Origin of the sequence: Mucilaginibacter ginsenosidivorans (assembly GCF_007971025.1) — a bacterium.
Taxonomy (GTDB): Bacteria; Bacteroidota; Bacteroidia; order Sphingobacteriales; family Sphingobacteriaceae; genus Mucilaginibacter; species Mucilaginibacter ginsenosidivorans.
Genome location: NZ_CP042436.1, coordinates 3171935 through 3229421, shown reverse-complemented (window position 1 = coordinate 3229421; position 57487 = coordinate 3171935). Strand labels below are relative to the sequence as shown.

General features: G+C 46.7%; 53 protein-coding genes and 1 tRNA gene (2 of these 54 cut by a window edge). 30 read left to right on the top strand and 24 right to left on the bottom strand.

Translation table 11 applies throughout. The annotated features are described in order from the left end of the window. Nucleotides 1–703, top strand: partial view of a S9 family peptidase gene (locus FRZ54_RS14765; RefSeq protein WP_147032353.1) — the end only. The gene continues 1637 nt to the left of window position 1, outside the view; only the last 703 of its 2340 coding nucleotides appear in the window; the start codon falls outside the window, past its left edge; it ends in the stop codon at nucleotides 701–703. 643 nt (nucleotides 704–1346) lie between these two features. Here the strand turns inward: FRZ54_RS14765 and FRZ54_RS14760 are convergent. Further along, complete coding sequence (locus FRZ54_RS14760; protein WP_147032352.1) at nucleotides 1347–1736, bottom strand: putative quinol monooxygenase; 390 nt, start codon at nucleotides 1734–1736, stop codon at nucleotides 1347–1349. A gap of 271 nt (nucleotides 1737–2007) precedes the next feature. Here FRZ54_RS14760 and FRZ54_RS14755 point away from each other — a divergent pair, with 271 nt between their 5' ends. Beyond that, nucleotides 2008–4371 carry an ABC transporter permease gene (locus FRZ54_RS14755; RefSeq protein ID WP_147032351.1) on the top strand — a complete coding sequence of 788 codons (2364 nt, stop codon included), beginning with the start codon at nucleotides 2008–2010 and terminating at the stop codon, nucleotides 4369–4371. 4 nt (nucleotides 4372–4375) lie between these two features. On the opposite strand, the gene FRZ54_RS14750 is transcribed toward FRZ54_RS14755, so the two are convergent. Next, the gene (locus tag FRZ54_RS14750) at nucleotides 4376–4732 is read right to left on the bottom strand and encodes a response regulator (RefSeq protein WP_147032350.1); all 357 of its coding nucleotides are present in this window, start codon (nucleotides 4730–4732) and stop codon (nucleotides 4376–4378) included. 226 nt (nucleotides 4733–4958) lie between these two features. Here FRZ54_RS14750 and FRZ54_RS14745 point away from each other — a divergent pair, with 226 nt between their 5' ends. From FRZ54_RS14745 to FRZ54_RS14720, 6 genes are all read left to right on the top strand, one after another. Further along, nucleotides 4959–5399 (top strand): DM13 domain-containing protein, encoded by a 441-nt coding sequence (locus FRZ54_RS14745; protein WP_147032349.1) that lies wholly within the window; start codon nucleotides 4959–4961, stop codon nucleotides 5397–5399. 2 nt (nucleotides 5400–5401) lie between these two features. After that, nucleotides 5402–6313: a hypothetical protein gene (locus FRZ54_RS14740; RefSeq protein WP_147032348.1), complete on the top strand. Its 912-nt coding sequence runs from the start codon at nucleotides 5402–5404 to the stop codon at nucleotides 6311–6313. 85 nt (nucleotides 6314–6398) lie between these two features. Then, the gene (locus FRZ54_RS14735; RefSeq protein ID WP_147032347.1) at nucleotides 6399–7583 is read left to right on the top strand and encodes a metallophosphoesterase; all 1185 of its coding nucleotides are present in this window, start codon (nucleotides 6399–6401) and stop codon (nucleotides 7581–7583) included. A gap of 46 nt (nucleotides 7584–7629) precedes the next feature. Continuing rightward, nucleotides 7630–9237, top strand: coding sequence for a Na+/H+ antiporter (locus FRZ54_RS14730; RefSeq protein WP_147032346.1), 1608 nt, complete (start codon nucleotides 7630–7632; stop codon nucleotides 9235–9237). Between the two features lie 49 nt (nucleotides 9238–9286). After that, entirely contained in the window at nucleotides 9287–10750 is a 1464-nt protein-coding gene (locus FRZ54_RS14725) for a flavin monoamine oxidase family protein (protein ID WP_147032345.1), read from the top strand. Continuing rightward, the gene (locus tag FRZ54_RS14720) at nucleotides 10747–11451 is read left to right on the top strand and encodes a c-type cytochrome (protein WP_147032344.1); all 705 of its coding nucleotides are present in this window, start codon (nucleotides 10747–10749) and stop codon (nucleotides 11449–11451) included. Before FRZ54_RS14725 ends, FRZ54_RS14720 begins: the two co-directional genes overlap by 4 nt. A gap of 52 nt (nucleotides 11452–11503) precedes the next feature. On the opposite strand, the gene FRZ54_RS14715 is transcribed toward FRZ54_RS14720, so the two are convergent. The 5 genes from FRZ54_RS14715 to FRZ54_RS14695 all read right to left on the bottom strand — a co-directional run bounded on the left by FRZ54_RS14715 (nucleotide 11504) and on the right by FRZ54_RS14695 (nucleotide 15509). After that, nucleotides 11504–12025 (bottom strand): PRC-barrel domain-containing protein, encoded by a 522-nt coding sequence (locus FRZ54_RS14715; protein WP_147032343.1) that lies wholly within the window; start codon nucleotides 12023–12025, stop codon nucleotides 11504–11506. 26 nt (nucleotides 12026–12051) lie between these two features. Next, nucleotides 12052–12255, bottom strand: coding sequence for a hypothetical protein (locus FRZ54_RS14710; protein ID WP_147032342.1), 204 nt, complete (start codon nucleotides 12253–12255; stop codon nucleotides 12052–12054). 79 nt (nucleotides 12256–12334) lie between these two features. Further along, nucleotides 12335–13672, bottom strand: coding sequence for a hypothetical protein (locus FRZ54_RS14705; protein WP_147032341.1), 1338 nt, complete (start codon nucleotides 13670–13672; stop codon nucleotides 12335–12337). Beyond that, on the bottom strand, nucleotides 13645–15168 hold the full coding sequence (locus tag FRZ54_RS14700) for an FAD-binding protein (protein WP_147032340.1): 1524 nt from the start codon (nucleotides 15166–15168) through the stop codon (nucleotides 13645–13647). Before FRZ54_RS14700 ends, FRZ54_RS14705 begins: the two co-directional genes overlap by 28 nt. Nucleotides 15169–15179: 11 nt before the next feature. Beyond that, complete coding sequence (locus FRZ54_RS14695) at nucleotides 15180–15509, bottom strand: Bor/Iss family lipoprotein (protein WP_147032339.1); 330 nt, start codon at nucleotides 15507–15509, stop codon at nucleotides 15180–15182. Between the two features lie 158 nt (nucleotides 15510–15667). Between FRZ54_RS14695 and FRZ54_RS14690 the strand changes: the two genes are divergently transcribed. The 5 genes from FRZ54_RS14690 to FRZ54_RS14670 all read left to right on the top strand — a co-directional run bounded on the left by FRZ54_RS14690 (nucleotide 15668) and on the right by FRZ54_RS14670 (nucleotide 21519). Then, nucleotides 15668–16672, top strand: a complete 1005-nt coding sequence (locus FRZ54_RS14690; protein WP_147032338.1) for an SMP-30/gluconolactonase/LRE family protein — start codon at nucleotides 15668–15670, stop codon at nucleotides 16670–16672. A 159-nt stretch (nucleotides 16673–16831) separates the two neighbouring features. Further along, nucleotides 16832–17509 (top strand): MarC family protein, encoded by a 678-nt coding sequence (locus tag FRZ54_RS14685; protein WP_147032337.1) that lies wholly within the window; start codon nucleotides 16832–16834, stop codon nucleotides 17507–17509. A 240-nt stretch (nucleotides 17510–17749) separates the two neighbouring features. Beyond that, the gene (locus tag FRZ54_RS14680) at nucleotides 17750–19081 is read left to right on the top strand and encodes an asparagine synthase-related protein (RefSeq protein ID WP_147032336.1); all 1332 of its coding nucleotides are present in this window, start codon (nucleotides 17750–17752) and stop codon (nucleotides 19079–19081) included. Next, nucleotides 19074–20012, top strand: coding sequence for a radical SAM protein (locus tag FRZ54_RS14675; protein WP_147032335.1), 939 nt, complete (start codon nucleotides 19074–19076; stop codon nucleotides 20010–20012). Before FRZ54_RS14680 ends, FRZ54_RS14675 begins: the two co-directional genes overlap by 8 nt. Continuing rightward, nucleotides 20005–21519, top strand: coding sequence for an NAD(P)/FAD-dependent oxidoreductase (locus FRZ54_RS14670; protein ID WP_147032334.1), 1515 nt, complete (start codon nucleotides 20005–20007; stop codon nucleotides 21517–21519). The genes FRZ54_RS14675 and FRZ54_RS14670 overlap by 8 nt, the downstream gene beginning before the upstream one ends. 81 nt (nucleotides 21520–21600) lie before the next feature. Here the strand turns inward: FRZ54_RS14670 and FRZ54_RS14665 are convergent, their stop codons facing one another. The 5 genes from FRZ54_RS14665 to FRZ54_RS14645 form a co-directional block, all read right to left on the bottom strand. Next, nucleotides 21601–25188: a CRTAC1 family protein gene (locus FRZ54_RS14665; protein WP_187359633.1), complete on the bottom strand. Its 3588-nt coding sequence runs from the start codon at nucleotides 25186–25188 to the stop codon at nucleotides 21601–21603. Between the two features lie 740 nt (nucleotides 25189–25928). Beyond that, nucleotides 25929–26696: a LytR/AlgR family response regulator transcription factor gene (locus tag FRZ54_RS14660; RefSeq protein WP_147032332.1), complete on the bottom strand. Its 768-nt coding sequence runs from the start codon at nucleotides 26694–26696 to the stop codon at nucleotides 25929–25931. Continuing rightward, the gene (locus FRZ54_RS14655) at nucleotides 26684–27724 is read right to left on the bottom strand and encodes a sensor histidine kinase (protein ID WP_147032331.1); all 1041 of its coding nucleotides are present in this window, start codon (nucleotides 27722–27724) and stop codon (nucleotides 26684–26686) included. The genes FRZ54_RS14660 and FRZ54_RS14655 overlap by 13 nt, the downstream gene beginning before the upstream one ends. Further along, on the bottom strand, nucleotides 27721–28185 hold the full coding sequence (locus FRZ54_RS14650; RefSeq protein WP_147032330.1) for a hypothetical protein: 465 nt from the start codon (nucleotides 28183–28185) through the stop codon (nucleotides 27721–27723). The genes FRZ54_RS14655 and FRZ54_RS14650 overlap by 4 nt, the downstream gene beginning before the upstream one ends. A 4-nt stretch (nucleotides 28186–28189) precedes the next feature. Further along, entirely contained in the window at nucleotides 28190–29281 is a 1092-nt protein-coding gene (locus tag FRZ54_RS14645; RefSeq protein ID WP_228462501.1) for a heme-binding domain-containing protein, read from the bottom strand. A 206-nt stretch (nucleotides 29282–29487) separates the two neighbouring features. Here FRZ54_RS14645 and FRZ54_RS14640 point away from each other — a divergent pair, with 206 nt between their 5' ends. From FRZ54_RS14640 to FRZ54_RS14630, 3 genes are all read left to right on the top strand, one after another. Beyond that, nucleotides 29488–29940: a GNAT family N-acetyltransferase gene (locus FRZ54_RS14640; protein ID WP_187359632.1), complete on the top strand. Its 453-nt coding sequence runs from the start codon at nucleotides 29488–29490 to the stop codon at nucleotides 29938–29940. A 104-nt stretch (nucleotides 29941–30044) separates the two neighbouring features. After that, nucleotides 30045–30629, top strand: coding sequence for a TetR/AcrR family transcriptional regulator (locus FRZ54_RS14635; RefSeq protein WP_147032328.1), 585 nt, complete (start codon nucleotides 30045–30047; stop codon nucleotides 30627–30629). Between the two features lie 84 nt (nucleotides 30630–30713). After that, on the top strand, nucleotides 30714–31661 hold the full coding sequence (locus FRZ54_RS14630; protein ID WP_228462500.1) for an alpha/beta fold hydrolase: 948 nt from the start codon (nucleotides 30714–30716) through the stop codon (nucleotides 31659–31661). A gap of 111 nt (nucleotides 31662–31772) precedes the next feature. Here the strand turns inward: FRZ54_RS14630 and FRZ54_RS14625 are convergent. Beyond that, nucleotides 31773–31846 (bottom strand) — tRNA-Ile (locus FRZ54_RS14625). Between the two features lie 155 nt (nucleotides 31847–32001). Continuing rightward, nucleotides 32002–33042 (bottom strand): YncE family protein, encoded by a 1041-nt coding sequence (locus FRZ54_RS14620; protein WP_228462499.1) that lies wholly within the window; start codon nucleotides 33040–33042, stop codon nucleotides 32002–32004. Between the two features lie 111 nt (nucleotides 33043–33153). Between FRZ54_RS14620 and FRZ54_RS14615 the strand changes: the two genes are divergently transcribed. Both FRZ54_RS14615 and FRZ54_RS14610 read left to right on the top strand, forming a co-directional pair. Then, a complete protein-coding gene (locus FRZ54_RS14615) occupies nucleotides 33154–33786 on the top strand; it encodes an HAD family hydrolase (protein ID WP_147032327.1) in 633 nt (210 codons plus the stop codon). Then, nucleotides 33783–34265 (top strand): DinB family protein, encoded by a 483-nt coding sequence (locus tag FRZ54_RS14610; RefSeq protein ID WP_147032326.1) that lies wholly within the window; start codon nucleotides 33783–33785, stop codon nucleotides 34263–34265. The genes FRZ54_RS14615 and FRZ54_RS14610 overlap by 4 nt, the downstream gene beginning before the upstream one ends. Here FRZ54_RS14610 and FRZ54_RS14605 read toward each other — a convergent pair. Further along, complete coding sequence (locus FRZ54_RS14605; protein WP_147032325.1) at nucleotides 34262–35464, bottom strand: proline dehydrogenase family protein; 1203 nt, start codon at nucleotides 35462–35464, stop codon at nucleotides 34262–34264. The two genes, FRZ54_RS14610 and FRZ54_RS14605, sit on opposite strands and share 4 nt — an antisense overlap. Before the next feature lie 67 nt (nucleotides 35465–35531). Between FRZ54_RS14605 and FRZ54_RS14600 the strand changes: the two genes are divergently transcribed. Genes FRZ54_RS14600 through FRZ54_RS14590 form a run of 3 tightly spaced genes read left to right on the top strand, consistent with a single transcriptional unit; the run spans nucleotide 35532 to nucleotide 37260 of the window. Then, nucleotides 35532–35738, top strand: coding sequence for an RNA-binding S4 domain-containing protein (locus FRZ54_RS14600; RefSeq protein ID WP_147032324.1), 207 nt, complete (start codon nucleotides 35532–35534; stop codon nucleotides 35736–35738). Next, nucleotides 35738–36799, top strand: a complete 1062-nt coding sequence (gene aroB, locus FRZ54_RS14595; protein ID WP_317131584.1) for a 3-dehydroquinate synthase — start codon at nucleotides 35738–35740, stop codon at nucleotides 36797–36799. The genes FRZ54_RS14600 and aroB overlap by 1 nt, the downstream gene beginning before the upstream one ends. Before the next feature lie 2 nt (nucleotides 36800–36801). Then, entirely contained in the window at nucleotides 36802–37260 is a 459-nt protein-coding gene (locus FRZ54_RS14590) for a DinB family protein (RefSeq protein WP_147032323.1), read from the top strand. A gap of 34 nt (nucleotides 37261–37294) precedes the next feature. Here the strand turns inward: FRZ54_RS14590 and FRZ54_RS14585 are convergent, their stop codons facing one another. Further along, a complete protein-coding gene (locus FRZ54_RS14585) occupies nucleotides 37295–37624 on the bottom strand; it encodes a type II toxin-antitoxin system RelE/ParE family toxin (protein WP_147032322.1) in 330 nt (109 codons plus the stop codon). Further along, entirely contained in the window at nucleotides 37614–37820 is a 207-nt protein-coding gene (locus FRZ54_RS14580) for a hypothetical protein (protein ID WP_147032321.1), read from the bottom strand. Before FRZ54_RS14580 ends, FRZ54_RS14585 begins: the two co-directional genes overlap by 11 nt. Nucleotides 37821–38289: 469 nt before the next feature. Between FRZ54_RS14580 and FRZ54_RS14575 the strand changes: the two genes are divergently transcribed. The 6 genes from FRZ54_RS14575 to FRZ54_RS14550 all read left to right on the top strand — a co-directional run bounded on the left by FRZ54_RS14575 (nucleotide 38290) and on the right by FRZ54_RS14550 (nucleotide 45024). After that, on the top strand, nucleotides 38290–39210 hold the full coding sequence (locus FRZ54_RS14575) for a prephenate dehydratase (protein ID WP_147032320.1): 921 nt from the start codon (nucleotides 38290–38292) through the stop codon (nucleotides 39208–39210). 71 nt (nucleotides 39211–39281) lie between these two features. Next, complete coding sequence (locus FRZ54_RS14570; protein ID WP_147032319.1) at nucleotides 39282–40406, top strand: chorismate mutase; 1125 nt, start codon at nucleotides 39282–39284, stop codon at nucleotides 40404–40406. Between the two features lie 88 nt (nucleotides 40407–40494). Continuing rightward, complete coding sequence (gene aroA / locus FRZ54_RS14565; protein ID WP_147032318.1) at nucleotides 40495–41799, top strand: 3-phosphoshikimate 1-carboxyvinyltransferase; 1305 nt, start codon at nucleotides 40495–40497, stop codon at nucleotides 41797–41799. Between the two features lie 138 nt (nucleotides 41800–41937). Continuing rightward, nucleotides 41938–43032, top strand: a complete 1095-nt coding sequence (gene aroC / locus FRZ54_RS14560) for a chorismate synthase (RefSeq protein WP_147032317.1) — start codon at nucleotides 41938–41940, stop codon at nucleotides 43030–43032. A 124-nt stretch (nucleotides 43033–43156) separates the two neighbouring features. Next, nucleotides 43157–44392: an MFS transporter gene (locus FRZ54_RS14555; protein ID WP_147032316.1), complete on the top strand. Its 1236-nt coding sequence runs from the start codon at nucleotides 43157–43159 to the stop codon at nucleotides 44390–44392. Then, nucleotides 44392–45024: an HAD family hydrolase gene (locus tag FRZ54_RS14550; RefSeq protein WP_147032315.1), complete on the top strand. Its 633-nt coding sequence runs from the start codon at nucleotides 44392–44394 to the stop codon at nucleotides 45022–45024. Before FRZ54_RS14555 ends, FRZ54_RS14550 begins: the two co-directional genes overlap by 1 nt. 13 nt (nucleotides 45025–45037) lie before the next feature. Here the strand turns inward: FRZ54_RS14550 and FRZ54_RS14545 are convergent, their stop codons facing one another. The 4 genes from FRZ54_RS14545 to FRZ54_RS14530 all read right to left on the bottom strand — a co-directional run bounded on the left by FRZ54_RS14545 (nucleotide 45038) and on the right by FRZ54_RS14530 (nucleotide 50443). Next, nucleotides 45038–45853 (bottom strand): helix-turn-helix domain-containing protein, encoded by an 816-nt coding sequence (locus tag FRZ54_RS14545; protein WP_147032314.1) that lies wholly within the window; start codon nucleotides 45851–45853, stop codon nucleotides 45038–45040. Nucleotides 45854–45899: 46 nt separating this feature from the next. Beyond that, entirely contained in the window at nucleotides 45900–46931 is a 1032-nt protein-coding gene (locus FRZ54_RS14540; protein ID WP_147032313.1) for an SDR family NAD(P)-dependent oxidoreductase, read from the bottom strand. 103 nt (nucleotides 46932–47034) lie between these two features. Then, nucleotides 47035–49893, bottom strand: a complete 2859-nt coding sequence (locus FRZ54_RS14535; RefSeq protein ID WP_147032312.1) for a hypothetical protein — start codon at nucleotides 49891–49893, stop codon at nucleotides 47035–47037. 37 nt (nucleotides 49894–49930) lie between these two features. Further along, nucleotides 49931–50443 carry a DinB family protein gene (locus FRZ54_RS14530; protein ID WP_147032311.1) on the bottom strand — a complete coding sequence of 171 codons (513 nt, stop codon included), beginning with the start codon at nucleotides 50441–50443 and terminating at the stop codon, nucleotides 49931–49933. 277 nt (nucleotides 50444–50720) lie between these two features. Between FRZ54_RS14530 and FRZ54_RS14525 the strand changes: the two genes are divergently transcribed. Further along, on the top strand, nucleotides 50721–52169 hold the full coding sequence (locus FRZ54_RS14525; RefSeq protein WP_228462498.1) for a L,D-transpeptidase scaffold domain-containing protein: 1449 nt from the start codon (nucleotides 50721–50723) through the stop codon (nucleotides 52167–52169). Between the two features lie 96 nt (nucleotides 52170–52265). Here the strand turns inward: FRZ54_RS14525 and FRZ54_RS14520 are convergent, their stop codons facing one another. The 3 genes from FRZ54_RS14520 to FRZ54_RS14510 form a co-directional block, all read right to left on the bottom strand. Beyond that, nucleotides 52266–53072 (bottom strand): murein L,D-transpeptidase catalytic domain family protein, encoded by an 807-nt coding sequence (locus FRZ54_RS14520; RefSeq protein WP_147032309.1) that lies wholly within the window; start codon nucleotides 53070–53072, stop codon nucleotides 52266–52268. 224 nt (nucleotides 53073–53296) lie between these two features. Next, nucleotides 53297–53875: a nitroreductase family protein gene (locus tag FRZ54_RS14515; protein WP_147032308.1), complete on the bottom strand. Its 579-nt coding sequence runs from the start codon at nucleotides 53873–53875 to the stop codon at nucleotides 53297–53299. 162 nt (nucleotides 53876–54037) lie between these two features. Further along, nucleotides 54038–56470, bottom strand: coding sequence for an alpha-ketoacid dehydrogenase subunit alpha/beta (locus tag FRZ54_RS14510; protein ID WP_147032307.1), 2433 nt, complete (start codon nucleotides 56468–56470; stop codon nucleotides 54038–54040). A 137-nt stretch (nucleotides 56471–56607) separates the two neighbouring features. On the opposite strand from FRZ54_RS14510, the gene FRZ54_RS14505 reads away from it, so the two are divergent. Both FRZ54_RS14505 and FRZ54_RS14500 read left to right on the top strand, forming a co-directional pair. Continuing rightward, the gene (locus FRZ54_RS14505; RefSeq protein WP_147032306.1) at nucleotides 56608–57024 is read left to right on the top strand and encodes a DUF1573 domain-containing protein; all 417 of its coding nucleotides are present in this window, start codon (nucleotides 56608–56610) and stop codon (nucleotides 57022–57024) included. 204 nt (nucleotides 57025–57228) lie between these two features. Beyond that, on the top strand, nucleotides 57229–57487 hold the 5' portion of the coding sequence (locus FRZ54_RS14500) for a DUF1801 domain-containing protein (RefSeq protein ID WP_147032305.1). 185 nt of this gene lie beyond the right edge of the window; 259 of the gene's 444 nt are visible here — the first part of the coding sequence; it begins with the start codon at nucleotides 57229–57231; its stop codon lies off the right edge, out of view.

Here is a 57487-nt window from a genome sequence, read left to right as displayed (position 1 = left end):
GCAGGGGGGCAGCGTGGGTAGTTGGTCGTTTGCAGCCTCCCGGGGCGACTGCAACGCGCTTACCGAGTTGGGTTTTGTGGTGGTGCAAATTGAGGGCACCAGCAATCCGCTGCGTTCCAAAAGCTTCCACGACATGAGCTATGGCAATATGGCCGAAAATACCCTGCCCGACCAGGTAGCGGGCATCCGCCAGCTGGCGCAGAAATATACTTATATCGATACCAATAAAGTAGGCATCTGGGGGCATTCGGGTGGTGGTTTTGCTACGGCATGCGCCATGTTCCGCTACCCGGACTTCTTTAAAGTGGGTATATCCGAATCGGGTAACCACGATAACCGCAACTACGAGGACGATTGGGGCGAACGCTACGACGGGCTTGTTACCAACTCTGACTATGACGCCCAGGCCAACGAGAACTACGCCAAAAACCTGAAAGGCAAGCTATTACTGGCCCACGGCCTGATGGACGATAACGTTCCGCCAACAAACACTTTGCTGGTGATAGATGCGCTGGAAAAAGCCAATAAGGACTACGACCTGATTGTGTTCCCGAACAGTCCGCACGGCTATGGTCAGTTCTCGCCGTACATGATGCGCCGCCGCTGGGACTATTTTGTGAAAAACCTGGCAGGCACTGAACCACCGCACCAATACCAGTTACATGCCAAACCCGACCCAAGGAACTCGGCACGCGGCGAATAAAATATTGTTTGATTGATTGTTTGTTAAAGCGGCCGGCGTAATGCTGGCCGTTTTTTTTGTGGATGTGGCAGGGTTAACATGGTTAACACAATTTGTCGGTTTTTCAAAGCAACAAGTTGATCATCAATTAGTTAAAAATAATCGGTGTTAACCATAAATTTTCCGTTTTTAATAGAAACTATTTTCGCCACGGCAGATAACTGCATTTTTGCACCTGTTGCGAACTTGTCATAACACCAAGTGTTTATGGTAACTTTCCCTTCGGGGTGTTACACAAAAGTAAAAACCAGGTTACCAGCTATTTACTTATTACACTAATACCCGCCTTAGTGTTAACCTGCATCGTCGCCATGAACACTAAGGTTGCTTGTTAATTGACATACAGTGATTTCGAAAAAAGCATCAAAACACCCTTTTCAGGCAACACCAGGCGGCAATTATCACTTTGAAACATTTAACATACCAGTTATAACAAATTGTTGCTTTTTTTGCGCGTTAAACAGGCTTCGTGTAACAGGTTTTGTGCATATTAAAAAGTAAGAATGCCCGGGAATAGTACACTATACCTGTTCAAGAATTCAGTGCTGCATTCTCAACCGCACAGCGAACTTAAGATAGAAACTTAAAACCGCAGGGCCATTAATTACATCCCCGGTTTTTTTGCGGAGGCTAATAAGCTGACATCTTCCAGTTCCAAAGATGTCACCATGTTTTTTACCGTTTCTTTATACTTTTTAAAATGTGCCGATCCAATATGCTGCTGGTAGGCCACAGTATCGGCATATATTTCGAATATGGTGATATTTTCCGGGTGCTGTTTGTCGGCTACGGCATAGTAACTCAGTACGCCCGGTTCCTCCTTGATGGCAGCATTCATTTGCTCGTTAAGGGCCGATCTGTAACTGTGTAATTGAGCGGGATCGACCTTTATTTTGGCTATCCGGTACATCCTGTTATCTTGCGCCATAACCTTTGTGTTTATCAGCAGCAACATCGCTATAACAATCGAAATATAAAATATCCTGGCTTTCATATTTCTAAGGTAGAGACATTTTTCAACAAAAACTGCGCCGATGGCTTTAACCGCCCCGGGGTGCCTGAGAACAAATTAATCAAATATACTCAGCTGCTTGCGCTGTTCGAAGTTTTTAGCCCCCGCTGTTCGAAGTCTCTGACTTCGAATTGATATGCCAGTAGTCTTCAGAGGAGACTATATATATATTCAAAATTAAATTTTACAAGTCACTTGCTTAAACTAAATAATTAGTTTATCTTTAATCATTCACGCTATTAAACCGCAACTCATGATAAAAAACATCCTTAAAACGGCGTTCCGCGGGCTTGCCAAAAACAAAGGTTTTACCGCTATCAATGTGCTGGGGTTAGCATCGGGCCTGGCCATTTGCCTGCTTATCACTTTTTACGTATTCGATGAGTTAAGTTATGATAGGTACAATATAAAAGCCGATAGGATCTATCGCTTAAATACCGATCTGAAAACCGGCGGCAGCACTACCCAATTTGCAATAACTGCTCCCCCGGTTGGCGAAGCCATGGTGAGCGAATTCCCCGAAGTTGAAGGGTCGGTACGTATAGCATTGGCCATCAATATCCAGTTTAAAAAGGGCGATGAAATCATAACTGAAAATAAAGCGGTGTACTGCGACCATTCCATATTCGATATTTTCACGCTGCCCATGCTTTCAGGCGACCCTAAAACTGCTTTAAAAAACCCGAACGCCATCGTGATCTCGGAATCAGCCGCTAAGAAATATTTTAATACCACCAATGTTATAGGGCGAACGCTTATTTCCGTCAATAACGAAAACAGCCTGCACAAAATAACCGGCGTTATTAAGGATATGCCTGCCCAGTCGCATTTCAGGGCCGATTTTTTCCTGGCGCTGGATGCTAACCAAAGCCACAACTGGATGGGGTTCAGCTTTAATACCTACATTTTGGTTAAACCGGGAGCAGATGTCAAGCGCCTCGAATCAAGATTTGACGGCCTGATACGCCGGCACATGAATACCGACAGCTTCAGTTATGATAAGTTTGCCTCGGGCGGCGATTTTATCAGGCTAAGCCTGACACCGCTTACCGATATTCACCTAAAATCAAACCGCCAGCGCGAACTAAGCGCCAATGGCGACATCCAGTATATCTACATATTTTTGGCCATAGCCGTGTTCGTGCTGGTGCTGGCCTGCGTCAATTTCATGAACCTTTCTACCGCCCGGTCGGCCAACCGTGCGCGCGAGGTAGGTGTGCGTAAGGTTTTAGGTTCGCCGCGCAAATACCTTGTCGCCCAGTTCCTGTCCGAATCTGTGCTTGTTACGCTTGCATCCTCCGTCATCGCTATACTGCTGGCCTGGGCATTGCTGCCTTTGTTCAATCAATTATCAGGTAAGGATATGGCCCTGTCGCTGCAAATTTTCAGCTGGCTTATACCCGCGCTGCTGGTCATTGTTTTTGTGGTGGGCGTATTGGCCGGCGCTTACCCGGCATTCTTTTTATCTGCTTTTCAACCCATCAGCGTTTTAAACGGCAAATTATCGTCAGGTTTCAGGGACAGCGCACTCCGCAGTTTTTTAGTGGTTTTCCAATTTTCCATATCCATTTTCCTCATCGTAGGCACGCTGGTGGTTTATAACCAACTGAGTTATATAAAAAGCAAGGACCTCGGCTTTAACCGCAGCCAGGTGCTGGTTATAAAAAATGCGAACGCCGTAAGTAACCCCAATACGCTGCGGCAGGAGATGAAGCACCTGCCGGGGGTGATCAACGCTTCGTTAAGCAGTTTTTTACCTACCGGCGTCAATCGCTGGCCAAACCAGCTTAGCCTCTCCTCCGGCAGTTCGGTGCAATCCGAATTGTGGACGGTGGACGAGAACTACCTGAACACCATGGGCATGCAGCTGACCGAAGGCCGGAATTTTTCGGATAAGTTCCTGTCCGATTCATCGGCCATGATCATTAACCAGACCGCAGCAAAAAAATTAGGTTATAAAGGCGATCCGACAGCCCTGGTAAACAAACGCTATCGTATCATCGGCGTGGTAAAGGATTTCAACTTTTCTTCGCTGCGCGATAATGTTACGCCGCTGGCTATGGTGATGGCGCCCGACTGGATGGCATCGCTAAATGTAAAATTGCAAACCGGGAATTTGCCGCAGCTAATGGAACGCATTGAAAATAAATGGAAAACACTTGCCCCGGGTCAGCAATTTGAATATTCATTTATGGACGATGATTTTAACGCCATGTACAGCAACGAGCAACGTATGGAGAAACTCTTTTTTATTTTTACGGCCCTTGCGCTCGGTATAGCCTGTTTGGGTTTGTTTGCCCTGGCAGCTTACGCAGCCGAACAGCGCCGGCGCGAAATTAGCATCCGCAAAGTTTTGGGTGCCAATGTATCCACATTAGTGTCCCTGCTCTCCAAAGATTTTATCAGGTTAGTTTTGATCGCCATATTTATCAGTGTGCCTTTAGCTTGGTGGGTAATGCATCAATGGCTGCAAAGTTTTGCTTACCGGCAAAATATACCGTGGTGGGCTGTGGCATCGGCAGCTACCGGCACAATCATCATTGCTTTTGCAACCATCAGCTTTCAATCAGTTAAAGCGGCAATGGCAAAACCGGTGGATAGTTTGCGGGGAGAGTAGTAAATCACCCCGCGTACGATCTGATCAGGCCCGTCAACTCCTCCAGGTCAAATGGCTTTGAAAGAAAAAAGTCGGCACCGCACATGGCAGCCAGTTGGGACAAGTTCACCACCGCCGATATCAATACTACCGGGATATGTTTAATAGATGCATGGCTTTTTATCTGGCGGCAAATGTCGCCGCCCGAAATAATAGGCAGCATATGGTCAAGCAGTATCAGTGCCGGATCGAGCTCTTCGATCTCAGCAAGCGTTACATGCGAATCTTTCGCTACTGGCTCAACACCCTGCGATACAGCAATATGCTGCAATACTTCCAGGATATCATGATCATCGTCTACGATTAATATTTTTTTTCGCATAAATAGTATCAGGGGCCGGAAAATAAATATTTTAATTAGCAACCCCGCTTGGGGATTAAAGTTTTACCTGTTAATGATTTTTTATACAAAAAAATAACCGGTTAAGTTTGCGTCCCGACCTTTTATGCGGCGCTTATGCTTGTAACCGCCGATATTATAATTTAAATAAACCTTTTATGTAAGGTTTCTCGCCGCCGGCCGACCAAGCAATAAAACGAGATCAGTTATGAGATATTATGCAGCCGTTATCCTGCTCGTAGTGGCATTTGCTTCGTGCAAAAAACACAGCGCCCCAACGCTGGCTCCTACCGTAAAATTAGAAGAGAAAGTCGACACCACTTTATCCACACTGGAAAAAGATGGCGGCGGCTTTATCAGCCGGTCGGCCTCGGAGGGTGTTTCGGGCAATGTCAAAATATATTCTACCAACGGCCTGTACGAGGTGGCACTGGTTGATTTCAAGTCGTCAAACGGTCCCGCATTAAAGGTTTACCTCAGCAAGGAGATCAACCCCATTAATTTCGTAAGCCTGGGTTCGCTCAAATCAACCATGGGCGACCAGTTGTATGATGTTCCGTCTTCGGTCAATATCAATGATTACCAGTATGTGCTCATTTACTGCGAGCAATACAGGTCGTTATACGGCTACGCGAAATTAACCAATTAGTGATGAAGTATTTAATTGTGCTCGCACTGTCGGCGTTAACAGTAACGCAGGGCTATGCACAGGGCTGCAGCGACGCTGGTTTTTGTAGTCTTGGCGTATTGAAAAACTATACCGAAAGCCCGGCACGCCATACCCTAAGCATCGGGAGCAGCTATGGACTGGGCGAAGGCAGCACCAGTACAATAAACCCTTACCTTGAGTATGGCGTAAAGCCTAACGAACATTTTTCGTATTCAGCCAAAATAACCGCAACCTATGCTACAGGCTTTTTGGGCAGCGTGTTTGACGCCGGCGATCTGTATGGCAATGTAACCTATTCGTCCAAAACAGCCTCGGGGAACACTGTCAATTTCATTGGCGGCATTAAAATACCGCTTACATCATCAAACGATAAAAACAGTGCAGGCATGCCGCTTTCCCTGGATTACCAGTCAAGTATAGGCACTTACGATGTTATCGGCGGGGTTAATTATATCGTCCATCAAACATGGGAATTTGATGCCGGCTTGCAGGTACCCGTTTATCAGCATAACAAAAGCACGTTTTTCCCGGACGACTATACCGATCCGCGTACCGCTAAGTTCGCCCCTACAAACAATTTCAGGCGCAACAGCGATGTATTGGGGAGGGTTGGCTATTACATCAGGCTTAACAGCTCGTTTATGCTGAAGCCAAATGTGTTGGGTGTTTATCATTTAGGGAGGGATACGTACGAGGACAGGTCGGGTGTCCGGCAGGCGATCGACGGTTCAAAAGGGATCACCATCAACGGCGCGCTGACAGCGGTAAAAACCTTCAGAAACAAAAGCTCGCTCGAGATAATTGCCGCTACGCCTTTTGCTGTACGCAGGATACGCCCGGATGGGCTGACGCGCGACCTGGTGGTCAACCTGCAATATTCAATAGCATGGTAGCCGGCCAGCGGTAATTTTGCCCAATTCTAATCCCCGGAAAAAAATTTTAAAATCTTTTTGTCCCCCATCCGTCTTTATAAGGTAGATGAAACGCAGACTACCATTTATTTTGCTGGCATGGATCGCCAGCGATATTTACTTTTTCCAGGCCGTAAGGACCCTCACTTCAAACGAATTTGTTTTAACCGCCTATTGGCTCATAGACTTACTGATCGCATTCGGCTTTGTTTACCTGGTCACGAGGGGCAGGGGCGGCGAACGATCGCAAAGGCTCATTGCAGCGCTGATGGCTTTAACTTTGCTGGTTTTTGTGCCGAAAATATTTGCTCTCCCTGTTTTGCTGGGCGAAGATATAACACGGCTGTTCAGGCACTTCCCGCCAAGAAGCACGTGGGTTAGCGAGCTGGCCATGTTTGTAGCGGCAGTTCCGTTCTTCAGCCTGATGTACGGCATGACAGGCGGGCGGCACCGCTACAAGGTACACCGCATTACGTTGAAATTCCCCGATCTGCCCGACGCTTTTGACGGCTTTACCTTAACACAGCTTTCGGACATTCATGCGGGTAGCTTTACCAGCCGGAAGGGTGTGGAAAAAGGCATCAGCCTGGTGAATAAGCAAAATAGCGATATGATCCTTTTCACAGGCGACCTGGTGAATAACAAGGCCAGCGAAATGGACCCATGGAAGGACACCTTTGCCAAACTACAGGCGCCCTATGGCAAATATTCCGTATTGGGCAATCACGACTACGGCGACTATACCCGCTGGGAAAGTGAAGCCGCCCAGGCTGCCAACCTGCGCGACCTGAAATCCGTGCATAAAGAGATCGGTTTTGAGCTTTTGCTGAATGATTCCGTTGCGATCAATAAAGACGGGCAGGACATCAGGCTGATCGGCGTAGAGAATTGGGGAAAGGGCGGCTTTCACAAATACGGCAGCCTGGGCAAGGCGACGGCCAACGTAGCCGATGATGATTTCAAGATACTGATGTCGCACGACCCATCGCACTGGGAGGCTAAAACACTGGAACACGAAAAACACATCAACCTTGCCCTGGCCGGGCATACACACGGTATGCAGTTTGGTATTGAATTGTTCGGCTTTCAGTGGAGCCCGGTGAAATACATGTACCCGCAATGGGCCGGCTTGTACGAACGGAACGGAAAGTACCTGTATGTGAACAGGGGATTCGGATTTCTTGGTTTCAAAGGCAGGCTGGGAATATGGCCCGAAATAACCGTCATCACCCTGAAAAAAAACACCGCGTAATAACGACGAGGCAAGGTTTTTTGGAGACATTTCGGTAAACTTGTGCATGCACGAAATACTACTGCTATGCCTTGGGCTCATCTTTTCTGTTTCGTTACTGGCCGTCGTAGCGCGTAAGCTGCGCATTGCCTATCCTATTTTCCTGGCGCTGGCCGGGCTGCTGCTTGGTTTTTTGCCGTGGGTGCCCATTATACCAATAGACCCCGACCTGGTGTTCCTTATCATCCTGCCTCCTATTCTTTACGATGCGGCCCAGAATATCTCGTTAAAGGCCCTCTGGAAGTGGCGGCGTATTGTCACCGTAATGGCCATTGGGTTTGTGTTGCTTACTGCCACAGCAGTAGCGTTTGTGGCCCGCTGGCTCATACCGGGATTTACCTGGGCCGAAGGCTTCCTGCTGGGCGCCATCATCTCTCCTCCCGACGCCGCTGCGGCATCAGCCGTACTCCGGTATATCAGGATGCCAAAGGCAATCGTGTCGATACTGGAAGGCGAAAGTTTGTTAAATGATGCCACCAGCTTAACTATTTTCCGGTTTGCGCTTATCGCTATCAGCTCCAGCAATTTTGCTTTTCACCAGGCCGTAACGGGTTTTCTTTTTGTCAGCGTTTCAGGTGTTGCCATCGGAGTTGTGTTCGGTCTGATATTTTATGCCATTTACAAATGGATGCCCACCACGGCTAACCTCGATGTCGCTTTGTCTTTCGTGTTGCCCTACCTCATTTACCTTACGGCTGAAGGGCTGCATTCGTCAGGCGTACTGGCTGTGGTAAGCGGAGGGTTATACATTTCGTACCAGAATCATTTTGTATTTTCCCATACCAGCCGTCTCAAAGCAAATGCCATCTGGCCGGCCATTGTGTTTATTCTGAATGCTGTGCTGTTCTTCCTCATCGGCCTGCAATTGCCGGTTATTATGGAGGGCATCAGCAGCATGTCAGTTGCCGGGGCGCTCAAAATAGCGCTTATTATAACCTTCGTTATCATTGTCGTGCGGATGGCAGCCGGGTGGTTTTCCGGCATATTTACCACCTTCATCAGCCGCTATATAACTGTGGCACAGAGCCGGCCCGGGTGGCGAAATCCCTTTATTGTGGGATGGGCGGGTATGCGTGGCGTGGTGTCGCTGGCATCGGCGCTGGCTATACCCCTGACAATGTCTAACGGGCAGGTTTTCCCTTATCGCAACCTTATCCTGTTCATCACTTTTGTCGCCATCGTCATTACCCTTGTCGGCCAGGGCCTGGCGCTGCCGTGGATAGTCCGCAAAGTAAAACCCGAATATTTTTCAGAAGCTAAGACCGATGAGCAACAGATAGTAGAAATTGAGATCCAGTTACAAAGAGAAGCCATCGGCTTTATGAAGGAAAACTACGCGGACGACATAAAAAAGAACAGGCTGCTGAAAAACCGGCTCGACCTGCTCGAATGCAAAAGCGATCTGTACAAGGATGCGGATACACAGGACGATAAGCGGGGCTTGCTGGGCAAACTCACCAAACATTACAAAAAGATAATGGTGCTGGTTACCGAACATCAGCGGCGCGAACTCCACACCTTCCGGCGTAAGGACCATTATGACGACGATATCATCCGCCTGATAGAACGGCGGCTCGACCTGGAAGAAGAGCGGCTTGAGGAGGATGCAGAGTAACGGCGGGAATTATCGAAAACCTTATATTGCACTTGAAAACCTTCCTACAATGCCTAAGATAAAACGACGCGAATTTATCAGATCAACCATCGTAGCCGGTGCAGGCGCTGCCCTTGCTCCGCAATTGGCTTTTGCCGCTACGAACATTCCGGTCCCCAAAAAAATTATTGTTGCCGGTGCAGGCATAACCGGGCTTTGCTGCGCCTATGAACTGATGAAGGCCGGGCACGATGTAACCGTGCTTGAAGCCTCGGGAAGGTACGGCGGGCACGTATTTACCGGGCGCGATGGCCTGTCGGATGGGTTGTATGCCGATTTCGGCGCCGACCATATCACCAAACCCGGCTACGAGAAGTTTTTTGAGTATGTCGATGAGTTCAGGATTGAAGCCATCCCCTATCCCAATGCCGAAGGGTCGGAACATGCTTATGATAAGAACGCCCTGAAAATGATCGGCGGGAAATTTTATACCGCTGAACAGCTAAAGGACCCGGCAGTGCTGACAAAAATGGGTTTCAATGAAAAGGAAATTCAGTTTCTTTCAAAAAATTCGTTTTCCGGATTGAATGACCTCTATGTAAAGCACTACACCGATAAATTCACCGACCCGTACCAACCCTTCGGCGTGGGTTATGACGAACTGGATAAGATACCGATAGCAGATATCTATAAAAAGGAAGGCGCTTCTGCGGCGGCGCTGGGTGTGATGGGCGGCAAAGGTACGTCGGCGCTTTACTACCTGTGGCGGTTATCGCTGATGTATTCGCGTGGTATACCCTTGTCCGAAGGTGAAACCTTTCATTTAAAGGATGGTAACGAACAGTTGCCCATTGCTTTTGCCAAACGATTAGGTGATAAACTAAAGCTGAATAACCCAATAACAGCCATACAGCACAACGCGCAGGGCGTAACCGTTACATACAAGTCGTACGGCTCGGACAGGGAGAAGCAAATGAGCGCCGATTTCCTGGTCAATTGCATTACGCTACCTGTTTTCCGGAATATCCCGGTAACTCCGCCCCTTTCGGCAGCCAAACAATATGTGGTTGATAACCTGGCCTATTCCTCTCATCCGTTCTTTGTATTTGAGGCGGCTACTAAATTCTGGCTCGATGACGGCTATCAAAGCATCAACATGGAATTTGAGCACCCCGATATTTATTCCATCTGGCAGGAAACCAATCACGTGGATACAAGCCGTATCATTTTAAAAGCATTCGGGCCAAGCGGCGTCTCGCCGCAAAGGGTGCTGGCAGCTTTCAGGGAAGTATATCCCGGCAAAAAAGACACCATAGAACAGGCCCTGACGCTCGATTGGTCGAAGGATCGCTATGCCCCGGTATGCGAGATGGAACCTTTCCCGATAGGTGAAATGCATAAATTCTGGCCGCAAATTATGCTGCCCGAGGGGCGAATTTATTTCGCCGGGACCTACGCCGATAACATGAGCCGTGGTATGGAATCGTGTATCCGTTCGGCGCAGCGGGTGGCGCAGGAGATAGCTAAAATATGATGGCAAAACAGTTTCTGTTTATTCTGCTGCCATTCGCACTGGCAAGCATGTCGTACCGGCAGCAACCGCAAAACCATGCGCCGGTTGTAAAGATCATCGCGCCCGCAAACAATGCCGGGTTTAGTCCCGGGGCGCAGGTAAGCTACCAGGTAAGTGTGGCCGATAAGGAAGATGGCGACACCAGGTACGATGAGATCAATGTCAAAGAAATAGTGCTGGAGCTGCAATATGTGAAAGATAAGGCAAAGGCCTCAGCCATGGTGAATAAACCCTTTGACGATGCGCCGGGGCTGGCCGTGATGCGAAGTTCCAATTGCTTCAATTGTCATGATTTCAACGGAAAATCCATAGGTCCATCCTTTTTGGAGATCAGCAAGCGCTATCCTGCCACCACAGCCAATACCGACTCATTGGTTAAACGCGTAAAAGATGGCTCGGCGGGGATCTGGGGCCTTCGTGAAAAAATGCCGCCCCATCCCGAGTTATCTGCGCAGGAAATCAAAAGCGCTATCCAGTGGATATTCAAAAATGCCGCCGACCAGGGTATGATGTATTATGATGCAACGCCCGGGATCATCCGCCTGCCCGCTATCAAAACGGGGGCCTATGTGCTAACTGCAAGTTACACCGACCACGGGATAAAAAACACCGCTGAAAAACATTTGACGGGTTATGACAGGATTGTGATCGTTGCTAAATAAAACAGCGGCCAATAACTCAGCCGCTGTTTTATTCCGGGTATAATGGCTATTCTCAGTCGCGATCATAAAAATGGTCTTCATTGAAATGGCGGTGCCGGTAAAACTCGTCTTCTTCTCTCGAGGCAGTGTCCGCCGGCTCCAGGATTTTCCTTATCGCTATTTCTGTATGCCTGGATAAATGGCCCTTCTCGTATAGCGGAAGCGAGTCGAGCTGTTGGGCGCTTATTGTGGGAATGTAAACCACATTGCCGTCATTCGCCGGGTCGTAGGCATCAAAAGCCGGATCGAGGTGCCTTTTCCTGCTGGCTGCTTTTGTATAAAGCTCGGCTATGCCTATAGGGATCAGAACTTTCCTGTCTTCGTCCAGTTTCAGTTCATTATTATCAAGGTCAGCTACAATATACCTCACCTTTCCATTGTCAGGGTCGAACAGGAGGTCGTCTACCTCGCCTGCCTTCCGGCCGCTGCGCGTGCGTATGGTCCAGCCGGTGATATCGGGCTGTCCGTCGGTTATCTCATATCCGCTGCCATGGAGTTCCTCCAGGCGGGTTGCTACTTTTTCATGCGTTGTCATAAAATGTACTTTTTAAGATTAACTATTTATTTAAGCGCAACGGAATCAGTGGCAGTACGGGTCGTATCTGTTGTTGTACTGGTTGAATCCGTTGTTGTGGTTGTTGTAGACGGTAATCCGCCGTATTGGCGCTGGTATATAAATGCTGCTGCAATGATGATAATGATGATGATCACCAGCCAGAGCCACCAGTTACTGCTTCGCCTGGGTTTTACTTCTAAATGGGCCATAATTTGATCGATTGGTTATTGAATAAACAAGCGAACCAGGATTAGTTTTTGATTTTTAGAATTTTATGGAATGATAGATTCAGTAAACGATCTTACTGAACGGGATGCCAACAGTAAAGCCCACGGCTGTTCTATTAAACGGAAGAGAAGTGTTTTTGATGCTATTCGTGATGTCGGAAAAAAGCACCTGGGCTTCGAATGTGATGGCCGGAACGGTATTCTTATCGATCAGTACGATGGGTATCCCTAAAATTCCGTTTATGGCATGATAGGTGCCAAAATTCTTTTCGATGCGCAAACTTAATCCAAAGTGCGAATCGAACGGAAGATAGGCCAGTTTGGCTGACACCACAGGGGTTATAAAGTTTTTGTATTGACCGGTGAACAAATTGCCCTGGTTTAAGAATAGGGCATTTTCTGCTACGCTGGTTTCCCCAAAGGCATCCGCATGAAATAGTAACCCGCTTTGAACGGAATTGTTGATCCAAAACTTCCCGTTCAGCGTTAAGAATAACCGGCCGAATTTGGTGCTTTCCCAAAAACGGGTATGCGTTACAGATAACTCTGCGGGATAATTCTGATGCCTGCTTGCCGCGGAATTTACATCGGCGGCTATCATAAACTTTTGTGTAATGACCGGAATATAAACGCCTGCGGTGGTCCAGTTATCCGTTACCAGGTCGAAATTGTTGGTATTGATAAGCAGTGTAGCCTGTTGTTCCGAAAACTTTTGAAGGTATTCGGCTCTCAGACCTGCGTAAAAATCCTTTCTTAATTTAGCCTTTACCCCATCTAAATTTTGCCCGGGCACTTCAGCTTGCCCGATCGAATCCAGCCCATGCTCAAAATCTGTGGCTTTTCGCTTCAGATCTGTTGCAAGGCTATGCACAATCTCGGCCCTTTGGGCATCCATCGTCATTTTCTGGCTGCCGCAATTGTTGTAGTAAGTTCGGGGCGTACCCATCCAGGTATGCTGCACCACAAAACCGAGCCTGTTGTCATAATATTTATTGGAAAACCTGGCCGAATACGTATTGGCGATATTTACCCTGGCGCCCAGCACAAAAAACGACCGGACCCAATCGTCGCTGTCAACCAGCTGATGGAAATTATGATCGATAGCAATGCTGCCCTCCGCCGCATTTAGTACAACATAATTTTTATAAAGCGACAGGTCGGTCCCGTCGGACAGGTATGAGCTTACCTTGTTCGACAGGAAAATGTTCATCGCCTTATTCGAAATAAGCATCCCCTGCCCTGTATTGCAGGGCGTATTGGTTACTTTCGCATTGATCGCGGTTAATTCGGCTACTATTTGCGACGTTGACTGCGCCCCGGCCGGGACGACGATGAACAGTGCCGCAACCACGGCGACCGCCCTGGCTATTATCAAACCAATATCCTGTCTAAACCCCATTGCGCCAAAAGCGGATTGTTAAACACTTTCATCGTATCCGCATCTAATAGCCTGTTACGGGCCTCTATCCATTTATCAATGCGGTCGCCATACATATTTTCCAGCCGCTGCGGGGTCAGTTCATTTACTTTTCCCCAATGGAACGTAAATGGAATGCCTTCGTCTTCGAGTCTCTTCCAAACTTTCGTGTAGAAACTGTATGTCGTATCTGAGAACGGCGCATCCAGTTCCATCACGCATGAACGTTCGAAACGCGTAAATCCCAGCGTGGCGGAGGATTGCTTAACAAACCGGAACGAAAATATACCCGTAAACGGACCGATATCATTATTGATACTTAGCATCAAATCGGCTACCTGTGGAGCGTTTTCGGCGGAAAAACTTACTGCGGCGCTCAACAGCTTTCCGCGCAGCGTAGTATTATCAAATATTTGCGCATGTGTGCCAAATTGTTTTTCAAAAAGTGTCAGGCTGGTTTTTATTACCGTATTCACCAGCGTCGAATTCAGGTTTGGGAACAGTTTGATAAGCGCGCTCATAATAGATGCGGCGTCATCCCCCGGCCCTATTCCCGATGCATTATCCGCCGGGCCCTGGTAATTGGGCCGGTACGGGCGTTTGTACATCGAAGTAACGTACGCCCCATGATCCATGTCGTATGGGTTTAACAACACCGAAAAATGGAAGGGCCGTTCATTACCGCAGGGCATGGCCGGTGTGGTATTGTTACTGAAATCCAGCGTGCGCATAACGGCCTTTAACGAGTCGTCATAATTGATCCTCGTCATATAGGATTCGAGCAGAAACTTCTCTTCTGTTTCGATCATCACCCCATGAATGATACCGAAGCTGCCGAAGCTTACCAGCGCCGCATTGAAAAGTTCGTCGTCCCTGATCAATTCAGTTTGAAGGTTTTGAATAAACGAATCGGATACCACCGGCGCCGATGCACGCTCAAGATATACATGCCTGTTTGGGCCGACGATAAGGTGCAGGCCCACCACAAATTCGGGCGTGGCGCCAAAATCAAATGCCGAACCGTGTGTGCCGGTACCCAATACCCCGGCTATGGTTTGCCCGTTACTTGCGCCCGATGTTTTAAGCGAGCGGTCGAGCGGCTCAAGATATTGGTTAAGTTCCCATATCCCATTCCCGCTTTGGGCGAATACCAGGTACGCCGGGTCGCCGGTATACGCGGGCGAAACGCTGTTGGAACTGATATTGAACACCGTATTAAGGGGTTTCGTATCCAGCATAATGCCGTTATTTACGGTCGCTATCTTCATCCACGACCATCCCCCACCCAGGGCCCGCAGAGGGGTTTGGCTGGCAATGGCATCTGTTATTATGGCCTGGTAGCCTTTGGTGGCATCGTTATAGCTGTTAAGCGCGTTCATAGCGGGTTCGTTCCCCAATTCGTACAGGTCCTTGATATTCTCTACGAAGGTTTCATGGCGGTTCTCCCAGGTTTTTGCACCGGTTTTGATCACTTTCATGGCTGTAAATTTTAAAGGTCACCTACTTTTTTACATGGTTTGGCACATTTCCATTCAAGGCGTGTCGGGCTCCAGATGCCCAATGTGATTACGGTTATAAGCGAATAACCAAAGTTGTTTTTGACGGTAACTTCGGCCATGCCGTTCGCCCCCAGCGAATCGCATATCGGCGTAGTTACCCTCTTGGGGCTTTGCAGGGCGCCCCACAGGAAGAAATTAACTGTTTGGCCCGAGGTTTCGGTGCCGGCCTGCGCGTGGGTAGTTACCCGGGCAGTATAGCAACTGCTCATCATTACGGTAAGCGACAGGGCAATAAAGAATACGGAAAGTTGCGATCTCATACGAGTTAAAGGTTAATTAAACTTTGCGGATACTATAAGTTAAATTTAAGCACAAACAATTGATATTCAATACAGTGAAAACCCTGTATGTGATGCGTATTTTTACGCTTTTTTGCGTTTATTGATTAACTTCGGTAACCAAACCAATGTAACCTTCCATGAGAAATGAATCACTAAAAGGCTTATTGATCTGCTTATTGGCAGGCAGCACGCTTTGCAATGCCCAAACAGGGAGGCCCCTGATGACGCTACAGCAGTTTGATCCGCAATTTGCGACGGTAGTCAGTAAAAATGCAAAAGCTAAAATATTGGCCGACGGGTTTTTATGGAGTGAAGGACCGGTTTGGGTCGAGAAATATAAAATGTTCATTTTCTCCGATGTGAAAAAGAATGTGATCTACAAATGGACGGCGGCAAAAGGGAAAGAAGTTTACCTAAGCCCCTCGGGTTACACGGGCAAGATCCCGCGTGGCGGCGAACTGGGTTCGAACGGTTTGGGGTTGAACCTTAAGGGTCAGCTGGTGATATGCCAGGACGGCGACCGGGTGGTGTCGGTCATGGATGCGCCACTGGATAAGCCAAAACCCAAATTCATCAAAATAGCGACAGGGTACGCGGGCAAAAAATTTGACAGCCCCAACGACCTGGCTTTTTTAGGCAATGGCGATATTTATTTTACCGATCCGCCATACGGTCTCGAAAAAAATGTGGACGACCCGCTGAAAGAAGCTCCATACCAGGGTGTTTACCGCATTTCGGCCACAGGTAAAATAACTTTGCTTACCGATACGCTCACCCGGCCAAACGGGATAGCATTTTTCCCCGGTGGCAAAACCATGCTTATAGCCAATTCGGATCCAAAGAAGCCCTACTGGTACGCTTATGACCTGGACAGAAAGGGGTTACTAACGCATGGGAGAATATTTTACAGCGCCATGGCGGCTTCCAAAACTGCCGAAGGTATGCCTGACGGCATGAAGATAGACAGGCAGGGGCATGTATTTGCCACCGGGCCGGGTGGTATCTGGGTTTTTAACCGATCGGGAAAATTACTTGGCAAAATGCTGATCAACGACCTGGCATCCAACTGCAGCCTCTCGGCAGATGAGAAAACGCTTTATGTAACATCGAATCACCGGGTATTAAAGATCGATATGCGGTGAACTGTACGGGTAAATATTCATTTTAAAACGTGGGAACGCGTCATTAGGAAGGAAGTTTTGCGGCCAGATTCTATTGCAGGTGTTTTCGAACAGCAGGTTTAACATTAAAACAATTCATTTATTTTTATACCAAAATAGGAAATACCAAACTGGCTATCTATGGCAATCCACTTCGACTCGTTCATCAATTTGGTTTTTATTGGCTTCGTTGCCCTCTTCCCTGTTGTTAATCCCATTGGTACAGCATTTATTGTAAGCCCATATTTCACGGAACTATCCCGCAAGGAGCGACTTAACGTCGTAAAAAAAATTACATTTTATTCCTTTGGAATTTGTGCAGTTACGCTATTTGCCGGCCATTGGATATTAGAGCTATTCGGACTGTCCATACCAATCATTCAGCTTGCCGGCGGAATTATGATATGTAAGATCGGCTGGCAATTTCTTTCGTCCGACACCCCTAAAGAAACACCGGCTGACGCACCTCAATTAGATCATATTCCGCAGATCGAAAACAAGATCTTTTACCCTATTACATTTCCTATTACTACAGGAGCAGGTACTATCGCCGTTCTCTTTACGCTGAGCGCCAACAGTGCAAACAAAGACATTTCGGTTTATTTGTTGAATGTTGGTGCGCTGTTGGTGTCGGTAATTGGAATATGCATACTCATCCTGGTGTTTTATTTGAATACCAACCGTTTAATAAGCTACATCGGCTCTCATAACGAAATCATCATCAATCGTATAATGGCTTTCCTGATATTTTGCGTGGGCCTGCAGATAGCGTCGGGAGGAATTATCCATCTGATAAAAACAGCTTTTTCTTTACATTAATGACGAAAGGGCCCTGCCCCGGACTCGCGGTCATGACTTCAGGGTTTGCCTCCGTGCCGGGCCGGAATGGTAGCTATATTTATCACAGGCTTTACTTGTCCGCACAGAATAGTTGTTCAGGATTTAGGCCGCGCAAGACGGTAATTAATATCAAAGAAGTATGAAAGAACTATTGACTTTTTAAGTACTATTCCCGACCCATTGTTGCCATTAAATCGGAAAAAATATTAACATTGCAATATGAACGATCTTAATACAGCTGCACCCACCGACTTTATAAGCCTATTGGACGACAGCAATAATGTTATTTTTAACATGACTATGGAGGACGCTGCTGAAGCAGTGATTTCGGGCGATGCTGCAAGGGTACGACAGATAGAGGGACAATTTGCAATAGTAAAAAAAGTGGGGCAGCAGGTTTTCCTGGCGCGTTCCATTGGCAGGCCTATGCGCTATTTCCTGGCCAAGCAAGTAAGCGGCCCCTTGCTTATTGTAGCCGAGCGGATAGATGAAATTTACGAGTACCTGAAAACTAAAGGGTTGCACACCCAGTTCCACCCATCATATACCAGGATGGTGCCCGCACATTATGTGGTGCGGTTGGAAGTAATCGGCTGCCCCGATCCTAACCCTGTTTACACGCGATATTTTGAGCCTAAAAGGAATAGTTTAACAAATGACCTGGATAAAATCGGCAAAACCTATATAGAGGCGCTGGCTAACGAATGCCAAAAATGGCTGATGTCTATACCTGAGAAAGAACCCATAGGCGTCCTGTTTTCGGGGGGGATTGACAGCGGATCGGTTTTCCTGGTGCTTTATCACCTGATGCTTAAACTTGGCCTTTCGCCGCAGCGGCTGAAAGCCTTTACCCTGTCGGTAAACAATGGGCCCGACGCAGCCCAAGCTCACGAATTCCTGGATAAGTTGGGCCTGTCTATTTTTTTGGAGGTGATCGATGTGCCACAATCGGCAGTTGATTATAAAGAAGCGATTAAAGTAATTGAGGATTATAAACCCCGCGACCTTGAATCGGCCACGATGGCCCTGGCTTTGTGTAAACAAATACGCAAACTATACCCCGAATGGAAATATCTTGCAGACGGCGACGGTGGTGACGAAAACCTGAAAGATTATCCAATTGAAGAAAATACAGAACTTACCATTCGCAGCGTATTGAATAATATGATGCTTTATCAGGAAGGCTGGGGAGTTGACAAGATCAAACATTCGCTAACGTATTCCGGCGGGCAAAGCAGGGGGCATGTTCGTTCTTATGCCCCATGCCGGTTATTTGGATTTAAAGGCCTTAGCCCATACGCCTTGCCTAACGTCATTGAAGTTGCCGAAGGTATCCCTTTCATACAATTGACAAATTGGAGCGAGGAAACATTATATGCACTCAAGGGAGAGATTGTGCAGAGGGGCGTGAAAGCCGTTACAGGTTTGGAGATGCCGGTATTTGAAAAGCGCAGGTTCCAGCTTGGTGCTGCGTCCGAAAGCACGTTTAAACAGTTGTTTCCGCAGGATGAAATGGAATACCGAACCTATTTTAATTCACTCTATGCATGATAATCGGGAAATTGAAAGGCTTCGTCCGCATAAGAACTTTTCGAGTCCCGATATACCTTATCATTTCCTGCATGAAAACGAACCTGCCGCCAATGGACAACTACAAAAGGTAAACACCATTTTCCTTACCGGTAAGGAGTGTGCGTTTAAGTGCCTGATGTGTGATCTCTGGAAGAATACCTTAAATGAGCCTACCCCTCCGGGAGCCATCATTAGACAAATAGATTATGCATTAGCCAGGCTGCCCGGAGCGGATGTAATTAAGCTGTATAATAGCAGCAACTTCTTTGACCAAAAGGCGGTTCCTCCGGCGGATTATCAGGGAATAGCTGAAAGGCTTCGGCATTACCAAAGGGTGATCGTCGAAAATCATCCGAAACTTTGCGGTGAGGCCTGCCTGGAATTTAATGACATGCTTAATGGAACCCTTGAAATAGCCATGGGGCTTGAAACTATTCACCCGGACGTGTTGCCCAGGCTCAATAAACAAATGACCGCCGAAGACTTTAAACAGGCTGCGGCATTTTTAATAAGTCATAAAATCGATGTACGTGCATTTGTACTGCTAAATCCCCCCTATCTTACCGGTAGACATGAAAATATCCAATGGGCATTTAACACCGTAAAGTTTGCCTTCGAGAGCGGAGCCGGGTGTTGCTCCATCATCCCTACCCGTCCGGGCAATGGTATTATGGAATTGCTTTACGAACAGCAGCATTATATACCCCCGACATTGGACATGCTGGAAGAAGTATTTGAACGTTCCCTACACTTACAGCTCGGCCGGGTCTTTGTTGACACCTGGGATATTGGTTTTCTTTCCAATTGTCCAATTTGTTTTGAAAGCAGGAAGCGTCGCCTGGAAGCCATGAATTCCGATCAAACATTTCACCAGGGGATAGCCTGTAGCTGTCATTTAGGTCATGCGTGAAACCCAGCATCATCATTACGATATTTTAGTGGCTGGGGGTGGCTTTGCCGGCTCCCTTACCGCGTTAATTTTGCATAGCCAGGGCTTTAAGGTTTGCCTTATTGAAAAAGACCAGCATCCCCGTTTTGCCATCGGCGAGTCGTCAACGCCTGTAGCCGACATGCAATTGCGCGACATTGCAGTAAAATACAATTTGCCCTGGCTGTATGATTTTTCGCGCTATGGCAGTTGGCAGCAATCGCATCCCGAAATCGTTTGCGGTCTTAAAAGAGGTTTCAGCTTTTTTAAGCACTATCCCGGGAAAGATTTTATTACCGATGCGGATCATAAGAACGAACTGCTTGTTGCCGCAAGTACGGACGACATTCAATCGGACACGAATTGGTTGCGTGCTGATTTTGACGCCTTCCTGGTAAGCAAAGTAAAAGAAACCGGGATCACCTATTTAGACCTTACAAAAATTACATCCGGAAAAAGAACCCCGGATTGGGAATTTGAATGCACCCGGCCCGGAGAGACCCTGGCAATTCACACCGCCTTTTTTATAGACGCTACCGGCAATGGCATTTTGCTTGATCAGCTGCTTGGCGTCAAATCCGCATCTGATAGTTTCTTAACTGATTCATTCGCCGTGTATTCTCATTTCAACGGTGTTGCCAGGTGGACAGACATACTGAAAAAAGCATGTATTACTACTGATGATTTTCCGTATGACCCGGACAACTCTGCCCTGCACCAAATTTTGGATGAAGGCTGGATATGGATGCTGCGGTTTAACGACAAGCGTACCAGTTTTGGATTCGCGCTTAGTGGCCGGGAGCAGTCGTTAAAGGGGCTGCAAACCGATGAACTATGGGATATCATGTGTAAGAAGTACCCGGCGATTAATAACATCTTAAAAGACAGCAAACTTGCCCACGCACCCGGCAAAATAATACAAACGGGCAGGTTACAAAGAAAGATAGCTAACTGTTTTGGACCAGGATGGGCAGCACTTCCACATACCGCCGGCTTTGTTGATCCCTTGTTCAGTTCAGGCATCGCGCATTCACTTGCAGGCGTACAGAAATTAACCGTTATCCTCAAAGAGAATTTTAACGATCCTGAATCACTGTATACAGATCTAAAGAAATATGAAGATGCGGTTTTTGCGGAACTGAAATTGATTGACCGGCTTGTCGCAGGCTGTTACCTCACCATGGCTCATTTTGAGATCTTCAACGCCTGGTCGATGCTATATTTCGCAGCAACTATTGCTTATGAGCAACGCCTTTTGCAGAAAAAGCCGCCCGGGTATTTCCTCGGTGCCGATGATACTTACATTACAGATATGGTGCAGGAATCTTATGCAGATCTGTTGGAAATAATCGATTGCCAACAACCATCTGATGAAGATATTAAGCGCTTTACCAAACTCGTAAGAGAAAGGATAAAACCAATAAATACGGCCGGGCTGCTCAACCCATCATTCAAAAACATGTATCGCCACACAGCAGCAGCGCTATAATAGAATATCTGAAAACTCCCGCCTTCGGGTGTTATTACAGCACCCAAAACCGCAGCTCAGGTGCCGTAATTAAAACAAATATCATCGGGTCGACTTAGCTGATTTTTTAGACATCCCCGGCTTTAAGGCATTTTTAAAATCAAATGTAGTTACTTTTCGGGTATTGTATTTTTGCTGGTACTCCTGGTGTTCTTTGTCTGCAGGATAGGCAATATTTTTGCTATACGGATAGGATGGCATGCCGTGGAATGGCAGCGGGGCAACTGTTTGACCGTTGGCTGTGTTTAAATCTCCGTCCTTTACCCATCCTTCACTATAAATCAGGAAATCCCTTTTCCAGCCTTTGGGAACTTTAGGTAATCGCTGTTCATCGAAGTCAATGCTTATCTCGTCTCCGCCGTCTGCAATAATATATTTATCGTCTCCCTGTTGTAAAAGTGGCAATACATCGCCATAACGTGTATAATTACCCGTAAGGTCGCGCCACTTTTGGCCACCTGTTACATGATCGTAATCAAACCACTCAGGGCCGTAAGGGCCGCCTTTTCGGTAAGACGAGGAATAGCCCCTGAAACCCAGCGTTGCACGGGTCATTACAAGGTCGGTCATTCGCACAGGTGATTCTACACGGCCGGTAGTAAAGAATATATGGTCCCAATAGATCTGCATGTTGGTCCTGATACGAACGCGGTGGTCGTTTTTGGTCAGGAACTTACCCGAAAGGTCAGCAATAACCATCTTATCCCTCCCCATCGGGAACCCAAGATTAGAAATTACGGTTCTCCATTCTCCTTTGCCATCGATCACCTGTAAGCACGGCGGGTGGATTTTATATTTATCCGATTGTGTCATCGCCGTATTGATGCTGGCATCGGTCGGGAATATCCAGCCGCGCAAAAACAAACGCAGGCTATCGCCTTTTGCATTGTTCCCTAAATCAAGGATCAGATCATGGTCTTCGGCAAGTCCCTGGAATTTTCCTAACGAGAAGCTGGAGGCATACTGGAAATCATACCGGCTCACCTTTGGCAGCAGGTCATTACCCTTTTCGTCCTTTGCCGAAACCGGCAGGTATTTTCTTGCGGCCTGGTATACCTTCCTGCCCGGAAAAGGCGGAGGAACAAAACGCTCATCTACGTAAGTATCTACAGAATCAGGGTGATCCACTGCCACCAGCCCGGCTTTATCAAAGTATACCGCTTCCCATAGTTCTTCGGTGATCTTTATTCGGTACCGGCCATTTTTTGCCTTTAGTTTCTCGCCGGGTATCAGCAGGTATTCCTTTGAAGCATCCGAAAACGAATAGGTGGTATCCTTTCCATTTATGGCCAATGGCATGCCAAGCGCACTACGCCAAAGCATATCCTTAATAAACTCATATCGCTCTCCATTCCACGTAAATAAAAACGGACACGACCCTTTTAACATTTCCTGTTCAATGATCCTTTCACTGCTACTTGGGTCCGCAATGGTTTGGGGCATGCCATTTGGCCATACAACACGTACAGCATCGAGCTTGCTTCTGCTTCCAACCCCTAAATTTAAAACCGACCTTTTAACTGTTCTGGTCTGGTAAAGATCCCCGGCCTTTAGCGCAACCTGTGCCCCTATTCCCAGCCTGTTATTTTTACTATTGCCATAAGAAAGTCCTATAAGCTGTACCTGTAAATAATTATTTAAACTGCCTCCATCATTTCTGATCAATTGTGCACCATTTGGCCCCGAAAGGAAAATATCATCATCCCCATCGGCATTAAAATCAGCGATACCGATCTGATAAGCTTGCTGAACCGTTGGCGGTAACAAGTAAGACACATTGGTAAAACGTTTAGCCCCCTCGTTATGAAATAATTGCACGCCTTTCCCATTTGATTTATCAGTGGTTCCTGCCACCAGCAAATCAAGATATCCATCATTATCAAAATCCAAAAAAGCAACAGCATGAACGTCCAGGGAGCCCAGATAAGTACTGATTAATTTTGAAGACGGATCAACAACAAAGTGATTGTTTCCTGCATTTTTAAGCAGGCACGAAGGGGAATTTCTCTTTCCGGCAATAAATAAGTCCTGCATACCATCATTGTTATAGTCTGCAAAAGCCACTGCCGTGCCTGCAATTTTCAGTCTATTCAAGCCTGTTGACGATGTAATATCCTGAAATTTTGAATGCCTGTTATTATCAAGTAAAGCTATCCCGTTCTTTTCGCTGACGGTTACGATATCCAAATCTCCATCTGAGTCCCAATCTGCATAATCGATATCTTCTCCACCGTTTCTGGTGGAAGTAAGGCCCATACCTGCGGACTGCTCCGTAAATGTCCCATCGCCGTTATTTCTAAAAAACTTATTTCCAGCTTTTTGAGCAACATACAAATCCAGGTCACCATCCTGGTCAAAATCTGCAAATAAAAGCTTCTGTCCATTAACTGCATTCTTTATCCCTATGCCATCTTTTTGCTTGCTAAAAGTGCCGTCGCCATTGTTTTTATACACTAAAATTCCTTTTGTGTTCGCAATAAAAAGATCCTGGTAACCATCGTTATTATAATCCGCAAATGTCGCATTGTTATCTATGCCATCGTGACTTAAGCCACCCAAAACATTAGCCTCCCTAAAAGCACCTATCTCGCTGGTGAGCAAATGGCATTCTGTAGCGTTGCCTGTCGAATTACCAGTATACAGGTACATTTGCCCCATATTGTTATAATCCGTTACGGCTATTACCGAATGATCGATTTTCCCACCTTCTGAAATGCCGGGGACCACGTTCTTTGTAATGTCGGCGAAACTAATATCGTGTAACGTAATTTTTCTCGTTATTTTATTCTTGTGCGCTATTTGACTGGTAGTAAAATCGACGTTACCTTCCGGCAGTTTCGGACCTTCTATATCAGCTAATCCATCGGCATAAATAACTGTAGTTTTCATTAAATTATGAAATTGCCTGATGGAGGACAACGCGCTGGAAAACCGATTTGCCTGGATGGCGTTTATTGATTTTCTAAAAGCAATTGCAGCGGAAGAAGAGAAACCTGGTGAAATCTTTTTTATACTTTGAAGATATGACAATGCCGAATCGGAATTGCCATTCTCTGCAAATAACTCGGCTAACTCGAGGCGCAGGACAATATTGGCGGGGGCAAACGATAGTATTTTCAGCAAAGAAGCTTTCCTATTTTTATCGCCGGTACCGGGCGAAGTAAGATTCATTAACGTGTAATAGGCATACACATTTTTGGGGCTTTTACTAATTATCGTTTTTAGTTCTTTTGCCGCAGCGGGTTTGTCACCTTTTTGGACATATATTTTAGCCAAAATTGATCTTATTTCTAAATTGCCATTTTGAAATTTCAGGGCCGTGTTAGCTTCTTTTTCAGCTTCATTGTATCTTTTTTCCCTCAGGTAAAGCAATGATAGGTCTCTATAATTTGAGATTTTTTTGGGGTCGATTTGTATAGCTTTTAAAAATGCAGCTTCGGCCTCATATGGTTTGTTTTCTTGCAGGTATTGATAAGCAAGCATCCGAATGCTTGTTGTTTTATCGAATGCAGTATTTGCAGATTGAGCTTTACTAACGGTAGCAAAAAACATAAAAAATATACTCTGCAATAATATCCCCCAAAAAAGTGAAGAGCAAGTATGATAGCGTGTGGATGTATTAACTTTCATTGGTATTGTTATTAAATAATTTTCCCGCCTTATTGCCTCGTCCGTAGAAGGATTGAATTTTCTTCGAAGATGATCAGATATTATCATGCTAATCTATTACCGGTTTATTCTGTGATGCGCCAACGAAGTTAGAAATTATCCGGTAGCATTGAAAGGAACGCAATAGCGCTGCTAAATTCTTGTTTAATAGCAGGAGTATTATTTCCACCTAAGGCACTCTTGCGATATATTTACCGGGCTGTCTGATATATTTTCCCGGCTGTTCGAAGTTTATAAACTTCGGACTTATATGCCTGTAAATTGCATCGACAGAAAATCACCAAAATAAAAAAGCGAATAACTCTCGTTATCCGCTTTTGTGCGCGTAACTTGGCTATATGCCAAACTTTATTATCGATTGATTTTCAGCTAATTAATGTGAATACAAGAAGCCTGGTAGTCGCTTTGGAGTTCACCTTTCAGACACTCAAAACAGGCAAAAAAGAGCGATTTTGCAAGCAAAATTATACTGGGTTCCTGGATCGGGCACGACCAGGAGTGGACGTCCCGGAGTCATTGACCAGCTCGTTCCGATATAGCAAACAACTGATTCCCCATCGCTTTGATCCTATTAATTTGTTGGTGGTTAATCCCGAATTTCCTGACTGCCTGCACAACCTGTTAGTCCAAAGTGCACGGAATTGCCTGGTCAAAGTTCCGGGGAATCCTCAAGATGATCCCTGGTTCAAACATAAAGATATCTATCGATCACCCAGCCAGGATAAGAATATCTTCGTCTTATCTTTACCAACCAGTAACTTTTCATCGGTTGGTACTATTAAGGTGATATGTAACTTCCTTGCGAAGTAGTGTTCTACTTCTTTGATCGCGCTGAAAGCAATAAGATATTGACGGTTGAGCCGGAAAAAATCATGTTCATCCAGCTGCCGCTGAACTTCTTCGAGGGATTGGGCGACCTGGTATTGCTGACCATCCAGGGTCACCAGCGTAGTTGATTCATTACGTATATAAAAATAAGCCACCGCATCCGTGCCTATCGTATGATATTTATGCCGGCTGGTTACCAGGAAGTATTTTCTGAATGACCGGGGCTGAAGCTTTTCAATCAACTGCGATAGGTTTGCCGAAGTATTACCTGCCTGCTGGAAAAAATTTTTAAGATTCCGGACTTTCGCTAATGCCGCCGAGATTGTTTCCGCTGAAAAGGGTTTCAGAACATAATCTACGCCATTGGCTTTAAAAGCTTGCATCATATACTCATCGAATGCGGTGCAAAAGATGACCGGGACATCGACTTGTACCCGATTGAATATTTCAAAACAAAGCCCATCAGCCAGCTGAACATCCATAAAGATAAGATCCGGTTTTTTCCCTTCCCGAAGAAAGTCTGCGGCCGACCTGACGCTTTGGATAAATTTTATGATGCGGTTTTCCGCGTTCGCAGCCGTGATCAGCCTGGCAAGCGCCCGGGCGGTTTTTAACTCATCTTCTATGATCAGAATTTCCATGATACGACAGGGAGCTTAACCCTAAAAATATCAGCACGCCTCTCGACAATGATCGGGCTATGGTTAAGGTGCAGGTAACGCTCATTGATGTTCTCCAGTCCCATCCCGGTTGAAGGCTCGGGTTTTAGTTTTGGCTGCAGGTTATTTTCCATGACCATAAATTCACCATCTGTGTAGAGTTTTATTTGGAGCGGCATTTCCAGAGAGATTACATTATGTTTAATACAGTTCTCTACAAGTAATTGTAAGGTGAACGGCGGTATTGCCATCCCCTTTTTGTTTAGGGGCAAATCAATACGCATGGCTATTCCATCTTCAAACCGCGCTTTTAGCAAAAACAGGTAAGCTTCCAGGATTTGCAATTCCTCATCAAGGGTAATCAGGTCATTTACACGATTCTCAAGCGTGAAACGATAAAAATCCGATAGCTTCAGGATAAACTCAGAGGCATTAGCATCCTGCATGTCGACCATTGATTTTAGGGTATTAAGGCTATTGAAAAGAAAGTGTGGATTCACCAGCTGTTTAAGCAACTCAAATTTGGCACTGACATGGTCCGCTTTGGTACGCTCCAGTTCAATGCTGATCAGTTGTGTATGAAAGTTTTGATAAAGCAGGAATAAAAAAACGTATATGGTTAAGTTGATCAATATGCCTCTGAACTCATACATCATCAGCATGGAGTCGAGGGGATAGCCGGGTACCAATACCTGGTGCAGCAGTACCAGGGCGATCATTAATCCAATGCCAACAAGCAGGCTTAACGCCAGCCTGCGGCTGAAAAAGCGGTCGTTAATCGGCGCCCCCGAATATTTCGGCAATTGATACAAATTAAAGTACCAGGTGAACAGGGTAAACAGGAACGCGATCGATGCATCGATCATCAGTTCGCCTATGGTGATATGCAACTGCAATATCTTGGGAATAGATGCCAAAACACCCATAAATAATGCGCTAATCCAAATCATCGGTCCGGAAACCTTGAAAACGTTTCCTGATGCATTGGTTATTTTCTTTGAGTAGATCATGGCATGATGCTGGCTTGCATCGCAAAGATACTTTTAATACGGCCATTTTGGCCGGTCGTGTCCCGGACAATGCCGTGTTGTTTACGCATATAGCGCGAATAGTGAATGGTTTGGGGGTCACTTGCTGTCGTAATTTGTTCGACAGATTCAACGTCGGCGGGGATATTGGCACCGAACCAATGCTCATCCGGCTTTTGTTTCCAGGTCACGAGCACCAGTTTTTCGCCCGGCGCAATTGGGCCGTTTGAACGCGACCGGCTAACTGAAACCGAATTTCCATATAAAGTCGCCATAGTATGCTGCCTTTTATTGATGGATGAAGCTATTAGGCCCAGGTTGCTAATGCCAAATGCCGACGGCACCGATGCCTTATAATTAATATCTTCGTCAGGGGCTTTATCTTGCTTGCACGCGGTTATCGATAATGCGGCCAACACGAAAAGTAGGATATGAAATTTCATTGTTTTAATTGTTTAATGGCGAGGTGAATACAAAATCTTGGTCTTCCTGTGGCTTGTGACAGTTCATACATTCATTGGTAAACATCACGGTTTTTCCATAGGGTACCATTCTAGGCGTTTTAAACCGGGCAAATCCCCAGCCATGGGTAGACTTAAAGCGTTCGTGGTCTTTGATCATATATTCAATTTGTTTGAATGCGCCGGTGCTTACATTCCCTGCTTTGTCCTCCAACTGATCCCAGGCCACTTTCGCAAATATGGTGCCGTCAGGCCAGGGGTTGATCTTATGCGAATGAATTGCACTAACAGCAATATCATTGCCAAAAATTACGCGCATCGTGCCGTTATCCATGCGTTCCGTCGTACTAATGGCCTGCCAATGCTTATATTCCGGCATATAGCTGATCCCGTTAAGCGATACGGGTAACTTCATTGGGCTCTGAGCTGTAGGTATCACATTTTTTTGTTTTTGAGCTGCATTTATAATGGAGGTGTCACCTGGTTTTCTTTTGACCATTGCTGCCATGTAGTCTTTTAAAACAGCCAAGTCCTGCGGAGAAATCTTCGATTCATGATGAACGAATTCGTAGTCCTTAAGCGGCATGGCTCCGGCGATGATTTGATTGACCGCTTCCCAAAGCTTTGCCTTACGATCGCCTGGGGCAAGTTTATCCCATTCGGAAAAATTTAATCCGGCCCGGCCGGCATTCACATGAGCCGCAACGCGCCAGTAAACAGGTGAAATCTTATCGAACCAACGCAGGTTGGTCTGATTGGAATGGCAATCGTAGCAAGCCCGCCTGACGATCGCCTTGACATGCTCAGGGGCCTCGAAATCTCCTGTAACCGGTTTCAGCGGGATCTGCGGCCGGATAAACTGCAAGCAAATCAGGATAACAATGCCTGCAGCCGACACGCTAAATATTATCTTCTTGTTTTTCATAACAATGCAAAATAACGGTATTTCTCTGCAGCGGGAAATGAAAACAAGGCGCTGTCCGGCAAAACTGGCGGTGAACACGGCATTGGGGAAGACGGGTCGGGCATGAGTCGAATTGGTAGCAATCCAACAAATGCCGAATTCAGGATCCGACATGGCGGGAAACAACGAGTGTATAAACAACTTGCAAGGAATCAAGAGGCGGCTAATGGTTTAAATCGGCAAAAAAGGGGTTCGAAAGTAACCCGGGCTGTCCGAAGTTTATAAACTTCGGACTGGCTGGAACGATATGTATTTTACTAGTGGCCGTAACGGAAGTCAAAATGCGCTTTACCGCAATTTATTATTTCCTAAATTTGAAGATGTTGCCTGCGGATAGTCCCCAACTAATAGAATTTTCTGATCAGAACTTTTTCCTCGTTCATCATTTATTGAAGGAATCGAAGGCAGACGGGTATAATTTCATAGAGCGAACGATAGATGACTGGAACAGCGGAACGAATAAATTTTCGAAACCGGGCGAGAAATTATGGGGGCTGGTTTTGGTGACAGATCCGATCGCCATCGGCGGCCTTAATCATGACCCTTATGCCGGTGATGAAAATGTTGCGCGGGTCCGTCATTTATATGTCCGGGAGGCTTACCGTCGAAAAGGCCATGCCTCTGTATTAATGAGAACTATTATTGACGAAGCCAAACGACATTTTACCCATCTCCGGCTATATACGGATAATCCCGCTGCCGGCAAATTTTATGAAACTTTGGGTTTTCAAAAAGTCTCCACCCCGAAAGCAAGCCACGTGCTGAATTTTTGAACTGAATTCATGTTAGCGGTCATCCTGGTGTCAACCTCTTGGTGACGGCTTGTCGTAATTCACATAAAAATTGATAATTTTGCACCAGTCACTCCAAAACCACCATGGCCCGACCCAGAACGTTTGATGAAGATACAGTAATTGACAAAGCACTACACTTGTTTTGGAAAAAGGGGTTTTCCGAAACCTCGTCACGCGATTTGATTGCCGCCACAGGCATGAGCAATGGCAGCCTGTTCAATAGTTTTGGAGACAAGACAAACTTATACCTCGCGTGCCTTCAAAGGTATAACGGAACATACATCACTGCCCTGGAAAATTTGCTTGTTTCCGAACTTCCCTTTAAAGAAAAAATACAAAAAGTGTTCAAAAGCACGGCAAAGAAAGTTTCCGTTACCGGTGATTATGAAGGCTGTTTTTTTTTCAATAGTTCGGTTGATAATGGTATCCACGATGCCGCCATTTCAACTTTAATCGCCGCCATTCAACAAAGGCTTGAACAAGCCTTCTGTACTGCCGCTGACCAGGCCAGGGACAACAAGCAATTGGCAATTAAATCCGACAGCACTCAAATAGCGCAATACTTAATGATGATCACCAATGGTCTGCGTGCGATGGTAAAAGGCAACACTCCCGTTGAAGATATAGACCAGGTTATATATTCGGCGCTCAAATTCCTGCCATTTTAAAATAGTAAAATAATTTTGGAGCATTCGATCCAATATTATACTTTTGCCTTGTTTTGGAGCAATCGCTCTTAATTATTATTCATTATGAAAACAAAGTTAGTTTTACTCATGTACGCCTGGCTGGGCTTCAGCGGCGTAACGACAGCTCATTCCGAATCAGGGATCAGGGACCTAAAGTTCAGGACCGCCAAAGTGGACGGATTAACCATCTTTTACCGCGAAGCGGGCGATCCGGCAAAGCCGGCAATCCTGCTGCTGCATGGATTCCCTTCAACTTCACACATGTATGATGGGTTAATAAACGACCTGGCCGGCAATTATCACTTGATTGCGCCTGACTATCCGGGCTTTGGCAATAGCAGCCAGCCCGACCCCGGCATCTTCGTTTACAGTTTCGATCATATCGCTGCCGTTATGATGGATTTTATTGAGACCCTGGGTTTAAAGAAATTTAGCCTGTACATGCAGGACTACGGAGGACCAATAGGATTCCGCATAGCATCCGCTTATCCCGGCAAAATTAGTGCGCTTATAATCCAGAATGCCAACGCTTACACGGATGGATTAGGCAATGGTTTTAGTAACATTATGAACATGCAGCGCGCGGGCGATCAAAAAGGTGTAGCCGATATTCTTCATAAAATCATTTCGCTCGATGGCATTAAGGTGCAGTACACGCAAGGCGCAGCAAACCTGGAAAGTATTGCGCCCGAAGCCTACCTGACAGATTTTTATTATGTACAACGTCCGGGTAATGCAGATATCCAGGCAGTGCTGTTTTACGATTATCACAACAATTTATCTCAGTACCCTATTTGGCAGCGTTATTTTAAGCAACATCAGCCACCGGCGTTGATTGTCTGGGGTAAAAACGACCCGATTTTTACAGCACCTGGCGCAAACGCTTATAGACAGGACCTACCGCATGCGGAAATCCATTTACTAAACAGCGGACATTTCGCCCTGGTGGAATATCACCGTCAGGTCGCTGCCTATATAGTTTCTTTTCTCCGAAAAAAAGGCATTAGATAACTCTGCCCCGCTGTCCGGAGTTTATAAACTTCGGACTTATATGTTTGTAAATTGCATCCGCAGAAAATCACCCAAATAAAAAAGCGAACAACTCTCGTTATCCGCTTTCAGTGCGCCCACCTGGGCTCGAACCAGGGACCAAAAGATTATGAGTCTTCTACTCTAACCGACTGAGCTATAGGCGCTGAAAATGTCTTAAATTTTCGGCTGCAATATTACGGATTCACAGCGGTATTTCAAAAATGAATTTTGCGTTTAGTTGCCGGCGGTGCAGAAGTTACAAAGATTGAAGCAGTTATGTTTTATAACCACCTCAACCTTTACCATCATTGTAAGTACATTACTTACCAACCTCTATCACATGGAACGAGCCTGGCTCCATCCGTGGGCGGGGCCGTGGATTGTCCGTTGTTGCCGCCGGAGCCGGGCCAAATTTGGCAGTCGGTAAATACAAATGATGCGTTACCAGGTCGATACCGATGGTGCGTGCGCCGGGTTCGGTCGGTATGTTTTCGATAAACTCGTATTTGTCAGCGCTGATCTCTTTAACTACTGTTATGTTGCCTTCGCCGTTTGAAACGTAGATCATTTTCAATTGGGGGTCAAATACTAAACCGTCCGTACGGCCTGCCGGAAATTTGGCAACCGTTTTGCCGTTCGAGGCATTCATAACAACCAATGTTTTACTATCGCCGCAGGCTATAAACAAACGATTGGTTTTGACGTCGATACCCAGGCCCGATGGCGACGAACCGCCATCAATTTTATAACTCGTGATTTCCTTAAAACTGGTAGCATCAACTACGTGGACAACACTATTGTCTTCGCCGTTAACAAATATCTTCCCTTTTCCATCAGAAACAGCCGTCTCCAATTTTTCACCTAATTGAACAGTGGCCACAACTTTTTCGGTAACCGGGTCAACAAAGCTCAGGTCATGACTTCCCCCATTGCAGGTGATGATCTTTTTCGAAAAATCGTCATAAAAAATGGCATCGGGGTTCTTTGCCGGTAACGCTATTTCACCCTTTGTCGCCAGCGTTTTCATATCAAATACCGTTATCGTGTTACTGCGCCCGTTACTGGTATAACCTTTACCCAATGCGGGCACAAGCGCTATACCGTGCACTCCCGCAGTTTTGGGTATATAGCCAACCGAATCGCCGGTGGTACTCAGAACATTCACCTGTGTTCCGTGCGATACGTAAACACGTTTGTTGGCGCCATCTGCTAAAATATAATCCCACCCGCCCGGACTGGCGATCTTATAATCATTCAGCACTTTAAACCCGGTGGTTTTTTGTGCCCAACTGTTGCACGGAACGATAGCTGCAATACCGGCGGTCGCCAGCGCTGCTGCATATTTCTTTAATAAGTTCATTGTTTGAGGTTTTTTTATGCTATGTTAAATACAGATTCTGAAGTAATATTGTAGAAAGCTTTACCAGGTGCCCGGGATTGCGCACTTGCCGACTAATCAGCATATTTGCCTATGCAAAATATCAAAAACATCATCTTCGATTACGGCAACGTTATCTTCCTGCTCGATTTCCAAAAATTAAGGGAAGGCTGGGAATCTATCGCCATCAGCGGGCCCGACGCTTTTTTCAGTCACGGTGTACAGCACCCCATATTCGACCAGTTTGATAAGGGGCTAATCTCTCCTGCCGAATTCAGGAATTTTATCAGGGAAAAGTCGGGCAAAGAGGGAATTACTGATGAAGAAATTGATGCCGCCTGGAACAGCCTGCTTTTGGGCGTGGATGACGGCACGCATGATATTTTAGCTGAATTGAACAAAAAATACCGCACCTTTTTGCTGAGTAACATCAACCCGATACATTACGGGTATATTATGGATTATTTGAAGGAAGAATTCGGCTTTGAAAACAATGATCACCTGTTCGAAAAGACCTATTACTCCCATTTTGTCGGATTGAGAAAACCCGATTCAGCTTTTTTTGAAAAGGTTTTGAACGAAAACGGACTGGTGCCCGGAGAGACTTTGTTTATAGACGACATTGCAGCTAATCTTGAACCCGCCAAAGCGCTTGGCATTCAAACTTTCCTGATGCAGGCACCGGATACAGTTCAGGCATTTATAAAAAGAGAAGGACTGCTATGATGAGTAAACTGCTGACCTCACAATACGAAGCGGTAAAAGGCGCAAGGCATGCCTTATTTACCTATTGCGAAGATATGTCGCCTGCCGACTTGTTTAAGCAGGTCGAAGTTTTCAATAACTCCAGTATTGTCGATCTGCTGGTGCATAATGTAAATACCTATATAAGCTGGGTCAATAATTTCGGGCTTAACAGGAATACATCGTTCTATAAAACTGCGGATGTCAAAAGTCTTGATGAAATAAGAATGCTATTTGAAAAAGTGGATAGCATTATGGCCGAGTTCCTGGAAAAGCACCGTAACAATTTAGAAGAGCCCTTCACCGCTATGGTCAAACATCGCGGCTTTCCCATGACTTTGAGCCCGCTGCAGCTTTACACCCAGGCCATCACGCATGAGTTTCATCATAAAGGACAGATAGTAACCATGAGCCGCTTGCTGGGCTATACGCCGGTGGATACAGATGCGATCCGGTTCTAAAGTTTTCTTCTTTTTCTTTCCTTCAATATCAGCCCCAACTCCCGGCTCATTTGCCCGGCTATAGCCGTGTTCTCCTGCGCACGGCGGAACAAATACGGCAGCACTGCCTTAACCGGTCCGTAAGGCACATATTTAGCAACATTATACCCCGCATCCGCCAGGTTAAAACTCAGGTTATCGCTCATGCCCAGCAATTGAGAAAAATAAACATGGGGATGGTTATGGGCGAAGTTCTTTTCGTTCAGCAGATCGGCCAGCAGGCGGCAGCTGTTTTCGTTATGGGTACCGGCTACGAAGGCCACTTTTTCAACATTCTCTACACAAAAACGTACCGCTGCATCATAATCCCGGTCGGCCGATTGCTTATCAGGTTGGATCAGGCATTCATAACCCATCTCGGCAGCGCGTTTGCGTTCTTTTTCCATATACGCTCCGCGAACAAGTTTCGCACCTAAAATAAAATCTTCGGTTACTGCTATATTGTGATCGTCCTTTAACGACTGTAGTTTATCGTGGCGGTAAAGCTGGTAAGTATTGTAGACAATAGGCTTATCCTTATTAAACTTGCGCATCATATTTAACGCAAGCATGTCTATAGTTTTCTGTATCCATGTTTCTTCGGCATCTATCATTACCGGCACACCGGTTTCATAAGCTTTGGTGCATATCGCCAATACCCGGGCCTGCACTTTTTTCCATTCAGCCTCCTCGGCGGCGCTCAGCTCGACGGCCGCGTCCAGTTTCTCGAGCAACCCAAAACGCGCAACGCCGGTAACTTTAAATACCGTGATCGGCACTGCCTTATCGCCTGTAGCGCGCCTGATGGTTAAAATGATCTCGTCGCGGGTGTTATCAAATACCTGTTCATCATCTTCGCCTTCAACCGAATAGTCCAATATGGTACCTACCCCGCCCTGCGAAAGATTTTTGATGGTATTATCACATTCTTCAATGGTTTCGCCGCCGCAAAAATGTTTGAATATGGTTGCTTTTATCAGGCTTTTTATTGGCAGGCCTATGCTCATTGCGAAATTGGTTATCGGCGGACCAATTTTCACGAGGAAATTAACATTGATTATCCTGAACAGCCAGTAGGCACGTTTCAGGTCGGTATTGGATGAATGACGGAATGCGATCTCGGTATTTTCAAAAGACAGGGCCCCCTTACCGGGACCGGCAACAGTTTCATTATTGAGCATGGCGCAAAATTAGAAAATGCAAAGCAAATAACTCATTATCCTTTGAATAGTTTATTTTTGCCCACCCATGATCGAGTTCAAAATAGAAGGCGACTTTATACCGATGATCCAGCTACTGAAAGCCACCAACCTGGTGCAAACCGGCGGCGAGGCACAAATTGTGGTTGACGACGGCAAAGTAAGATACAACGGCGAAGTGGATTACCGCAAGCGTCTGAAGGTTAGGAAAGGCGACCTGGTCGAATTCCGCGGGCAAACTATTAAGGCTATATAATGATGAATACGCTACAAAGCATAGGCTACCCTATATATTTTAACGATACACTACCCGAACTGGTGAATTTTATCCAACAGGGTAATTATTCACGCTTTTTCATTTTAACCGATGAAAATACCGGCAAACACTGCTTGCCCCTTATACAGGCGCAGGTGGAGAAAATGGATAATTTTGATATCATCGAGATCAACGCCGGGGAGGAAAGCAAGAACATCGATTTTTGCGTAGGCGTATGGAAAATGCTGATCGATTTTGGTGCCGACAGGCAAAGCTTGCTCATTAACCTGGGTGGCGGCGTTATCAGCGACCTGGGCGGCTTCGCAGCCTCTACCTATAAACGTGGTATCGATTTTGTGCACGTGCCCACTACCCTGCTTTCGCAGGTGGATGCTTCTGTAGGCGGTAAAACCGGCATCGACCTGGAGAATATCAAAAACATTATCGGCACATTTACCCAGCCCAAAGCGGTATTTATTGAGCATGCTTTCCTAAACACATTGCCTGCCAGGCAGATACTTTCCGGCCTGGCCGAAATGCTGAAGCACGGGTTAATTGCTGATGCCGGGTACTGGAATAAATTGAAATTCAGCGATCTCCAAAATCCATCTGCAGAATTGGTTCATCATTCGGTTGCGATAAAAAATAAAGTCGTTATCGAGGACCCGCACGAAAAGGGCATCCGCAAGAGCCTTAATTTCGGTCATACCATTGGTCACGCGGTAGAGACCTATTCGTTGATGAACGACGACAACCCGCTTACACACGGCGAGGCAATAGCCATCGGGATGATCTGCGAGTCAAAACTTTCGGTGATGAAAACCGGGCTTAAAGACGATGAGTTGAACGAGATCGTTGACATCATCGGCGGCTTGTATCCGGCGTACGAAATAGATCGGCCGTGCTACAAAACGCTGTACAACATTATGCTGAAGGACAAAAAGAACCAGAACGGGAAGATAAATTGCTCGTTACTGACAAAAATAGGTGAATGCCGTATTGATAATGTGTGCACGGAAGAGGAACTTTACGCAAGTTTAGCCTACTATTCATCTCTATAGCCATGCTTTATTCTTCGCTTGTTTGCCGGCTTAAATCGCAGCACCTCGCCTTGTCCGAGATCGTCAATCACCTTGATGAAAAGCAACTGAACAGGCAGCCCGAACCGGGTAAATGGAGCATTAAAGATAATATTGCACATATGGTAACTTACCAGCCGGTTTTTATGGCCCGTGTTCACCAGATACTGAAAGGCGGCACGCCGGCATTTAACGCCTACCGCGCGGATAACGAGCCCGATTTTATAGCAGCGCGCGAATTGCCATTGAACGAACTCATGCGCAAACTGATGGGCAACCGCAGGCAGATACTGGAACTGATAACCAACCTGACCGACGACGACCTGCTATTACAGGGCACCCACCCCAAATATGGCACCCTGACCATTACCGAATGGACAGAATTTTTCCTGCTGCACGAGGCGCATCATTTGTTCACGATATTCAGGCTGGCGAAGGGATAAAATCGATTATCGTTAGAATGCTAGACAATTAATTTTAAAGAGGAACATGTTCGAGCAATTCTTCAAGCTCTTTAGCGGTAATATTCTCCTTTTCCGACTTATCATAAATTATTAGCAGGAAAACAGTCTGCTCATTCACCAAAACATTGGTGATCACCCGAGCACCTCCGCTTTTCCCCTTTCCTTTGGAAGCAATTGAAATTCGGATTTTATAGCAGTTTTTACCAAGTGGAGTGCCTTGTACGGGATTCTGCTCGAGGCTATCTAACAAATCTCCATACTCTTTTTTAAGTGATGGATATTTTTTCGCTAGTTGTTTAAGCTGCCTGTCAAATGGCTGTATCGATATTACATTATAGCTCATCCAGCAATTCCCTTGCAGGTCTTCCTTTTAGCTTACCTTCCCTAACCAGTTTAAGGTTTTCAACAGCCTCCTTTATTTCTTCCATCAGTACAGCCTTCTCGCCCGAAATAGGCTTAACTTTTACATAAGACAACCCATTGAGTACATCCAGTAACGAAGATGCCTTGCTATCTTTTATATCTAATAACACTCTCATTTAAGCAAAAATAACGAATACCGGGAGCATATCAAAGCTAAATTTACGTGCATTTCTATATTTAAGGTCCATAATTTGTTTGCGATATTCAGGCTGGCGAACGGGTAAAGCTACCCCCTATTTCCTGTGAGCACAGAGGAAACCGCGTAGTCGCATCTGGGGACACGGCCAACGGGTTTGAATCCGATAGACAGACTTACAAAGTTTTGAAAACTTCGTGAGCCTCAAACAGCAAATAATATTCTGTTCAACCCTCATTTTTTCAGAAAAATAAAATTTTCTATTGACAGAACATTTTTTTCGTGTACATTTACAGCGTAATAAAAACAATGAAGTTTAACAGCGCATATTTTTATGGTTACTACTTTTACTTTAACAGTAAGAGCCGGGACTAATATGCGTAAACAACATATAAGAAAAAACTGAAAAGTCCCGGCCAAAAACCGGGACTTTTTGCATAAAAGGGTTTATGAAGGACAAAAAACCAAGAGTTGCGATACAGGGTATCAGGGCCTCTTTCCACGAGGAAGCCGCGTTTATCCATTTCGGCGAGGATATTCAAACTATCGAATGCTCATCGTTCAAACAAACGTTCGAGGCGCTGCAGAACAAGGAAGCCGATTACGTGGTAATGGCCATTGAAAATAGTATTGCCGGCAGCATACTGCCCAACTACTCGCTGATGATGAGCTATAACTTCCCGGTTGTGGGCGAAGTGTACCTGCCCATCCAGCTGCACCTGCTGGCTTTGCCGGGCGTAAAGTTCGAGGATGTGAAATATGTCACCTCCCACCCCATCGCCATACGCCAATGCATCGATTTTTTCGATGAATACCCGCACCTGAAAGTAGTAGAAAGCAGCGATACCGCCGCCTGCGCCAAACGCATCAGGGAAGAAGAGTTGACAGATACCGTGGCCATAGCCAACACCCTGGCCGCCAAACTTTACGGGCTCGACATCATGGAGCGCCGCATCGAATCGAACAAAAAGAACTTTACCCGTTTCCTGATACTTACCCATCATGAAAACGTGGAGAAGAAAGATATTGATAAAGCTTCATTATGCTTCCAGGTGAGCAACCAGGTTGGCGCGCTGGCCAAAGTGCTGCAAATATTCGCAGAGCAAAACATCAACATGAGCAAAATACAGTCGATGCCGGTTTTAGGCAAGCGTAACGAATATAATTTTTATGTGGATGTGGAGTGGGATAACACGAAACAATACGACACCGCCATCCGCCAGGTGCTCAAATACACCCACAACTTCAATATCCTGGGCGAATACCAGCGCCACGAAGATGAATTTGTGCAGAACGAACGCGAGCAGAAATTCCGCGCCCAGGAAAAGATCACACGGAAATACATTAACGTTAAGAAAATAGTAAAATGAGTCCGGAAGTCGGAATTCAGAAGTAAGAAAAATAACAATAAAACAATCCAGCAATACAACAATAAAAAGACATGAAACTTGAACTAAACATACAGCCGCTTGAATCGTGGATACAGGCGAAATCTGAGCCGCTGCTGATAGCAGGTCCCTGCAGTGCTGAAACAGAAGAACAATTAGTAGCTACGGCACATCTGCTGGCGCAAACCGGCAAAGTAACCGCCCTGCGTGCCGGTATTTGGAAACCGCGTACCCGTCCGGGTGAGTTTGAAGGCATCGGTAGCATTGGCCTCGAATGGCTGAAACGCGCCAAAGAAGAAACCGGCCTGCCAACTGCCGTTGAAGTTGCTAACGCGAAACACGTAGAAGAAGCCTTAAAAGCTGGTGTTGACATCCTTTGGGTAGGCGCGCGTTCGACAGTGAACCCGTTCACCGTACAGGAAATTGCCGACGCTCTGAAAGGTGTTGACGTACCGGTAATGGTAAAAAACCCGGTAAATCCTGATCTATCTTTATGGATAGGCGCTTTGGAGCGTATCAACGGTGCAGGTATCACCAAACTGGTTGCCATACACCGCGGGTTTTCATCGCACGAAAAATCGGCTTTCCGCAACGAACCGATGTGGGACCTGGCCATCAACCTGAAAACACACGCACCAAACCTGCCGATCATTTGCGACCCGAGCCATATTTGCGGTAACCGCGAACTATTAGGCTATGTTGCTCAAAAAGCGCTCGACCTGGATATGCAGGGATTAATGATAGAATCTCACATAGACCCAAGCGTTGCCTGGACCGACGCCAAACAGCAAGTTACTCCTGCTGTATTGGTTGAGATCATCGACCGTTTGACCTTACGCAAGCCTGAGCTGCAAGGTGCTGCGAAAGACGTACTGGCAGAACTGCGCACGCAGATAGACAAGCTCGATGACGTGGTATTCCAGAAAATGGCCGAGCGTATGAAAATTGTAGAGAAGATTGGTAACTATAAAAAGGAAAACGATATCACCATTTTACAGGTTAACCGCTGGGACGAGATATTGAACAAACGCGTTGCTTACGCTAAAGCATTGAACCTAAGCCCTGAGTTTGCTGAAAAATTACTGGAACTGATCCACAGCGAATCTATCCGCAAGCAAACCGAGATCATGAACAAAGGCCAGGAAAACCAACCACAGGAAAAACTGACGCACGCGTAATCAGATATGAGATGTGAGATTTGAGATATGAGACAGCGTTCATTTTTTGTCTCATATCTCAAATCTCACATCTCAATACTCACGAAAGATGAAGGAAAATATCATCCTTACTAAAAAAGGCAAATCTGTTAACGGTACGATACAGCTCACCGGTTCCAAAAGCGAATGCAACCGGGCGTTGGTTATTGGTGCGCTGAGCGGCGGCAAAGTGAAAGTGGAAAATATTTCAGATGCGGCGGACACTGTTACTTTGATGGAAGCCCTGAATCCGAAGTCTCGAGTCTCAAGTCAACATGAAGACTCTGGACTCAAAACTGAAGATTTAAGACTCGTAAACATCGGCCCCGCGGGGACAGCCATGCGTTTCCTGGCTGCTTACTTTACTTTGCAGCCTGCCGGCCGGAAAGGCGGGGATGAGGAGGTAATACTGACCGGCAGCGAACGCATGAAACAACGCCCGATAGGTATTTTGGTGAATGCTTTGCGGGAGATCGGTGCTGATATTGGATATGCGGAAAATGAAGGCTTCCCTCCGCTTCGCATCAAGGGCGGTTTTGAGCAGAAGACCGACACCATCAGCATTAAAGGGGATATCAGCAGCCAGTATGTCACAGCGCTGTTACTGATCGCTTCGCAACTGCCGTTGGGTTTGACTTTGCAAATTGAAGGTGAATTAACTTCAAGGCCTTATGTCGAAATGACTTTGGCCATGCTGCAGCAAGCCGGTATTCAGCATCAATGGGATGGAAACAGCATCTATATCACGAAACAGGATTTTAAGGAAACAACGCTTTATGTTGAACCCGACTGGAGCGCAGCCTCATACTGGTATGCCATTGCAGCTTTGGCTGATGAGGCTGAGCTATTTCTGCCGGGATTGACCGCTTACAGCTTGCAGGGCGATAGCGTGATCACCGAGATCATGGCAAACTTTGGTATCACCTCGCAGTTTAAGGATGGCGGCGTGCACCTGAAAAAAGAGCCGAAACCTTTGGCACGAAAGATATTCGATATGAAAGCCTGCCCGGACCTGGCGCAAACGGTAATCGTGGTATGTGCAGCTTTAGGTCACGATGCCACGTTCACAGGTTTGGAGACTTTGAAGATCAAGGAAACAGACCGCGTGGCAGCGCTGCAAAACGAACTGGCCAAGATCGGGGTCAAGCTGATCGAAAAAGGCCAGGTTTATAAGCTGGATTGCAGCCAAAAGCATATCCCGGAAAAGGTCTTCATCAACACTTACGACGATCACCGCATGGCGATGGCATTTGCCCCGCTGGCTTTGATAGTGCCGGAAATCGAGGTGGAAGACTACATGGTAGTTGAAAAATCGTACCCGGCGTTTTGGGAGGATTTGGAGAAGGCGGGTTTTTCTTTTGAGGTGAAAGGATAAAAGGTTATACGTTGGACGTTTTACGTAATACGTAATATCTCCTTCAAACGTAAGACGTACCACATATAACGTACAACAATAGTAATTTAGCAGGCAATCGGTGTAATCATAACCACATCGGTGTAATCATAAAATCATATGGCAGGGAATTCATTCGGGCAATTATTCAGGATAACAACTTTCGGCGAATCGCATGGCGAAGCTATCGGCGTCATCATCGACGGCTGCCCGGCGCAATTGCCTGTCGACCTCGAATATATTCAGTCCGAACTGGATAAGCGCCGGCCCGGTCAATCCAAGATAACTACGCAACGCAAGGAAAGTGATACAGTGCAAATTCTGTCGGGTATATTTGACGGAAAAACAACCGGTACGCCAATTGCCATGCTGATACCTAACGAGGACCAGCGCTCAAAAGATTATTCGCATAATGTGGATGTGTTCCGGCCCTCACATGCCGATTATACGTACCAGGCCAAATATGGCATCCGCGATCATCGCGGCGGCGGGCGGTCGTCCGCAAGGGAGACCGCGGCGCGTGTTGCGGCAGGTGCGATTGCCAAACTATTGTTGAAGACACAAGGTATTGATGTTGTGGCCCATGTGAGCAGCGTGGGACGCATCAATGCCCCGAATATTGAGATCAGCGATGCACAGGAGTTTATTGACGAACGCGAAAAAAACATTGTCCGTTGTGCCGACCCGGCAACAGCCGAAGAAATGATAGCGCATATAGATGCTGTCAGGAAAAGCGGCGATACCGTTGGCGGCAAGGTAACCTGTTTTATCAAAAACTGCCCGGTGGGCCTTGGCGAACCGGTTTTTGACAAGTTGCATGCCGACCTGGGTAAAGCCATGCTAAGCATCAACGCCGTACATGGCTTTGAATACGGATCAGGGTTTGAAGGCAGCGAAATGAACGGTTCAGAACATAACGACCTTTTCATCAAAAACAGCAAAGGCGAGATCATGACCCGCACTAACTTTTCGGGCGGCATACAGGGCGGTATCAGCAATGGCATGCCTATCGAATTCAGGGTAGCATTTAAGCCCGTGGCAACCATCATGCAAAGCCAGCCTACGGTTGACAGCAAGGGCAATGAGGCCGAAATCTCCGGCAAAGGCCGCCACGACCCCTGCGTAGTACCGCGCGCCGTGCCTATCGTCGAAGCAATGGCCGCTTTGGTTATTGCTGATCATTGGCTGCGGAACCGCAATTCTGTGTTAAGCTGAAAGCGAAAAGACTAAAGCTGAAAGCTTTTCTCAGCAATGGGGAAATTACCGTAAGCTCAATGTCAAAAGTTAAATATTTCAGGCTTTGTGCTTTAAGCTTTCTGCTTTCAGCTAAATTTGGTAAATGCTTTCCTCTCCTATCCAATTATACAAAAAAGCATACAGCGGCCTTTCACGAAACAGCTGGTACCTGTGCCTGGTGATGTTCATCAACCGGAGCGGCACCATGGTTATTCCGTTCATGACCATCTATTGCCGCCACGAGCTGCATTTTTCCATCAGCCAGTCGACATTGGTGATGGGGGCCTTTGGGGCGGGCTCCATTTTAGGCGCCTTCATCGGCGGGAAAATAACCGATAAGATAGGGTTTTATTATGTACAGGTGATGGCGCTGCTTATCGGCGGTTTGCTGTTCATGGTGTTGGGTTACCAGGTGTCTTTTGCATCCGTGATGGCAGGATCGTTTGTACTCAGCATATGCAATGAAGCATTCAGGCCGGCAAATTCAACCGCTGTGGCCTATTACAGCAGCGGCGGAAATCTAACGCGTTCCAATTCGCTCAACCGTTTGGCCGTTAACCTTGGCTGGGCATTTGGCGGCCTGCTTGGCGGTACTTTGGCAGGTATTAACTATCACCTGCTGTTTTGGGTTGACGGCAGCACCAATATCCTGGCGGCCCTGCTGTTGCTGAAACTGATACCCGCCTCGAAGGTTATGAAACAGATCCGCAAGTCTATCATGACCGGTAAAGCCGCATCGCCATACCAGGACGGCGTCTACCTGGCATTCATAGTTTGTGCCATTATATTCGCTACCTGCTTTTTCCATGTGTTCACCATGCAGCCACTTTATTATAAGGGCCCATGGCATTTCAACGAATTCTTTATCGGGCTGCTGATGGGCATAAACGGTTTGCTTATTGTTATTTTCGAAATGGTGATCATCCACAATCTCGAGAACAAACGGCATCCTTTAAACTATATCTGTGTTGGGTCGCTTGTTATAGGCGCAGGCTTTATATTGCTCAATTTCCTGCCGCCATCCTATTATTCGGCATTTGCCGTACTGATATTCATTACCGTGGGCGAAATGCTGGCCATGCCTTTCATGAACTCTTTCTGGATAATGCGCACCACACCCGCCAACAGGGGGCAATATGCCGCCATGTACACCATTGCCTGGTCGGTGGCACAGATCATATCCCCCCTGCTTGGGGGCCAGGTGGTAACCTATTCGGGTTATTATGCCCTGTGGTGGGTTACGGGCGCTATGTGCCTTGGCGCGTCCATCGGGTTCCTGGTGTTGTTCCGCAGGAATTTTAAACAGAAACATATACCTATTGAAGAAACCGTATTCTGATGAAGAAAGCTGTAATATTTGATCTTGACAATACCATTTACCCGGTAAGCTCTATCGCCGGCAATTTGTTTAACGGCCTGTTTGCTGTGCTCGACCAAAATGCGCACACCATAAACCAGAATACTGATGATACCGTCGGCAAAATCAAGGAGGAAATGACCCGCCGCCCACTCCAGTACATCGCTGATAAATATGGTTTGGATGAGCATATTCGCAATGAAATGACCGAGGTATTGCGTAACATGACCTATGACGAACCCATGCGGCCTTTTGACGATTATAATCACCTTCGTCAAATACCGCTCGACAAATACCTGGTAACAACCGGCTATCTAAAATTACAATACAGCAAGGTGCGGCAACTGGGAATTGAAAACGATTTCAGGGAAATTATCGTAGTGGACCCGGATGTGAGCCGGAAAACCAAAAAGGACGTGTTTGCCGGGATCATAGAGAAATATGGTTACGAGCCGCAGGACCTGCTGATCATTGGCGACGACCCGGACTCGGAGATCAAAGCGGCTTTAAGTTTGGGCATCGACACTTTTCTGTACGACCCAACCGGCAGGTATCACCAGGAAGCATCTACCCACCGTTCTGATAAATTAAAGGACGCCCTGTATCTGTTGTAGCTTATTTTGATTATCACGACCCTATTTCTTCAGTGGGAGCATACCCAAATTGCCTCTTAAAAGCATAATTGAAATGGGAAAGGTTTTCAAAACCGGTTTCGAGGTATACTTCTGAAGGTTTCCTGTTTTTTTGCCTTACCTGGTAATGTGCCAATTCAAGCCGTTTGCGGGTGAGCCATTTTTGCGGCGTGGTTTGAAACGCCTTTTTAAAGTCGCGCTTAAAGGTAGTAAGGCTGCGGCCCGTTAAGTAGCCGAACTTCTCCATCGGCATATTGAACATATAATTCCGCTCCATAAAATTAACCAGGTTTATCTTTCCAGGCTCGGCAAAATTAGCCAGGTGCCGGTCGATACCGGGTGCAATGGCCCTGAGTACATGGATCGCCTCTTCTATTTTGAGCGCCGCGATAGCGTCGGGCAATTGCTCTTTCAGGTCGAAATACGGAACCAATGAGGCCAGGCAGCTTTTCAGCAAAGGGTGTTGCCCCAGTGTCTGAAAAGTAAGCTGATGAGCGACAGTATGCCCGGGCGATGCTTCGTTCTTCTCATAATATTCTTTAAGCCTGGTGGTGGTAAGATGCATAACTACTGACCGGTGCGGCAACCCGTCTTTTGGATAATTAAGCACCGTAGCCAGCATATGGCGCGGGAACAGCAAGGTATCTCCCGCGCCAACCGTATACGTATTATCAGCCTGTACTATCCTGGTTTCACCGGAGATGAGCCAAACCAGCAGGTGGTCCTCGAACAAGACATCGGCTTTAAAAAAACGATCCTCAAAACAGGATCGTTTGATGTCATTATGGATGTATTCTATCTGATATGCCATAACCTGCGTGTTCTGTAAAATTAATAAAACGAAACCCAATACCCGCTCAGACGGCAGTAAAGGTTACACCGGTCAGTTTTTCGCTCAAACTCCAAAGCCGCCTGGCATTAGCCGCATCTACCGAATAAGGCTGTACACCGCGCAGCGTTGCGGGGTCGCCGTACTGATGGTCTATGTTGCCAAGATCAAGTTCGGCCACGTCACCATCTTCGCAATACACGCCGCCTATCCCGTTAAGCCGCGGACTTGTAGCGCACCATAAAGAGGTAGCCGCTCCCTGCGATACGGTTTTAAGCTTTTTGGCAACTTCCGGGTAGATGTTTCCATCTGCATCATGCGTACCCATTTGCTGAAACAGCTCCATAGGGGCCACGCGTCCCAGATCGGTGCCATTTACCGCGCCGGGATGTACCGCAAACGCACGCACGCAGGCATGTTGACCACGCTGATCTAATTCTACCGTAAACAGTATATTGGCAGTTTTTGACTGGCCGTAGCCTTGCAAGGTCTCGTAACTGCGGCGTTCAAAATTTGGGTCGTCAAAGTCAAACGGCGCCATCTGGTGCCCGAAGGAAGATAAGTTGATCACCCGGGCGCCTTCTGCCCGTTTTAATGCTGGCCAAAGCCGTGCGGTAAGCTGAAAGTGCCCCAAATGATTGGTGGCAAGTTGCGACTCATAACCGCGTGAGTCGCGCTGAAGAGGCACCCACATTATTCCTGCATTATTAATGAGGATGTGGAGCGGGCTATTCGTTCCTAAAAATTCTCCGGCAAAGGCATCGATGGATGCCGGGTCCGCCAGGTCGAGCTGCCCGACGGTGACGTTGGTTATACCCGCCAGGTTTTTTAGTGCCTTATCCATATCGCGCGCCGGTACTATCACATTGGCGCCCGCGGCGGTTAAAGCTTTCACCGTTTCCAAACCTATGCCCGCGTAACCGCCGGTTACGATAGCGGTTTTCCCGGCCAGTTCAATACCCTGCATTACATCTGCAGCAGTTGTGGTGGCGGAAAAGCCCGAGCCGATCTTTTGTTGCAAGGCCTCATTATAGTTGCCTGTTCTTTCTTTTGTTTTCATCTTCGATTGCTATTTGATACAAGCAAAAGTAGATGAATACCAGGCGGGCGGTTTTGTTTAAAAGGCCGAATTATTTTGTTTTAAGGGCCATTTTTAGCAGCGGTTATTTTGATTTTTCCGCAGTGTTTCGCTTGTTGATAACCAGCTTTCTCCGCACCGTGCCCAAGTTTCCATTCAGGTCGGTCCCTTCAGCAATGATGGTGTAGGTGCGCGGCTCGGTTCCGGCATAAAAAGTTACGGTCGCTTTGCCGGCGGTATCGGTATTGATATTGGGTTCCCAGTCGATTGTTGGCCGCAGGTCGGCCATGCGCAATGTGTCGTTCAACTTGTATTTCGGCTTATAAAATTGCCTGGGCCAGCTTAGGGCCAGCGGCTTGAAAAGGAATGTTCCGGGGGTGTTCTTGATCAAAGCGCTGTGGCCGTATCTTGTTGTAACCTCGATAAAGGCAAATTCCCGTACCGACCGCTCCATTACAGGCGCCATCATCCATTTGCCCCGCCTCAGATAGTTACTGTAATATTGGGGCGAGATGTTCACCTCGATTCCTTTAATATCCTCGGCCGAATGTGATTTCAGGTACAATTTAAAATCGCCAAAGGTAAACTTAGGGAAAAGGTCGTCGATATCAATACCATCGATGATGAGTATTACAGGGCGGTCGTAAATAAAATACCAGCCACTACCGCCTCCATGAGTGATATAGTTATTTTCAAATTCTGTAACTTCCCTAAAATCTTTCCTGTTTAACCAGTTCGGCGTTGGAAAAGAAGACTCCCTGAAACCTTTGATCTTCTCTTCAAATAACTGGAAGAATGTTTTCTTACCGGCAGCTTCCAGTTCTTTTTCATCCACTACAATATCAGCATTACCAGGGCCATTAAGGTTTTCCGACCCCTTTACCGTCTTTTTGGCCGTGATCTTTACTTCCTTCAACATCTTGCCACCGCCGGGGTTATATTCCTGCTCCCGCATACGGATATTGCTTTTTACCTGGTTTATGCGTGTGGTATCGGTGTTTACATACCATGGTATCGCCAACGGGTATACCGGGGCAGTAAACAGCGGAGGTACAAACTCATCCATATCAATATTGACATTAAAACTTTTACCGTGTTTTGTACGGGCCTGGAGTATAAATACTGCGGTATCGACCCGCGGGAACCCGTTAAATATAAATTTGCCGTAGTTGTCGGTCACCGTGTCCATCACTATCGCCGGTGATTTAGACAATAATATTACCGGCGATCGTTTCAAGGCCGAGCCAAAAACGTTGTCCACCTTCCCGCTTACTGTATATTCTTTCTCAGCAGCAAAAGGCATTGTTTTGCCGGCCGGTTCATAGCTCACCCAACCCTGTGTAAGCAGCAAATTATCAAGCGCTTTCCACGCCGTTGTGTCGTTTTTAAAATACCATGCGGCGTCTTCCACATAGCCCTTCAGGTCGGACGTTAGCAGCATACGGGTGACGATATTATTCGGGGTATCGGCCCTAACCTGTGTATCATCAGTAACCGCCAGCGAGAAATTACCGGAAACAGGCTGACCGGCAGCATTTGTTACGTTAAGCTGTAGGGCTATGCTGTCCTTGGTGGCATAAAACGCTTGACCAGGTTCTATATTGATATGTAATCCATCATAATGGTCGATAAAAACAAGCCGTTCATTCAGCGGCTGGCCTCCGGATGTGGCGAGGATAAAATGCGTGATACCCGACGGGAACAAACTTTTTGCGATCCGGTGCCGGATGACGTTCCCTTTTTCGAAACTAAAAGCCGCCGCATAGCAAACCAGGCCCCTTGCTTTGGCTATTAGAAAATATTGATTACCCGGCCGGGCAAGATCGGCGGTACAGGAAATTGTAACCCCAACAGAATCGCTTTCCATCGGGTTTTCAAGGTGCAGCGATGTCCCCGAAGCTGTTACCGGTGGCAAGGTGTAATTCTTTGTTATGCCCGGCGAAAGGTTAACGCTTGCGGTATAGGTTTCACCGGCTTGCGGCGTCAATTCAAAACTGCCCATGCCTTTATGAGCCGGGGCGAAAGAAGCAACCTGCTTTCCCGACCTATCGACTATAACTCCAGTCACATCCCGGCCACGGCCATCTTCTCCTAATGCTTTAAACCCGACAAGATTATGCAATCCGCCTACAAAGGCACCGCCTTCTGGCATAAACTGCAGATCAACGTCGCCCGTCGCGTTGGTCGTAACAGGGACTATCGCCTTACGCGTTTTATCCTCATTCTCAACCTGTATTTGCGGGTTTACTGCTTTATCCGGCAGCAAAAAATTAACATCGACCAGGCCGGTATGATCCGTTTTTACTGATTGTTTATAAAGGGCCCTTTTGCCATTAAAAACTTTTAGCTGAAGCAGGGAGTCGGCAAAAGGACTTTTATTTATATCGGTCAATTGCAAGCGGGCACGCACATTATTCGCTGGATTTATGCCTATTTGGCTGTTTATGAGCCAACTGTTTTCGCCGTAACCGGCTACCCTGAAATGCTTGTAAAAGAAAACCTCAGCAGGAAAATTTCTCATCCAGTTGGTATAGGCCCTCAGCGTGTATTCACCGGGTGTAAAGTCTTTTTCGTTTAAAGGTATATCGCCCCAGGCAACTCCCCGGGCAACGGCGAAAATATATTGCTTCACAACCCGGTTGCTGTCGGCAGCGATGTCGATATGCAGGATACCGCTTTGGGCCGAAAGTAAAAAAGTAGGTGCATTAAATATATAAGCTTTGAACCAAAGTGTATCCCCTGTAACGTAATCGGGTTTATCGGTTTGCAGGTACAGCTTTTCGGCTTGTGATATTTTGGCGACGCTATCCGAATGCGCCGTCAGTGTAACCAATCGTGATTGTGAAGGCGTTGCCTGGGCAAAGGCGCGGATATGCACACAAAGGAGCGAAAACACCACCAGGCACGACAACACATACCTGTATAAATACAGATGCTTCTTCAAAGGATTACAGGTTTATAAAACTAAGATAACGAATATTTTAGTTTTGCAAAACTCTAACTGTAACTAAAAGCTGGCCGGTGTGCCGCATGGTGTGTTCGGCAGCGTGTGTAAGCAGGCCAATAACTGTGGATGGTATCTGCATTCGCCCTACGCCACGTACATCGGTCAGCGTGTTCTCGTCAGTACCGGCGAGTTGTGCCAATGCTTTATCAACCTGGGTATTGAAACGGTTTATCAAACCTTCCATATCCAGGTTATTGGCGGCTTCCTTGCCTTCGGCTATCAGGTCGCCACGCTGTTCGTCGGTCAGCGCCTCGCCACGTGCGTAGGTAAAAAGCCGGTCGAGCACGCCGGCAAGATGCTGCAAATGAAAAGCAGGACAGGCCATGCCCGACGGCTTTATCCAAAGGAACACTTCGGGAAAATCCATCATCATGGCATTAACCTCTTCGCGCGATTGCAATAACGTATGGGCAACAGGCTGAAGCAGCGGCGGGATGCCTTCAACCGGGCCGCGCAGCCAAACCTCGGGTTTTTTTTCTGTTTCCAATAGATGCTGATGTCTTAATAAAAAAATAACAGGTAAAACTTTCCGGGCAAATTCAATATAGCTAAATTCGCGCCGCTTAAATGTTCGGTACCCGCCATCAAAATTACCGCAAAATTGTTATATTGTAATGGTTAATAATGAACGACAAAAGCTGAAAGAGAGAAAATTCAATATGACAACGCCGGGCCGATCCCCAAAAACCTTATTATATACGTTGGCATTACTGTCCGGTTGTTTGATGATCACCATAAACGGGTGTAAGAAAAAACGCACTGAAATGGGGCAAACGCTGTATAAGCATACCCATAACCCCGCATTTAAAGACGCCGACCCGGAAGAGTTTGCCGCCGTATTCAAAAGAGTGCTCGCGGTAAACCGGGCGAAAATGTCGAACCCGGATTTTATGAGCCATTACTATGCATCAAATGGGTACGAGCCTGTCTTCGTACTTAACCATCTGTGGAACGGCGACGTGGAAACCATGGTGGCATACTACAGAAAAGCGAACGAACATGGCCTCGATCCGAAATTATTTAAGCCGGATCATCTTGTGGCGATGGCCAACCGCTTCAAAGCGGCAAAAAGTTCCATCAAAACCACCCGTGAAGCTTATTACGCTATGGCGAAGCTGGAAATTGCATTGGCGAACTCGCTTATCAATTACTCCGGCGATCTGCAATTTGGCGTGCTGAACCCGCGAAAACTTTACTCGCGCTATTTTATCAAAACGGCACGTCCCGACAGCATATCCATGGGCAGGGTCTTCAACATCGGCGATATGCACGCTTACCTGGATAGCATACAACCGAAGGACCCCGAATACCTGGCCCTGCAGAAAGCTTATCTTGATGGATTTGTGGCAAAAAAAATGAGCAAAGAGGAGACCCGCCGCATATTATTGGTAAACATGGAGCGCCTGCGCTGGAAAAACAAACCCGCAGAAACCCGCTATGTGTATGTGAACATTCCCGACTTCCGTTTGGACGTGATAGACAGCGGTAAATCTGTACTGAATATGAAGGTGTGCGTTGGTGAGGGCCGTAACAAGCAGTACTTAAATTCGCTGGAAAGCTACAACGATACCTGCAAAGAGGACAAACCCTTTCCGCATGAAACGCCGTTGCTGTACAGTGTGATACATAGTGTGGAGGTGAACCCGGTTTGGAACATCCCGCGCAGCATAGCAACCAAAGAGATCATTGTGCAGGCCGCCGACGATCCTTATTACCTGAGTAATAAGGGTATTAACGTATACCATAATGATAAGCTGGTAAAGGATCCGGAAACCATCGACTGGTCGAAGGTTGACCCGCGGAAGGATGAGTATGAATTTAAGCAGCAACCCGGCGACCAGAATTCGTTGGGGAAGATCAAATTCCTGTTCGAGAATCGGAGTAGTGTTTACCTGCACGATACACCCGCAAAGGATGCTTTCCACTATACCATGCGGGCGGTGAGCCATGGCTGTGTCCGGCTGGAAAAACCGCTTGATCTTGCCCATAACCTGTTCAGGGACACGACACGCTACAACCTGATAGCCAAAGATATGCAGGAAGAAGATCCGTCGCCCGAGGATATCGCACTACGGCCAAGGGTACCAGTATATATCACCTATGTAACCTGCTGGGCCGACCAGGATGGCCAGCTGCAATTCAGGCGCGATGTGTACGGGCAGGATATTGTCCTTTACGACCACATGAAGAAATTTCTTTACGGAAATATGTGATGATGAGGAGTGAATGGTGAATAGTGAGCTGTGAATGTTTATAAATCAATTGACGATTCACTATTCACCATTGACCATTGACTATTCACAATTGTCTTATAAACTCGCGTTCTCTGCCTGGCTGCCGTCTATTCCGGGGTAAACATAACTGGCCGCAGTCATTTCATCCAGGTACTTTGAGTTGTACGAATTGTCGTTGCCGTTGATAAATAAAACAGTCTTCCCTTTAATAGTAGCGATCACTTTTTTGATGAGTTTACTGGATACTGCTGGGCAACCCTCGCTCCTGCCCAAGCGGCCAAGGGCGTTGATGGTGCCTTCCGAAACATATTTAGCGCCGTGAACCACGATGCCGCGCGAACGGGCGTTATCATTAAAACCAGCGTCCATGCCATCCAGTTTAAGCGACTGGCCATGTTTGCCATTGTAAATACCATTGGTGATATAAAAGCCGAGGCTGCTGGCGTGCGAATCGTTTTCGTTTGAAAAATATTGAGCCATATCGTCACCGCTGCCGTTACCATGGGCAACCCAGGTATGCAGCAAAATATCTTTATCCAGCAGGTCGATTATCCACATGCGTTTGGCGGTGCTTGGTTTTGCCAGGTCGACGATAGTAAGTACCGTGCTGGTTTGCGGTACTTCGTCCGAAGCCTTCAGGTTGAAATAGCCGGTTATAGCTTTTTGAAAAACGGTGTAATCCAAACCGGCCTCATGTAATTGGGCGGTGTTGTAAATATCTTCAACGTATTGTGAGAAAAGCTCCCTCGCCGACCGGTTTTTGTGAAACTTAACAGAATGAACTTTATTGCGGTGTTTTGTGATCGATTCAGCCTTCCAGCTAATGATAGTAATTGAGAGTAGTAATAAGATACAGGTTACCCACGAGAAACGTTTCTTCATCTTTCTTCCTTTGCTTTTGCTTTACGTTTAATCAATTAACAAGGCTAACCAGCTGCAAATAATCGTGTTATGAACAACAGTTATCCACAAATGTAAAAAATTAACTAAGAAAACAAAATCTTTATTTAAGATTATTTAAACTTTAGGTTAATTAATTTACATTAATATTAACTTTAGCCTGCTTACAATAGCTTGTACGAAAAAGAAACGCTTTTGTTGGGGAATTATTTGAACCAAATGATTTTTTCTTCAATAGGAATTGTCCTGCTCCCTTCCGTGGTTTTGTCGGCGTAGCCGAGGTAGATGATCCCTGCTACATGATCATCCTCGCCTAAATGAAGAAAATTCTTCATCGGCGGGCGCAGCGCCATCCCGCCCGTGCTCCAGAACGAAGCCATGCCAAGCGCTGTTGCACCGAGCAGTATATTCTGCACCGAGCAGGCCACGGCTTCCATCTCCTCGACAACCGGGATCTTAGGCAGGTTGCCGCGCTTCATGGTAACGATAATAACATGCGATGCTTTATCGCCCTGCGTGTACAGGTTCTGGTATACCCCTTCGGCAAAGTTTTCCGGCTCCACATTCTGCTTATATAGTTCGGCATGCTGCCTGCAAAAATCAGGCGGATTAGAATAGACAGTGAACCGCCATGGCTCGGTGTAACCGTGCGTTGGCGCCCAGTCTGCCAGGTCAAGCAGCGATTGCACCTGGTAATCGGGCGCTTTTTTGCCGTTCATCATAGCAGGTTTGGTGCTGCGGCGGGATGTTATAATATTTGATATCGTAGCGAAAATGTTATCCATAGGTAATTTGAGTTTTGAAATACGATCCACCCGGAGTGTGAGTTATATACTTCCTGCATCTGTCAAAAGGGACCGGTGCGACAACGACCGGGGCGAAAATAAGAAAATAAGCAAACCGCCGACCAAATAATTCGGTAATTCAATAAATCAATAATTCAATAATTAATACAGCTCCGGATATTTTGCAGGATTTGCTTCGTGCATAACGGCGTAAACCGCCTCCACGATATCATCTACAGACGGCTTGCTGAAATAATCGCCATCGGTGCCGTAGGGCGGTCGGTGCTCCTTGGCCGAAAGGGTGCGCGGCTGTGCATCCAGCGAATAATACCCCTGCTGATCCTCCATTATTTTTTGCAGGATGTAAGCGGAACCGCCGCCGGGTACATCTTCATCAACCACCAGTAACTTGTTGGTTTTCTTTAATGAAGAAAGGCAAACCTTTTGATTATCAAAAGGATATAATGTCTGCGGATCGATCACTTCGATATGAATACCGATGCTTTCCAATTCGTCGGCGGCTTCCTGTACCATACGCAGGGTCGAGCCGTAAGATACCACGGTAACATCGGCGCCTTCGCGCAATACTTCGGCATGGCCAAGCGGAACAGTAAACTCGCCTACGTTAGCGGGCAGCTTTTCTTTCAGGCGGTAGCCGTTCAGCGATTCGATCACCAAAGCCGGTTCATCGCCACGCAGCAAGGTGTTGTACATACCTGCGGCCTGGGTCATGTTTCGCGGCACACAAATGTGCATGCCCCGCATCGAGTTCAGTATCATACCCAGCGGCGAGCCTGAATGCCATATCCCTTCGAGCCTGTGCCCGCGTGTGCGGACAATAACCGGCGCCTTTTGCCCGCCGCGTGTACGGTAGCTTAATGTAGCCAAATCATCGCTTAAAACCGTTATGGAGTATAGCAGGTAATCCAAATATTGTATTTCGGCTATCGGCCGCAGGCCACGCATAGCCAGCCCCATGCCCTGCCCTATAATGGTTGCTTCGCGTATGCCGGTATCAGAAATGCGCAGGGCACCGTACTTGTTCTGCAAACCGGCAAAGCCCTGGTTTACGTCGCCTATGGCGCCCACGTCCTCGCCAAAAGCCACAATACTTTTATCGCGCTCAAAATTGGCGTCGAAACAAGCGTTCAGCACCTCGCGTCCGTCAATCGACTTCGCATCAGTTTCATATTGTGCAGGCACAACCGGGATATTCAGCGGCGACTGCAGCGTGCCTGTAAAAAGTTTTGAGTTGAAACGTTCATTGTTCCGCTCCTCCTCCAGTTTAAGCCAGCCGATCAATGCCTGCCTGCTGTATAGCTTTTCTTTAACGGTAAGGCGCAGAGCCTTGCGCCCCGCTGCTATTACATCCTTACGTCCCGGATCTATTACCGCTTTCAGTTCGGAAACAATTGTTTTGAGCACGTCGCCGGATTCACTTTCATTGGCTATTTCCTTTATCAGCCCGGCAACCTGGTTCAGCTCAATCTTTACCTCGTCCAGCAATTCGTTCCAGGCCTCCTTCTGGCATTCCCGCACATGTTTTTTTGCAGCGGCTTCCAGTTCGTTCATTTCCTCTTCGGTCGAAATAGCCGATTCGACCATCCATTTACGCATTTGCAGCAGGCAATCGTGCTCATTCTCCCAACCCAGGCGCTCCTTTGATTTATAGCGTTCGTGCGAACCCGAGGTAGAATGCCCCTGCGGCTGTGTCATTTCGGTAACGTGTATCAGCACCGGCACATGTTCTGTACGGCATAGTTCCACGGCGCGTTCATAAGTTTCGCAAAGCGCCACGTAATCCCAGCCACGTACCTTAAATATCTCGTAGCCATTTGTACCCTGCTCGCGCTGGAAACCTTTTAATATTTCGGATATATCCTCCTTGGTGGTTTGCAGGCTTGCCGGAACTGAAATAGCATAAGCATCGTCCCAAATAGAGATGGCCATAGGCACCTGCAAAACCCCGGCGGCATTAAAGGTTTCAAAAAACAAGCCTTCGGAGGTTGCCCCGTTGCCTATGGTACCAAAAGCAACCTCGTTGCCATTAACGGAGAGCTGCTTTAGATACTCAAGTTCCTTATTTTCCCGGTATAATTTTGATGCATAAGCCAGGCCAAGCAGGCGGGGCATGTGCCCGCCGGTGGTTGAAATATCCGCGGCGCAGTTCAGGCTTTCGGCCTGGTTTGCCCAGGTGCCGTCGGCATTAACATAGCGTGTAGCATAATGGCAATTCATTTGCCGCCCCGCCGAAGCCGGGTCTTTTTCGATATCGGGGTGAGCATATAACTGAGCGAAAAATTCTTTAAGATTGCTCATGCCCGTTGCGAACATAAAGGTTTGGTCGCGGTAATACCCTGCGCGCCAGTCGCCCGGCCGAAACGCCTTAGCCATAGCCAGTTGCGCAACCTCTTTACCATCGCCAAAAATGCCAAACTTAGCCTTACCAGTTAAAACTTCGCGCCTGCCCAGTAAACTGGCCTGGCGGCTTTCGTAACCTATGCGATAGTCGTTAATAACGATCTTCTGGAAATCATCAAAACTGAGTTCAGCCGCATTGAATTTGCTGGTAGTGCTTATTGCAGTTTCTGGCATATAATATTTGGATTAGAAGGCAAAATTATAAAATTCTATTTTGTATTTGTCATACCCGGCACACAAAACCCGTCGTTTAACTAATAGTTTTATATTTACATTAAACCTTTTATATTTGTAATAATCAATACAACTATATGAAAAGATTAATATTACTATGTGCCGTTGTAATGGGTTTCGCCCTTACATCGGGTACCGCTTCGGCGCAAGATAATGAAAAGGCTGAATTTAAATTCAACGAGGAAAAACATGATTTTGGTAAAATTCCGCAGGGCACACCTGTTACTACCGAGTTTGTGTTTACCAACGTGGGCACCGCGCCACTTATTTTAGCCGAAGTGCGCCCTACATGTGGCTGTACGATAGCCGATTACACCAAGACACCTGTAAAGCCAGGTGAAAAAGGGGTTATCAAGATCACTTACAATGCCGCAGCAGCGATGCCGTTCAACAAAACGATCGTTGTAAAATCGAACGCCAAGACGCCCGAAAAATATTTGAATATCGTGGGCGAAGTTATCGCGAAAACCACGACAGGTACGGGCACCAATTAAGCCTTACCCCGCCCCTCTCTAAAAAGCGAGGAAATTTTAACAAGATATTTGCAGAGCCCCGGTTACCCCGGGGCTCATTTTATTTTTATTGCTATTGGTAATAGATCAGTTTGATTACGAACTACAGAAACCTGCTATTATATAAATAAAAATAAAGCGAGATTTGAAAATACCACGCAATTAACCGTAAATTCATTGTTGCATATGAACGTACAAGAACAAATTGAAGAATATATCACCAGCCAGCCTGAACCCAAACGCAGCAATATGCAGGTACTACACAAGCAGATACTGCAAGCACTGCCCGGTTGTAAACTATGGTTCGAAGATGGTAAAAACAGCGAAGGGAAGGTTGTTAGTAACCCTAATGCTGGGTATGGCTCCTATACAATAAAATACGCAGATGGAAAAACCAGGGAGTTTTTTCAAATCGGGTTAAGTGCAAACACGACTGGCATCTCTG

What these genes read in the sequence shown, in the direction of transcription:
- FRZ54_RS14710 (WP_147032342.1), bottom strand. Translation starts at nt 12,255, where the DNA reads ATGGCCCATTTAGAAGTAAAACCCAGGCGAAGCAGTAACTGGTGGCTC.
- FRZ54_RS14520 (WP_147032309.1), bottom strand. Translation starts at nt 53,072, where the DNA reads ATGAAGAAACGTTTCTCGTGGGTAACCTGTATCTTATTACTACTCTCA.
- FRZ54_RS14550 (WP_147032315.1), top strand. Translation starts at nt 44,392, where the DNA reads ATGAAGAAAGCTGTAATATTTGATCTTGACAATACCATTTACCCGGTA.
- FRZ54_RS14725 (WP_147032345.1), top strand. Translation starts at nt 9,287, where the DNA reads ATGCCTAAGATAAAACGACGCGAATTTATCAGATCAACCATCGTAGCC.
- FRZ54_RS14660 (WP_147032332.1), bottom strand. Translation starts at nt 26,696, where the DNA reads ATGGAAATTCTGATCATAGAAGATGAGTTAAAAACCGCCCGGGCGCTT.
- FRZ54_RS14610 (WP_147032326.1), top strand. Translation starts at nt 33,783, where the DNA reads ATGATGAGTAAACTGCTGACCTCACAATACGAAGCGGTAAAAGGCGCA.
- FRZ54_RS14745 (WP_147032349.1), top strand. Translation starts at nt 4,959, where the DNA reads ATGAGATATTATGCAGCCGTTATCCTGCTCGTAGTGGCATTTGCTTCG.
- FRZ54_RS14590 (WP_147032323.1), top strand. Translation starts at nt 36,802, where the DNA reads ATGCTTTATTCTTCGCTTGTTTGCCGGCTTAAATCGCAGCACCTCGCC.
- FRZ54_RS14510 (WP_147032307.1), bottom strand. Translation starts at nt 56,470, where the DNA reads ATGCCAGAAACTGCAATAAGCACTACCAGCAAATTCAATGCGGCTGAA.
- FRZ54_RS14620 (WP_228462499.1), bottom strand. Translation starts at nt 33,042, where the DNA reads ATGAACTTATTAAAGAAATATGCAGCAGCGCTGGCGACCGCCGGTATT.
- FRZ54_RS14695 (WP_147032339.1), bottom strand. Translation starts at nt 15,509, where the DNA reads ATGAGATCGCAACTTTCCGTATTCTTTATTGCCCTGTCGCTTACCGTA.
- FRZ54_RS14580 (WP_147032321.1), bottom strand. Translation starts at nt 37,820, where the DNA reads ATGAGAGTGTTATTAGATATAAAAGATAGCAAGGCATCTTCGTTACTG.
- FRZ54_RS14600 (WP_147032324.1), top strand. Translation starts at nt 35,532, where the DNA reads ATGATCGAGTTCAAAATAGAAGGCGACTTTATACCGATGATCCAGCTA.
- FRZ54_RS14755 (WP_147032351.1), top strand. Translation starts at nt 2,008, where the DNA reads ATGATAAAAAACATCCTTAAAACGGCGTTCCGCGGGCTTGCCAAAAAC.
- aroB (WP_317131584.1), top strand. Translation starts at nt 35,738, where the DNA reads ATGATGAATACGCTACAAAGCATAGGCTACCCTATATATTTTAACGAT.
- FRZ54_RS14740 (WP_147032348.1), top strand. Translation starts at nt 5,402, where the DNA reads ATGAAGTATTTAATTGTGCTCGCACTGTCGGCGTTAACAGTAACGCAG.
- FRZ54_RS14525 (WP_228462498.1), top strand. Translation starts at nt 50,721, where the DNA reads ATGGGGCAAACGCTGTATAAGCATACCCATAACCCCGCATTTAAAGAC.
- FRZ54_RS14720 (WP_147032344.1), top strand. Translation starts at nt 10,747, where the DNA reads ATGATGGCAAAACAGTTTCTGTTTATTCTGCTGCCATTCGCACTGGCA.
- FRZ54_RS14680 (WP_147032336.1), top strand. Translation starts at nt 17,750, where the DNA reads ATGAACGATCTTAATACAGCTGCACCCACCGACTTTATAAGCCTATTG.
- FRZ54_RS14700 (WP_147032340.1), bottom strand. Translation starts at nt 15,168, where the DNA reads ATGAAAGTGATCAAAACCGGTGCAAAAACCTGGGAGAACCGCCATGAA.
- FRZ54_RS14545 (WP_147032314.1), bottom strand. Translation starts at nt 45,853, where the DNA reads ATGGCATATCAGATAGAATACATCCATAATGACATCAAACGATCCTGT.
- FRZ54_RS14605 (WP_147032325.1), bottom strand. Translation starts at nt 35,464, where the DNA reads ATGCTCAATAATGAAACTGTTGCCGGTCCCGGTAAGGGGGCCCTGTCT.
- FRZ54_RS14675 (WP_147032335.1), top strand. Translation starts at nt 19,074, where the DNA reads ATGCATGATAATCGGGAAATTGAAAGGCTTCGTCCGCATAAGAACTTT.
- FRZ54_RS14615 (WP_147032327.1), top strand. Translation starts at nt 33,154, where the DNA reads ATGCAAAATATCAAAAACATCATCTTCGATTACGGCAACGTTATCTTC.
- FRZ54_RS14665 (WP_187359633.1), bottom strand. Translation starts at nt 25,188, where the DNA reads ATGAAAGTTAATACATCCACACGCTATCATACTTGCTCTTCACTTTTT.
- FRZ54_RS14690 (WP_147032338.1), top strand. Translation starts at nt 15,668, where the DNA reads ATGAGAAATGAATCACTAAAAGGCTTATTGATCTGCTTATTGGCAGGC.
- FRZ54_RS14655 (WP_147032331.1), bottom strand. Translation starts at nt 27,724, where the DNA reads ATGATCTACTCAAAGAAAATAACCAATGCATCAGGAAACGTTTTCAAG.
- aroA (WP_147032318.1), top strand. Translation starts at nt 40,495, where the DNA reads ATGAAGGAAAATATCATCCTTACTAAAAAAGGCAAATCTGTTAACGGT.
- FRZ54_RS14630 (WP_228462500.1), top strand. Translation starts at nt 30,714, where the DNA reads ATGAAAACAAAGTTAGTTTTACTCATGTACGCCTGGCTGGGCTTCAGC.
- FRZ54_RS14570 (WP_147032319.1), top strand. Translation starts at nt 39,282, where the DNA reads ATGAAACTTGAACTAAACATACAGCCGCTTGAATCGTGGATACAGGCG.
- FRZ54_RS14650 (WP_147032330.1), bottom strand. Translation starts at nt 28,185, where the DNA reads ATGAAATTTCATATCCTACTTTTCGTGTTGGCCGCATTATCGATAACC.
- FRZ54_RS14645 (WP_228462501.1), bottom strand. Translation starts at nt 29,281, where the DNA reads ATGTCGGATCCTGAATTCGGCATTTGTTGGATTGCTACCAATTCGACT.
- FRZ54_RS14735 (WP_147032347.1), top strand. Translation starts at nt 6,399, where the DNA reads ATGAAACGCAGACTACCATTTATTTTGCTGGCATGGATCGCCAGCGAT.
- FRZ54_RS14540 (WP_147032313.1), bottom strand. Translation starts at nt 46,931, where the DNA reads ATGAAAACAAAAGAAAGAACAGGCAACTATAATGAGGCCTTGCAACAA.
- FRZ54_RS14750 (WP_147032350.1), bottom strand. Translation starts at nt 4,732, where the DNA reads ATGCGAAAAAAAATATTAATCGTAGACGATGATCATGATATCCTGGAA.
- FRZ54_RS14505 (WP_147032306.1), top strand. Translation starts at nt 56,608, where the DNA reads ATGAAAAGATTAATATTACTATGTGCCGTTGTAATGGGTTTCGCCCTT.
- aroC (WP_147032317.1), top strand. Translation starts at nt 41,938, where the DNA reads ATGGCAGGGAATTCATTCGGGCAATTATTCAGGATAACAACTTTCGGC.
- FRZ54_RS14670 (WP_147032334.1), top strand. Translation starts at nt 20,005, where the DNA reads ATGCGTGAAACCCAGCATCATCATTACGATATTTTAGTGGCTGGGGGT.
- FRZ54_RS14640 (WP_187359632.1), top strand. Translation starts at nt 29,488, where the DNA reads ATGTTGCCTGCGGATAGTCCCCAACTAATAGAATTTTCTGATCAGAAC.
- FRZ54_RS14585 (WP_147032322.1), bottom strand. Translation starts at nt 37,624, where the DNA reads ATGAGCTATAATGTAATATCGATACAGCCATTTGACAGGCAGCTTAAA.
- FRZ54_RS14685 (WP_147032337.1), top strand. Translation starts at nt 16,832, where the DNA reads ATGGCAATCCACTTCGACTCGTTCATCAATTTGGTTTTTATTGGCTTC.
- FRZ54_RS14575 (WP_147032320.1), top strand. Translation starts at nt 38,290, where the DNA reads ATGAAGGACAAAAAACCAAGAGTTGCGATACAGGGTATCAGGGCCTCT.
- FRZ54_RS14730 (WP_147032346.1), top strand. Translation starts at nt 7,630, where the DNA reads ATGCACGAAATACTACTGCTATGCCTTGGGCTCATCTTTTCTGTTTCG.
- FRZ54_RS14635 (WP_147032328.1), top strand. Translation starts at nt 30,045, where the DNA reads ATGGCCCGACCCAGAACGTTTGATGAAGATACAGTAATTGACAAAGCA.
- FRZ54_RS14760 (WP_147032352.1), bottom strand. Translation starts at nt 1,736, where the DNA reads ATGAAAGCCAGGATATTTTATATTTCGATTGTTATAGCGATGTTGCTG.
- FRZ54_RS14515 (WP_147032308.1), bottom strand. Translation starts at nt 53,875, where the DNA reads ATGGATAACATTTTCGCTACGATATCAAATATTATAACATCCCGCCGC.
- FRZ54_RS14555 (WP_147032316.1), top strand. Translation starts at nt 43,157, where the DNA reads ATGCTTTCCTCTCCTATCCAATTATACAAAAAAGCATACAGCGGCCTT.
- FRZ54_RS14715 (WP_147032343.1), bottom strand. Translation starts at nt 12,025, where the DNA reads ATGACAACGCATGAAAAAGTAGCAACCCGCCTGGAGGAACTCCATGGC.
- FRZ54_RS14705 (WP_147032341.1), bottom strand. Translation starts at nt 13,672, where the DNA reads ATGGGGTTTAGACAGGATATTGGTTTGATAATAGCCAGGGCGGTCGCC.